This is a genomic window from Pseudomonas monteilii NBRC 103158 = DSM 14164 (assembly GCF_000730605.1).
GTDB classification, from domain to species: domain Bacteria; phylum Pseudomonadota; class Gammaproteobacteria; order Pseudomonadales; family Pseudomonadaceae; genus Aquipseudomonas; species Aquipseudomonas monteilii.
Window position 1 is genome coordinate 114,056 of sequence record NZ_BBIS01000017.1, and the last position, 55,647, is coordinate 169,702.

General features: G+C 61.7%; 52 protein-coding genes and 5 tRNA genes (2 of these 57 only partly in view). 35 read left to right on the forward strand and 22 right to left on the reverse strand.

Annotation, left to right across the window (positions count from 1 at the left end; translation table 11 throughout):
* Together PM2_RS10245 and PM2_RS10250 are read right to left on the reverse strand one after the other, a co-directional pair.
* Positions 1-264: the 5' portion of a hypothetical protein gene (locus PM2_RS10245; RefSeq protein WP_016715084.1), read on the reverse strand. 117 nt of this gene lie to the left of the window's left edge; the window shows 264 of its 381 coding nt (coding positions 1-264); the start codon lies at positions 262-264; the stop codon falls past the left edge of the window.
* 116 nt (positions 265-380) lie between these two features.
* A complete protein-coding gene (locus PM2_RS10250; protein WP_016715085.1) occupies positions 381-1,550 on the reverse strand; it encodes an MFS transporter in 1,170 nt (389 codons plus the stop codon).
* A gap of 106 nt (positions 1,551-1,656) precedes the next feature.
* Between PM2_RS10250 and PM2_RS10255 the strand changes: the two genes are divergently transcribed.
* Complete coding sequence (locus PM2_RS10255) at positions 1,657-2,538, forward strand: LysR family transcriptional regulator (RefSeq protein ID WP_016715086.1); 882 nt, start codon at positions 1,657-1,659, stop codon at positions 2,536-2,538.
* Between the two features lie 44 nt (positions 2,539-2,582).
* Here PM2_RS10255 and PM2_RS10260 read toward each other — a convergent pair whose 3' ends face one another.
* On the reverse strand, positions 2,583-3,332 hold the full coding sequence (locus PM2_RS10260; protein WP_016715087.1) for a 3-oxoacyl-ACP reductase family protein: 750 nt from the start codon (positions 3,330-3,332) through the stop codon (positions 2,583-2,585).
* 118 nt (positions 3,333-3,450) lie between these two features.
* Here PM2_RS10260 and PM2_RS10265 point away from each other — a divergent pair, with 118 nt between their 5' ends.
* Entirely contained in the window at positions 3,451-4,389 is a 939-nt protein-coding gene (locus PM2_RS10265; RefSeq protein ID WP_028698656.1) for a LysR family transcriptional regulator, read from the forward strand.
* An 8-nt stretch (positions 4,390-4,397) separates the two neighbouring features.
* On the opposite strand, the gene PM2_RS10270 is transcribed toward PM2_RS10265, so the two are convergent.
* The gene (locus tag PM2_RS10270; protein ID WP_016715089.1) at positions 4,398-4,868 is read right to left on the reverse strand and encodes a GreA/GreB family elongation factor; all 471 of its coding nucleotides are present in this window, start codon (positions 4,866-4,868) and stop codon (positions 4,398-4,400) included.
* Positions 4,869-4,870: 2 nt separating this feature from the next.
* Entirely contained in the window at positions 4,871-5,269 is a 399-nt protein-coding gene (locus PM2_RS10275) for a hypothetical protein (protein ID WP_028698655.1), read from the reverse strand.
* 130 nt (positions 5,270-5,399) lie between these two features.
* Between PM2_RS10275 and earP the strand changes: the two genes are divergently transcribed.
* Both earP and efp read left to right on the forward strand, forming a co-directional pair.
* Positions 5,400-6,527 (forward strand): elongation factor P maturation arginine rhamnosyltransferase EarP, encoded by a 1,128-nt coding sequence (earP, locus tag PM2_RS10280; RefSeq protein ID WP_028698654.1) that lies wholly within the window; start codon positions 5,400-5,402, stop codon positions 6,525-6,527.
* 48 nt (positions 6,528-6,575) lie between these two features.
* Positions 6,576-7,145, forward strand: a complete 570-nt coding sequence (gene efp / locus PM2_RS10285; protein ID WP_012271109.1) for an elongation factor P — start codon at positions 6,576-6,578, stop codon at positions 7,143-7,145.
* A gap of 57 nt (positions 7,146-7,202) precedes the next feature.
* Here the strand turns inward: efp and PM2_RS10290 are convergent, their stop codons facing one another.
* From PM2_RS10290 to PM2_RS10300, 3 genes are all read right to left on the reverse strand, one after another.
* Positions 7,203-7,631 carry an organic hydroperoxide resistance protein gene (locus PM2_RS10290; RefSeq protein ID WP_012271110.1) on the reverse strand — a complete coding sequence of 143 codons (429 nt, stop codon included), beginning with the start codon at positions 7,629-7,631 and terminating at the stop codon, positions 7,203-7,205.
* 141 nt (positions 7,632-7,772) lie between these two features.
* Positions 7,773-8,228, reverse strand: a complete 456-nt coding sequence (locus PM2_RS10295) for a MarR family winged helix-turn-helix transcriptional regulator (RefSeq protein WP_016715092.1) — start codon at positions 8,226-8,228, stop codon at positions 7,773-7,775.
* Between the two features lie 57 nt (positions 8,229-8,285).
* Positions 8,286-9,239 (reverse strand): LysR family transcriptional regulator, encoded by a 954-nt coding sequence (locus tag PM2_RS10300; RefSeq protein ID WP_028698653.1) that lies wholly within the window; start codon positions 9,237-9,239, stop codon positions 8,286-8,288.
* Between the two features lie 113 nt (positions 9,240-9,352).
* Between PM2_RS10300 and PM2_RS10305 the strand changes: the two genes are divergently transcribed.
* On the forward strand, positions 9,353-10,102 hold the full coding sequence (locus tag PM2_RS10305) for a sulfite exporter TauE/SafE family protein (RefSeq protein WP_025754763.1): 750 nt from the start codon (positions 9,353-9,355) through the stop codon (positions 10,100-10,102).
* Positions 10,103-10,130: 28 nt separating this feature from the next.
* Here PM2_RS10305 and PM2_RS10310 read toward each other — a convergent pair whose 3' ends face one another.
* A complete protein-coding gene (locus PM2_RS10310; RefSeq protein WP_025754764.1) occupies positions 10,131-10,982 on the reverse strand; it encodes a LysR substrate-binding domain-containing protein in 852 nt (283 codons plus the stop codon).
* 97 nt (positions 10,983-11,079) lie between these two features.
* Here PM2_RS10310 and PM2_RS10315 point away from each other — a divergent pair, with 97 nt between their 5' ends.
* Positions 11,080-11,298 (forward strand): DUF1127 domain-containing protein, encoded by a 219-nt coding sequence (locus PM2_RS10315; RefSeq protein WP_028698652.1) that lies wholly within the window; start codon positions 11,080-11,082, stop codon positions 11,296-11,298.
* A 111-nt stretch (positions 11,299-11,409) separates the two neighbouring features.
* Here the strand turns inward: PM2_RS10315 and PM2_RS10320 are convergent, their stop codons facing one another.
* Positions 11,410-12,756 carry a class II 3-deoxy-7-phosphoheptulonate synthase gene (locus tag PM2_RS10320; protein WP_016715096.1) on the reverse strand — a complete coding sequence of 449 codons (1,347 nt, stop codon included), beginning with the start codon at positions 12,754-12,756 and terminating at the stop codon, positions 11,410-11,412.
* Positions 12,757-12,872: 116 nt separating this feature from the next.
* On the opposite strand from PM2_RS10320, the gene PM2_RS10325 reads away from it, so the two are divergent.
* The gene (locus PM2_RS10325; protein WP_016715097.1) at positions 12,873-13,628 is read left to right on the forward strand and encodes a spermidine synthase; all 756 of its coding nucleotides are present in this window, start codon (positions 12,873-12,875) and stop codon (positions 13,626-13,628) included.
* 355 nt (positions 13,629-13,983) lie between these two features.
* Positions 13,984-15,663, forward strand: a complete 1,680-nt coding sequence (locus tag PM2_RS10330; protein ID WP_016715098.1) for a DEAD/DEAH box helicase — start codon at positions 13,984-13,986, stop codon at positions 15,661-15,663.
* Positions 15,664-15,749: 86 nt separating this feature from the next.
* Here the strand turns inward: PM2_RS10330 and PM2_RS10335 are convergent, their stop codons facing one another.
* A complete protein-coding gene (locus PM2_RS10335) occupies positions 15,750-16,517 on the reverse strand; it encodes a DODA-type extradiol aromatic ring-opening family dioxygenase (RefSeq protein ID WP_028698651.1) in 768 nt (255 codons plus the stop codon).
* Between the two features lie 110 nt (positions 16,518-16,627).
* On the opposite strand from PM2_RS10335, the gene PM2_RS10340 reads away from it, so the two are divergent.
* Positions 16,628-17,278, forward strand: coding sequence for a thiopurine S-methyltransferase (locus PM2_RS10340; RefSeq protein WP_028698650.1), 651 nt, complete (start codon positions 16,628-16,630; stop codon positions 17,276-17,278).
* Positions 17,279-17,331: 53 nt separating this feature from the next.
* Here PM2_RS10340 and htpX read toward each other — a convergent pair whose 3' ends face one another.
* Entirely contained in the window at positions 17,332-18,219 is an 888-nt protein-coding gene (htpX, locus tag PM2_RS10345; protein ID WP_016715101.1) for a protease HtpX, read from the reverse strand.
* A 290-nt stretch (positions 18,220-18,509) separates the two neighbouring features.
* A complete protein-coding gene (locus PM2_RS10350; protein ID WP_019099440.1) occupies positions 18,510-19,721 on the reverse strand; it encodes a pyridoxal phosphate-dependent aminotransferase in 1,212 nt (403 codons plus the stop codon).
* 167 nt (positions 19,722-19,888) lie between these two features.
* Between PM2_RS10350 and msrB the strand changes: the two genes are divergently transcribed.
* The gene (gene msrB, locus PM2_RS10355) at positions 19,889-20,284 is read left to right on the forward strand and encodes a peptide-methionine (R)-S-oxide reductase MsrB (protein WP_016715103.1); all 396 of its coding nucleotides are present in this window, start codon (positions 19,889-19,891) and stop codon (positions 20,282-20,284) included.
* Positions 20,285-20,297: 13 nt separating this feature from the next.
* Entirely contained in the window at positions 20,298-20,786 is a 489-nt protein-coding gene (locus PM2_RS10360) for a glutathione peroxidase (protein WP_016715104.1), read from the forward strand.
* Here PM2_RS10360 and PM2_RS10365 read toward each other — a convergent pair.
* On the reverse strand, positions 20,776-23,133 hold the full coding sequence (locus tag PM2_RS10365; protein WP_016715105.1) for a hybrid sensor histidine kinase/response regulator: 2,358 nt from the start codon (positions 23,131-23,133) through the stop codon (positions 20,776-20,778). The two genes, PM2_RS10360 and PM2_RS10365, sit on opposite strands and share 11 nt — an antisense overlap.
* A 76-nt stretch (positions 23,134-23,209) precedes the next feature.
* Here PM2_RS10365 and PM2_RS10370 point away from each other — a divergent pair, with 76 nt between their 5' ends.
* Together PM2_RS10370 and PM2_RS10375 are read left to right on the forward strand one after the other, a co-directional pair.
* A complete protein-coding gene (locus PM2_RS10370; protein WP_027615872.1) occupies positions 23,210-24,097 on the forward strand; it encodes an ATP-binding protein in 888 nt (295 codons plus the stop codon).
* Positions 24,097-24,579: a free L-methionine (R)-S-oxide reductase MsrC gene (locus PM2_RS10375; protein WP_016715107.1), complete on the forward strand. Its 483-nt coding sequence runs from the start codon at positions 24,097-24,099 to the stop codon at positions 24,577-24,579. The genes PM2_RS10370 and PM2_RS10375 overlap by 1 nt, the downstream gene beginning before the upstream one ends.
* A gap of 67 nt (positions 24,580-24,646) precedes the next feature.
* Here PM2_RS10375 and PM2_RS10380 read toward each other — a convergent pair whose 3' ends face one another.
* Positions 24,647-25,414 (reverse strand): hypothetical protein, encoded by a 768-nt coding sequence (locus tag PM2_RS10380; RefSeq protein WP_016715108.1) that lies wholly within the window; start codon positions 25,412-25,414, stop codon positions 24,647-24,649.
* A gap of 333 nt (positions 25,415-25,747) precedes the next feature.
* Between PM2_RS10380 and PM2_RS10385 the strand changes: the two genes are divergently transcribed.
* From PM2_RS10385 to PM2_RS10410, 6 genes are all read left to right on the forward strand, one after another.
* Positions 25,748-25,823: transfer RNA gene (locus PM2_RS10385), tRNA-Glu, on the forward strand.
* Positions 25,824-25,827: 4 nt separating this feature from the next.
* Positions 25,828-25,903, forward strand: a tRNA-Gly gene (locus PM2_RS10390).
* A 91-nt stretch (positions 25,904-25,994) separates the two neighbouring features.
* A tRNA-Glu gene (locus PM2_RS10395) sits at positions 25,995-26,070 on the forward strand.
* A gap of 3 nt (positions 26,071-26,073) precedes the next feature.
* Positions 26,074-26,149, forward strand: a tRNA-Gly gene (locus tag PM2_RS10400).
* Positions 26,150-26,234: 85 nt separating this feature from the next.
* Positions 26,235-26,310, forward strand: a tRNA-Gly gene (locus PM2_RS10405).
* Positions 26,311-26,536: 226 nt separating this feature from the next.
* Positions 26,537-28,480: a tyrosine-type recombinase/integrase gene (locus tag PM2_RS10410; RefSeq protein WP_023103875.1), complete on the forward strand. Its 1,944-nt coding sequence runs from the start codon at positions 26,537-26,539 to the stop codon at positions 28,478-28,480.
* A 37-nt stretch (positions 28,481-28,517) separates the two neighbouring features.
* On the opposite strand, the gene PM2_RS10415 is transcribed toward PM2_RS10410, so the two are convergent.
* Together PM2_RS10415 and PM2_RS10420 are read right to left on the reverse strand one after the other, a co-directional pair.
* Positions 28,518-29,486 (reverse strand): Dyp-type peroxidase, encoded by a 969-nt coding sequence (locus PM2_RS10415; protein ID WP_020924940.1) that lies wholly within the window; start codon positions 29,484-29,486, stop codon positions 28,518-28,520.
* 118 nt (positions 29,487-29,604) lie between these two features.
* The gene (locus PM2_RS10420; RefSeq protein WP_023106332.1) at positions 29,605-30,258 is read right to left on the reverse strand and encodes a substrate-binding domain-containing protein; all 654 of its coding nucleotides are present in this window, start codon (positions 30,256-30,258) and stop codon (positions 29,605-29,607) included.
* A 119-nt stretch (positions 30,259-30,377) separates the two neighbouring features.
* Here PM2_RS10420 and PM2_RS29930 point away from each other — a divergent pair, with 119 nt between their 5' ends.
* The gene (locus tag PM2_RS29930) at positions 30,378-30,671 is read left to right on the forward strand and encodes a helix-turn-helix domain-containing protein (protein ID WP_009459591.1); all 294 of its coding nucleotides are present in this window, start codon (positions 30,378-30,380) and stop codon (positions 30,669-30,671) included.
* 22 nt (positions 30,672-30,693) lie between these two features.
* Here the strand turns inward: PM2_RS29930 and PM2_RS10425 are convergent, their stop codons facing one another.
* From PM2_RS10425 to PM2_RS10440, 3 genes are all read right to left on the reverse strand, one after another.
* A complete protein-coding gene (locus PM2_RS10425) occupies positions 30,694-31,584 on the reverse strand; it encodes a LysR family transcriptional regulator (protein ID WP_023103878.1) in 891 nt (296 codons plus the stop codon).
* A 484-nt stretch (positions 31,585-32,068) separates the two neighbouring features.
* Complete coding sequence (locus PM2_RS10435) at positions 32,069-33,283, reverse strand: glutathione-independent formaldehyde dehydrogenase (RefSeq protein ID WP_023093406.1); 1,215 nt, start codon at positions 33,281-33,283, stop codon at positions 32,069-32,071.
* Between the two features lie 466 nt (positions 33,284-33,749).
* The gene (locus PM2_RS10440) at positions 33,750-34,691 is read right to left on the reverse strand and encodes a LysR family transcriptional regulator (RefSeq protein WP_028698648.1); all 942 of its coding nucleotides are present in this window, start codon (positions 34,689-34,691) and stop codon (positions 33,750-33,752) included.
* 448 nt (positions 34,692-35,139) lie between these two features.
* Between PM2_RS10440 and PM2_RS10445 the strand changes: the two genes are divergently transcribed.
* From PM2_RS10445 to uvrB, 3 genes are all read left to right on the forward strand, one after another.
* Entirely contained in the window at positions 35,140-36,120 is a 981-nt protein-coding gene (locus PM2_RS10445; protein WP_024086516.1) for an IS5-like element ISPa26 family transposase, read from the forward strand.
* Between the two features lie 252 nt (positions 36,121-36,372).
* Positions 36,373-36,804, forward strand: coding sequence for a DUF488 domain-containing protein (locus PM2_RS10450; RefSeq protein ID WP_023835768.1), 432 nt, complete (start codon positions 36,373-36,375; stop codon positions 36,802-36,804).
* 375 nt (positions 36,805-37,179) lie between these two features.
* Entirely contained in the window at positions 37,180-39,156 is a 1,977-nt protein-coding gene (gene uvrB / locus PM2_RS10455; protein ID WP_028690943.1) for an excinuclease ABC subunit UvrB, read from the forward strand.
* Positions 39,157-39,306: 150 nt separating this feature from the next.
* On the opposite strand, the gene PM2_RS10460 is transcribed toward uvrB, so the two are convergent.
* Complete coding sequence (locus PM2_RS10460; RefSeq protein ID WP_023103881.1) at positions 39,307-40,212, reverse strand: LysR family transcriptional regulator; 906 nt, start codon at positions 40,210-40,212, stop codon at positions 39,307-39,309.
* A 154-nt stretch (positions 40,213-40,366) separates the two neighbouring features.
* Here PM2_RS10460 and PM2_RS10465 point away from each other — a divergent pair, with 154 nt between their 5' ends.
* From PM2_RS10465 to PM2_RS10520, 12 genes are all read left to right on the forward strand, one after another.
* Positions 40,367-40,774 (forward strand): ketosteroid isomerase-related protein, encoded by a 408-nt coding sequence (locus PM2_RS10465; RefSeq protein ID WP_023103882.1) that lies wholly within the window; start codon positions 40,367-40,369, stop codon positions 40,772-40,774.
* A gap of 1 nt (position 40,775) precedes the next feature.
* A complete protein-coding gene (locus tag PM2_RS10470; protein ID WP_028690944.1) occupies positions 40,776-41,384 on the forward strand; it encodes a GNAT family N-acetyltransferase in 609 nt (202 codons plus the stop codon).
* Entirely contained in the window at positions 41,381-42,271 is an 891-nt protein-coding gene (locus PM2_RS10475; protein WP_028690945.1) for a carbon-nitrogen hydrolase family protein, read from the forward strand. Before PM2_RS10470 ends, PM2_RS10475 begins: the two co-directional genes overlap by 4 nt.
* A 282-nt stretch (positions 42,272-42,553) precedes the next feature.
* Positions 42,554-42,829, forward strand: a complete 276-nt coding sequence (frmR, locus tag PM2_RS10480) for a formaldehyde-responsive transcriptional repressor FrmR (RefSeq protein ID WP_028690946.1) — start codon at positions 42,554-42,556, stop codon at positions 42,827-42,829.
* A 59-nt stretch (positions 42,830-42,888) separates the two neighbouring features.
* Positions 42,889-43,998: an S-(hydroxymethyl)glutathione dehydrogenase/class III alcohol dehydrogenase gene (locus PM2_RS10485; RefSeq protein WP_011871467.1), complete on the forward strand. Its 1,110-nt coding sequence runs from the start codon at positions 42,889-42,891 to the stop codon at positions 43,996-43,998.
* Between the two features lie 43 nt (positions 43,999-44,041).
* Positions 44,042-44,440: a VOC family protein gene (locus PM2_RS10490; protein ID WP_023103885.1), complete on the forward strand. Its 399-nt coding sequence runs from the start codon at positions 44,042-44,044 to the stop codon at positions 44,438-44,440.
* A gap of 182 nt (positions 44,441-44,622) precedes the next feature.
* The gene (locus PM2_RS10495) at positions 44,623-45,957 is read left to right on the forward strand and encodes a DUF3422 family protein (RefSeq protein ID WP_023464791.1); all 1,335 of its coding nucleotides are present in this window, start codon (positions 44,623-44,625) and stop codon (positions 45,955-45,957) included.
* Between the two features lie 58 nt (positions 45,958-46,015).
* Complete coding sequence (fghA, locus tag PM2_RS10500) at positions 46,016-46,846, forward strand: S-formylglutathione hydrolase (RefSeq protein ID WP_023464790.1); 831 nt, start codon at positions 46,016-46,018, stop codon at positions 46,844-46,846.
* Between the two features lie 18 nt (positions 46,847-46,864).
* On the forward strand, positions 46,865-48,172 hold the full coding sequence (locus tag PM2_RS10505; protein ID WP_028690947.1) for an NAD(P)/FAD-dependent oxidoreductase: 1,308 nt from the start codon (positions 46,865-46,867) through the stop codon (positions 48,170-48,172).
* 51 nt (positions 48,173-48,223) lie between these two features.
* Positions 48,224-49,537: a replication-associated recombination protein A gene (locus PM2_RS10510; protein WP_028690948.1), complete on the forward strand. Its 1,314-nt coding sequence runs from the start codon at positions 48,224-48,226 to the stop codon at positions 49,535-49,537.
* Positions 49,538-49,597: 60 nt separating this feature from the next.
* A complete protein-coding gene (gene nhaA, locus PM2_RS10515; RefSeq protein ID WP_028690949.1) occupies positions 49,598-51,463 on the forward strand; it encodes a Na+/H+ antiporter NhaA in 1,866 nt (621 codons plus the stop codon).
* Positions 51,464-51,488: 25 nt separating this feature from the next.
* Positions 51,489-54,140 (forward strand): excinuclease ABC subunit UvrA, encoded by a 2,652-nt coding sequence (locus tag PM2_RS10520; RefSeq protein ID WP_028690950.1) that lies wholly within the window; start codon positions 51,489-51,491, stop codon positions 54,138-54,140.
* Positions 54,141-54,220: 80 nt separating this feature from the next.
* Here PM2_RS10520 and mobH read toward each other — a convergent pair whose 3' ends face one another.
* A protein-coding gene (mobH, locus tag PM2_RS10525; protein ID WP_028690951.1) for a MobH family relaxase crosses the window boundary here: on the reverse strand, positions 54,221-55,647 show its 3' portion. The gene runs 418 nt beyond the window's last position; the window shows 1,427 of its 1,845 coding nt (coding positions 419-1,845); its start codon lies off the right edge, out of view; its stop codon occupies positions 54,221-54,223.

The window sequence follows — 55,647 nt, forward strand, 5'->3', positions numbered from 1 at the left end:
GGCTTCTTCCTCCTTGCCACCTAGCCACAGCCCGGCCAGCAACCCTACCGGGCCCGCCACCAGAGCGCCGGCCACACCCCAGCCCAGGGCGCTGCTCAGGCTGCGGCTTGATTCCAGGCTGGCCAGCCTGAGGTCGCTGATGCGCGCGAGTGAAATCCGCTCGCCCGGGGAGGGGCTGCGCGGGGTCTTGAGTGTGAGCGATCCGTTGCGATACTCGCCTTCACCTTGCAAGAAATCGCCGGATTGCACCGTGAGTCTTGTCATAAAGTCGTCCTGTCAGGGAAAGGGCATTGACCAGCGCCTACTGAGCGCTGCCCGGGCAGGCAAGTCAACGGCAATACGACGGAGGGTAGTGCGGTGCGATGTCGCCCCTGTGTCAATCAAGCGGCCTTTCGATTGGCCAGCCCCCACGCCAGCAACGCCAGCCCGCCTATCACCAGGCCTGCTACCACAATGCCCATCCAGCCTTGGTGCTGGAACAACTGTGTGCCCAGCAGCGACCCCAGCGCCCCGCCAATGAAGTAGCAGGTGATGTACCCAGCATTCAGCCGTGTGCGTGCCTCGGGCCGCAGGGCAATCACTGCGTTCTGGTTGCTCACGTGCACCAGTTGCACTGCCAGGTCGAGCATCAACACACCCAGCAGCAAGGCCAGCAGCGACTGCTGGGCAAACCCCAGCGGCACCCATGACAGCAGCAATACGACCAGGCCCACAGTGGTACCCAGCGAGCCTTTGCCACGGTCTGCCAGCCGCCCGGCCCAGTTGGCCGACAGCGCACCCGCCGCACCGGCCAGACCGAACAGGCCGATCACGGCATCCGAATAGTGGTAGGGGCCTTGTGCGAGCAGAAACGCCAGCGGTGTCCAGAACAGTGCGAACAGGCTGAACGCCAGCAACCCAAGCAGCGAGCGCAGGCGCAGCACGGGCTCTTCGAAGAACAGGCGGAACACCGAAGCGATCAGCGCCGGGTACTTCAGCCCGGCATGGCTATGGTGCTGTGGCAAGCTGCGGTACAGCGCCAAGGCGGTAATCGCCATCAACACGGCGGCCAGCACATAGATGCTACGCCAGCCGCCCAGTTCGGCCATGAAGCCGGCTGCGGTGCGCGCCAGCAGGATGCCCAGCAGCAGGCCGCTCATCAGCGTGCCGACCGCACGGCCGCGCTGATGTGGCTCGCTCAGTGTCGCGGCCATTGGGACCAGGATCTGCGCCACCACCGAGAACAGCCCGGTCAGCGCCGTGCCCAGGATCAGCCAGGGCAGGCTCGGCGCACAGGCACTGATGACAAGGCCCAGCGTGGAAACAGCGGTCATTACGGTGATCAGCCGGCGCTGCTCGAACAGGTCACCCAGCGGCGCGAGCAACAACAGGCCGGCGCCATAACTGAGCTGTGCGGCAATGACGATGCTGCCAGCGCTGGCAGTGCTCAGGCCGAACTGCTCGGCGATGCTGTGCAGCAGTGGTTGGGCGTAGTAATTGCTGGCCACGGCCAGGCCGGTGGCGGTGGCCATCAGCAGGATCAGGGCGCGGCTTAGACTGGGGGCGTTCATGCGGTTCTCGTGGCGGGCAGTAGTAAGTGGGAGGATTATCAGGGAGTGTCTGGCATGACACCAATGTATAGTTTTCAACTTATCCATCTTGAAAGCAGATAGATGCATGAACCTCAAGCAGCTCGAATATGCCCTTGCCGTTGCCGACACGGGCAGCTTTACCCGCGCGGCCGAGCGCTGCCATGTGGTGCAGTCGGCGCTTAGCCATCAGGTGGCGCGGCTGGAGGCACAGTTGGGCGTCAGCCTGTTCGAGCGTAGTTCGCGACGGGTGCGCCTGACCCCTGCCGGCGAGGCTTTTGTGCTCAGCGCCCGGCCGGCGGTGGAAGCGGCCAGACGCATTGCCGATGACGTGGCGGCGGCTTGCGGGCAGGTGCGCGGGCGACTGGCGATTGGTGAAATCAGCTCGCTCACGGCGTTGGACCTGGTCGACCTGCTGGCACTGTTCCACGGTCGTTTCCCGGATGTGGATGTGCGTTGGATCACGGCCAAGAGCGAATTGCTGATCGTCGATGTGGTCGAGCGGCGCCTGGATGTGGGCTTTATTGGCCTGTGGCAGGGCGAGGTCGTGCAGGGCGTGGAGCATCGCTTGCTGGCCAGGGAGGAACTGGTGGCGTTGTTGCCGGTTGATCATCGACTTGCCGGCCGTACGCCGTTGGCGTTGGCCGACCTGGCGGACGAAGTGCTGGTGGACTTCCCCGAAGGCACCGGGGCACGGCGGCAGACGGATGAGGCGTTTCACGCCGCAGGGTTGCAGCGCCGGGTGCAGTTTGAGATCGGGCATGTGCGTCTGGTGGAAAAGTTTGTGCAGCGGGGCATGGCGGTGGGCCTTGTGCCGGAGCGGGTGGCCCAGGGTTTCGAAGGTGTGACGGTGGCGCGGTTGGTGGATGCGCCGGTGCGGCACTTGTATGCCGTGTGGTCCTCCAGCCCGACGCCCGCTGCCCGGGCTTTTCTTGAGGTGATGGAACAGCGGCTGGGGTCTGGGAGTTGATAAGCCTGTACCGGCCCTATCGCTGGCACAGGCAGCCCATCAACTCAAGCGGCAAACCCGCCATCAATCGTCAAGCTTGCTCCAGTGATGTACCCGGCTTCTGGGCCCGCGAGGTAAGCCACAAAGCTGGCAATCTCATCCGCCTCGCCATACCGCCCAATCGCCATCAGCGGGATCAGGCTCTCGGCAAACTCGCCACTGGCCGGGTTCATGTCGGTGTCCACCGGCCCTGGCTGCACGTTGTTCACGGTAATGCCTTGCGGCCCCAGGTCACGGGCCATGCCGCGGGTCAGGCCAACCAACGCCGACTTGCTCATGGCATAGGGTGCGCCACCGGCAAACGGCATGCGCTCGGCGTTGGTGCTGCCGATGTTGATGATGCGCCCGCCCTGGCCCATGTAGCGTGCGGCAGCCTGGCTGGCGACGAACACGCTGCGCACATTCACCGCCAGCATGCGGTCGAAGTCGGCCAGGTCGAATTCGGTGACCGGTGCTACTGCCAGTACGCCGGCGTTGTTGACCAGAATATCCAGCCGGCCGAAGGCCTTCACGGCGTCATCCACCGCCAGCTGCACGGCTGCTGCATCGGCACTGTCGGCCCGCAGGGCCAGGGCCTTGCCGCCGTTTTCGGTAATTTCCCGGGCCAGTGCTTCTGCCGGGCCGGCAGAGCTGACATAGGTGAAGGCTACGTGTGCGCCTTCGCGGGCCAGGCGCCGCACGATGGCCGCACCAATGCCACGGGAACCGCCCTGTACCAGGGCCACTTTGCCTTCGAGTGTAAGTTGCTTGGACATGCTGATCTCCTGCTGGAAGCCAGGCCGGAATGCCTTGGATGGGCGCAGTATCGGCGCTCGATTACCTGCTGATAAGATGGCAATCACTATCAGCAGAGTAAACCTTTGGTTGCCAATCATGGCCATGGAATCGTTCAACGCGTTGGAGTGCTTCATCCGCAGTGCCGAGGTCGGCAGCTTTGCCGAGGCTGCCAGGCGCCTGAGCATTACCCCGGCCGCTGTGGGCAAACATGTGGCTCAGCTGGAGGCGCGCCTGGGGGTGCGGTTGTTCCAGCGTAGTACCCGCAAGCTGACTTTGACCGAAGCGGGGCAGCGTTTTCTTGGTGAGGTCAGTGACAGCTTCCGCACTATCCAGTACGCCGTGGCCAACCTGGCCAGTGCCGAAGGTCAGCCGGCCGGCCTTTTGCGGGTAAGTATGGGGACGGTGTTCGGGCGCTTGTACGTGTTGCCGTTGCTGAGTGAGTTTTTGCGCCGCTACCCGGCCATTACCCCGGACTGGCATTTCGACAACCGCCAGGTCGACTTGATTGGCCAAGGGTTCGATGCAGCGATTGGCGGTGGTTTTGAACTGCCGCCGGGGGTGGTGGCGCGCAAGCTGACCCCTGCGCACCGGGTGTTGGTGGCGGCGCCGGTGTACCTTGAGCGGCATACGCCGATTGCAGACCCAGAGGTGCTGCAACGCCACGACGGCATCCTGATCCGCTCACCGCAGACCGGGCGGGTGCGTTCGTGGCCGTTGACCAGCCGCTGGCAGGTGCAACAGCCGTTGCAGCTGCGTCAGGCGATGACCATGAGCGATTCGGATGCGGCGTGCGCGGTGGCCGAGCAGGGGCTGGGGATTGCCTTGGTGAGCCTGCCGTTTGCCGTGCCCTACCTGCAGGGCGGGCGGCTGCGTCGGGTGTTGCCGGACTGGTATGTGGACGACGGGCACATCAGCCTGTATTTCGCCGAGCACAAGCTGTTGCCGGGCAAGACCCGGGCGTTTATCGATTTTGTGGTGGAGAAGTTTGCCGAGCAGGGGTTGGCGGGGCGGTTTGATGCCTTGCAGACGTTGTAAAGGCCCTTTCAGGTAATATCAATGATGAACAGAACCTGTGCCCCAAGGCACACCTCGTCATCAATCTTTTTGCCCATCAGTTGCTGCCCCAGCGGCGAACGCGGGGTAATCACTGTTACCAACTCATCTCCTTCGCCAATCTTCAGCCCCGCCGCTTCAGGCCCAAGGAACAGCTGGCGTTGGCTACCTTCCTCATCCTCCAGTTTCACCAGGTTGCTCACCTGCACCCCGCGTGCGGGGTCATAGTCGCGCAGCAGTAATTGCTGGTAGATCAGCAGCGCCTGGCGAATCTGGGCACTGCGCCGGGCCTGGCCGGTGGCCAGGTATGAGGCTTCCAGGCCCAGGGTGTCGTACTTGTTCTCGGCGATGTTCTCTTCGGCGGTGGCAGCCTCGTAGGCGGTTTGCGCCGCACGGGTCAGCACGTCCAGATCATGCGTGAGGATGGCGACGATCTGCGCCAGCAGGTGGGGCTTGTCCATGGTCAGTAACAGAACTCCAGCACATTGGCCTGGCTTTTGTCGGTAGGGGCGGTGCGGTTCTGCTGCAGCCAGAACTGGCACTTGGGGCTGTTGAGGTTGCGCGGGTTACCTTGGGCAGCTTCGGCGGCCTGTTGCTGTTCCTGCTTGTGCAGGATGTCCTTGTAGCGGTCGAACATCTCGGCCTGGGCATCCGCTGTCGGGGCTGCTGCCGGCGCCGGTGCTGGCGGGTAGACGCTAGGGAGCAGCGCCTGGGCCAACGGCTGCACTTGCTGCGGCCACACCAACAGGGCCAGCCAGGCGCTCGCCACGATGGCCACCGCGCCCAGCCAAAGGCCAAAGGCAACGCACAGGATCAACGGCAACGGCTTGAGGGTGATTTTCAGTTCACGCTGGCGGGGCATGGCAGCCTCCTGGCAAGGTCGGTCGGGGTGCATTGTGGCATGCACTTGGGCATTTTTCCGCGCAGGTGCTTTTGTCGGCGACAATTTATGCGCAGAATTCGTGGTTTTTGCACCGGTACGGGAGGGGCGCATGAAAGCCACCTGGGACATCTTCTGCAGTGTCGTCGACAACTACGGCGATATTGGCGTGACCTGGCGCCTGGCCCGGCAGCTGGTGGCTGAGCACGGCCTGGCGGTGCGCCTGTGGGTGGATGACCTGAACGCTTTCACGCCCATGTGCCCCGGCGCCGATGCCACTGCTACGCAACAGTGGCAGCAGGGTGTGGAAGTGCGCCAATGGCCGGCGGCCTGGTTGCCGGTGGAACCGGCTGATGTGGTGATCGGTGCATTCGCCTGCCAGTTGCCGTCGCCTTATGTGGAGGCCATGCGTGCCTGCGCCACGCCGCCGCTGTGGCTGAACCTGGAATACCTCAGTGCCGAGGACTGGGTGGAAGGCTGCCATGGCTTGCCGTCGCCGCAGCCTAACGGCCTGCGCAAGGTGTTTTTCTTCCCCGGCTTTACCGAGAAGACCGGTGGCCTGCTGCGCGAAGGCTCGCTGCTGGCGCGGCGTGACGTGTTCCTGCAGGGGGCAAGGCGGGCCTTCTTGCAGGGGCTTGGCGTAAACCCCAAAGCAGGGGCGTTGCTGGTTTCGCTGTTCGCCTACGAAAACCCGCAGTTGGGCAATTGGCTTGATGCCCTGGCCACAAGCGAGCAGCCTTGTCACCTGGTGGTGCCGCAGGGACGCGTTGTCGCAGGGCTCAGCCAGTGGCTTGGCGAGCCGACGTTACCCGTGGGCAGCCTGCGCAAACGAGGGGCACTGACGGTGCAGGTGCTGCCTTTCGTCAGCCAGGACGACTACGACCGGCTGCTGTGGAGCTGTGATTTCAACGCGGTGCGCGGCGAAGACTCGTTCGTGCGTGCGCAGTGGGCCGGGCAACCGATGCTGTGGCACATCTACATACAGGACGAAAACGCCCACTGGGAAAAGCTCGAAGCGTTTCTCGGGCATTATCGACGCGGCCTGTCAGAAGCAGCCGATGCCGCCCTGCTGGGCCTATGGCGTGCCTGGAACATGGATCTCGACATGGGCCAGGCCTGGCGGGCGGCCCGTCAGCATTGGCCGGAACTGCAGCAGCATGCCCGCCTTTGGGCTGGGCAACAGGCCGCTCAGCCGGACCTTGCCACAGCGCTAGTACACTTTTGCCGAAATTCGCTATGATACGCGGCCTCGATTTTTATAAATCCATCCAGATTCGGATACTTCGTAATGAAAACTGGTAAAGAACTGAAACCCGGTACCGTCCTGCGGATCGACAACGACCCGTGGCTGGTTCAAAAAGCTGAGTTCACCAAGTCGGGCCGTAACAGCGCGATCATGAAGACCAAGCTGAAGAACCTGCTGACCGGCTACAAGACCGAAACCGTATACGGTGCGGACGACAAGCTGGACGACGTGATCCTGGATCGCAAAGAAGCGACCCTGTCGTTCATCAGCGGTGACTCGTACACCTTCATGGACACCACCGACTACACCATGTACGAACTGAACGCCGAAGACATCGACGCCGTTCTGCCGTACATCGAAGAAGGCATGGAAGACATCTGCGAAGCCGTGTTCTTCGAAGGCCGCCTGGTATCGGTTGAACTGCCGACCACCATCAGCCGTCAGGTTGTCTACACCGAGAACGCTGCTCGCGGCGACACCTCGGGCAAGGTCATGAAGCCTGCCAAACTGAAGAACGGTACCGAGATCCAGGTTGCCGACTTCATCCAGATCGACGAGTGGATCGACATCGACACTCGCGACAACAGCTTCAAAGGCCGCTCCAAGAAGTAATTCTTCTTGTGAAACGCAAAAAACCCGGCCTCGGCCGGGTTTTTTTGTGCCTGTGATTTACACGGTCACGTGCAGGCGTACATCCACGTTGCCGCGGGTAGCGTTGGAGTACGGGCACACCTTGTGCGCTTTTTCCACCAGCCCTTCGGCATCGGCCTGGGCCAGGCCCGGCAGGTTGATGTGCAGGTCGATGTCCAGGCCGAAACCGCCCGGGATCTGGCCGATGCCCACCTTGGCGGTGATCGAGGCATCGGCCGGCAGGGCTTTTTTCTCTTGCCCGGCTACAAATTTGAGGGCGCCGATGAAGCAGGCCGAGTAACCGGCGGCGAACATCTGCTCTGGGTTGGTGCCGTCACCGCCGGCGCCGCCCAGTTCCTTGGGGGTGCTCAGGCTGACGACCAGCTTGCCGTCGCTGGACTTGGATTTGCCGTCGCGCCCACCGGTGGAGGTAGCTTCTGCGATGTACAGCGGAGTGACCTTTTGCATCTTGAGCCTCGCTAATGTGCTGTGCGCTTCCTGTTCGGGGGAGGGCGCGGGTTGGTGTGGGATTTAATTTAGCGCGCAATTAGTTAGCGCGCAAGATAAATCGTCACCGCTCATCCGAACGGCCATTGCACAGCATAGCTTTCAGAGGTTTTTCTGCAGGTTCTCGCGCAGGTTCAGCAGGTCGGCCTGCAGTTGTTGCAGCTGCGCCAGGCTGTACCCACTGGCCTTGAGGATGCACTGAGGCACCTCTTTGGCCTGCTGCTGCAAGGCGCGGCCCTTGTCGGTCAGTTGCACCATTACTACCCGTTCGTCTTCGCGGCTGCGGTTGCGTTGCAACAGGCCTTCGCTTTCAAGGCGCTTTAGCAGCGGGGTCAGTGAGCCCGGGTCGGTGAGCAGGTGTTGGCTGATCTCGCCCACGGTCAGGCCGTCGCGCTCCCACAGCACGAGCATGGCCAGGTACTGTGGGTAGGTCAGGCCCAAGGCCTGCAGCAGCGGTTTGTAGACCTTGGTCATCAGCAACGAGGTGGAGTGCAGGGCAAAGCAGACCTGGTTGTCCAGCAGCAGCTCGTCACAGGAGGCTTGGGTGTCGGCGTTCATGCAGGTCCTTGAAGGCAAAAATGGGGAATTCTGGCTCGCTGATCATTAGTGCGCGCATTACTCGTGCAGTTCACTGCGCAAGGCCAGGTCCCAGGGTGGAACCGGGCTGAAGCGGCTCTTGAGGAATTCGAGCAGCAAACGGCTGCGAGAGTTCGTTTTGTGTTCCAGGCGTAGCGCGTAAATACCGCTGGTTTCGGCTTCGGGCAGGCCGCCATCGCAAAACAACGGGACCAGTTCGCCGCGCAAAAGGTACTCGCTGATCAGCCAGGTGGGCAGGTGGGCAACACCCAGGCCGGCGAGGGCGCCGAACAGCAGGGTTTCGGCATTGTTGGCGGCCATGCGCATGCGCGCGGGGCGATACAGGCGGGTTTGCCCGGCTACGTTGAAGCGCCAGGCGAACGGCGGTGCCAGGCCGTCCCAGTCCAGGCCGTCGTGCCCGGGCAGTTCGCTGGGGCAGGTAGGGATGCCTCGGTTGGCCAGATAAGCCGGGCTGGCGCACGCGATGCGTACCATGTAGGCCAGCGGCGTAGCGACCAGGCGGGTGTCGGCCAGGGGGCCGGCGCGCAGTACCAGGTCGACCTCGCCCAGGTGGCTGCCATGCAGGTCGACGAAGCTGTCGATCAGGCGCAACTGCACGTCCAGGCCAGGGTAGGCCACCAGGAAGTCGGCGATGGCCGGGGCCAAGTGGCGGCGGCCGAACGCGGCGGGGGCATCGATGCGGATCAGCCCTTCTGGGGCGTTGCTCAGCGATACCGCCTCGGCCCGGGCCAGGCGCAGTTCCTCGATGATGCGCCTGGCCCGGTCGGCAAACGCATTGCCCGCAGGGGTGGCACGCACGGCGTGGGTGCTGCGGGTGAACAGGCGGCTGCCCACGGCGGTTTCCAGGTTGTCGATGCGCCGGGCCACGGCAGACGGGGTCAGCGGATGGCGGCGGGCGGCGGCTGAAAAGCTGCCGGTCTCCAGCACATCGAGGAACAGGCTCAGTTGGTCGGTGAGGGCATCGGGGCTCATGGTTGCCTTGCTTTTGCGAAATGCGCACAGCCATTGTGCGCTGCTGTGCGTTTCCCTGCCAGCCCGCAATCGTTAGCATGCTCGCAATATCTGTATAGGCGGACGAGGCCCTGATGATCGAGTGGTTGTTGTATATCGTGCTGGGCGCTGCCCTGGGCACCATGGGGGGGCTGTTCGGCATTGGTGGCGGGCTGATCGCGATTCCGGCGCTGGGCGTGCTGTTCGGCCTGGACCAGCAACTGGCGCAGGGTACGGCGCTGGTGATGGTGGTGCCGAACGTGTTGCTGGCGCTGTGGCGGTACCACCAGCGCAACCGCATCGAACTGCGCCATGCCGTGCCGCTGTCGGCGTGCAGCTTCCTGTTTGCCTGGCTGGGGTCGATCTGGGCCGTGGGGCTGGATGCGCATTCCATGCGCCTGGGTTTTGTCGGCTTTCTGGTAGCGCTGGCGGTGTGGAACGTGGCCCGGATGTTCATGAAAGTGTCACCGCCGAGTGCCGAACTGCGCTATGCCTGGCCGTGGCTGGGCGTGCTGGGCAGTTTTGCCGGCACCATGGGCGGGTTGTTCGGGGTGGGGGGGGCCGTGGTGGCTACGCCAATCCTGACCAGTGTGTTTGGCACCACCCAGGTGGTGGCGCAGGGGTTGTCGCTGGCGTTGGCGGCGCCGAGCACCTTGGTGACGTTGGTTACGTATGGCGTGCACCATAGCGTTGACTGGGGCGTGGGGCTTCCACTGGCGGTGGGCGGTTTGCTCAGCATCAGCTGGGGGGTGAAGTTGGCCCATGCGCTGCCCGAGAAGGTATTGCGGGCGATGTTCTGTGTGTTTTTGGTGGTGTGTGCGGTGATGCTCGGGTTTGAACTTTGAGATTGTGGGGCCGCAAAACGGCCCCCAATTACTTGAACCCTTCAACGATGTAGTCGGCCATGCAGTCGGTGATGGGTGACTGGGTCTGGGTGTTGCGCAACAGCATCACATTGGCCATGGGCAACTGCGGCAGCCCGTCCTGTTCGCCCAGGATGCGGATGTTTCCGCCAATCAGACTCTGTAATTGCGCCGTCACCGCCAAGCCTGCCGTGACAATGGCAAAGATCGCCGCCAGGCTGGGGCTGGTATAGGCAATGCGGTAGTCGATGCCCTGTGCTTCCAGTGCATTGCACGTCCAGGCCCGGCAGAAACAGTCGGTATTGAACAGCGCCACTGGCATCGGCCGCTGCTCTTGCGGGCAAAAGCCTTCGGCGGCGGCCCACACCAGGCGTTCCTGGCGCAACAACTGGCCAACCTCGTTGCCCGGCTCGCGCGTGACGATGGTAAGGTCCAGGTCCTGGCGCAGCATCAGCTGTTTGGACGAGTCGCAATGCACTTCTACCTGTACCAGAGGGTAGGCCTGGGCAAAGCTCGACAGAATGGTCGGCAAAAAGCGCATGGCGTAGTCGTCTGGCGTGCCGATACGCACCAGCCCGACCATGTGCGGCATGCGCAAGGTATTGAACACCTCGCCATGCAGCTTGAGGATGCGCCGGGCATAGCCCAGCAACACCTGGCCTTCAGCGGTGAGCCTGACCTGGCGGCCGTCACGCTCGAACAGCTGGCGCTGCAGAATGTCTTCTTCCAGGCGTTTCATCTGCATGCTCACCGCCGACTGGGTGCGGTTGACCACTTCGCCAGCGCGCGTGAAACCGCCTTGCTCGGCAATGGCGACGAAGGTGCGCAGCACGTCCGCATCGAGGCTCTGGTACTGGGACATTGCATCAATCTCCGAGATGCATGGCATCAGAAACATTCGTTGGATTGATCTTAAGCCCGGCGCGAGACTGAGGCCATCCAACACGGAGGGCTTCACGATGAAAGGTCATGTCAGCAGCATCCAGCAACCTGCTTTCTCCCTGAACCATCTGTGGCATGCGGCCCTGCAGCGGCCGGTGCGCTGGCTGGAGTTGTACCGCCAGCGGCGAGAACTGGCCGCCCTCAGCGATGCTACCTTGCAGGACCTGGGGCTGAGCCGGGCGGATGTCCAGCAAGAGGCCGAGCGGCCTTTCTGGGATGATCCGTTGAGAAAGTGAGTTTGGGCTGGGGGGCTTGTCTTTAGCTTTTCAGCGCCTTTGAGATCGAGCGCCGCGCGGGCGGCGCTCGATCTCACAGGCGGCACAAACCCCAAGGCATGCGCCCCAGCCTCACCGCCGTACTTGCTTCAACGTCTCGGCAATCAAAAATGCCAGCTCCAGCGACTGATCGGCATTCATCCGTGGGTCACAATGGGTGTGATAGCGGTCAGACAACGCATCTTCAGTGATCGGCCGGGCGCCGCCGATGCATTCGGTGACGTTCTGCCCGGTCATCTCGATATGGATGCCGCCAGCATGGCTGCCCTCGGCCTGGTGTACCTGGAAGAACTGCTTCACTTCATCCAGGATCTGCGCAAAGTCGCGGGTCTTGTAGCCGGTGCTGGCCTTGATGGTATTGCCGTGCATCGGGTCCGAGCTCCACAGCACCTTTCGCCCCTCGCGTTCGACGGTGCGGATCAGCCCCGGCAGGTGGTCGCCAACCTTGCTCGCCCCCATGCGCACGATCAGGTTCAGGCGCCCGGGGTCATTGGCCGGGTTGAGCGTGTCGATCAGGCGTATCAGCTCTTCAGGGTTCATGCTGGGGCCGACCTTGACCCCGATCGGGTTGTGCACCCCACGCAGGAACTCCACATGGGCACCGTCCAGTTGGCGGGTGCGGTCGCCTATCCACAGCATGTGCGCCGAGCAGTCGTAGTAGTCGCCGGTCAGGCTGTCCTGGCGCACGAAGGCTTCTTCATAGTTCAGCAGCAGTGCTTCGTGGGCAGTGAAGAAGCTGGTTTCACGCAGTTGCGGCGCGCTGTCCAGGCCACAGGCGCGCATGAACGCCAGGGTTTCGTCAATGCGGTTGGCCAGCTGGTGGTACTTGTCGGCCAGCGCCGAGTTGGCAATGAAGTCCAGGTTCCACTTGTGCACCTGGTGCAGGTCGGCAAAGCCGCCCTGGGCAAAGGCGCGCAGCAGGTTGAGGCTGGCGGTGGCCTGGTGGTAGGCCTGCAGCAGGCGATCCGGGTCGGGGATGCGGCTTTTGGCATCAAAACCGATGCCGTTGACGATGTCGCCACGGTAGGCGGGCAGGGTGATGTCGCCGATGGTTTCATCGCCCGAGGAACGTGGCTTGGCAAACTGGCCGGCCATGCGGCCTACCTTGACCACCGGGCAGCCGGCGGCAAAGGTCATCACGATTGCCATTTGCAGCAGCACCTTGAAGGTGTCGCGGATTTTCGCCGCCGAGAACTCGGCGAAGCTCTCGGCGCAGTCGCCCCCCTGCAGCAGGAAGGCGCGCCCTTCGGTCACCTCGGCAAACTGGCGGCGCAGCTCGCGTGCCTCGCCCGCGAACACCAGCGGCGGGTAGCTGGCCAGGGTTTGTTCAACCTTCAGCAAATGCGCCGCGTCGGGGTAGGTCGGTTGCTGCTGGATCGGCAGGGCGCGCCAGCTGTCAGGGCTCCACGGTTGGTTCATCTCGGGCTCGGTCTTGTCGGTTGTAGGCTATGGGCCATGGTAACAGTTGGCGCTGCGCTTGTTGCATCGAGGGTGTTGACGGACAATGCGCGTTTTTGCGCGGGCGGGTGGTAAGCATGACGGCGGAACGGGAAGAGCGGCTGCTGGCACGGGTAGAGGACGCGTTTGGCGTCATCAGCGTGTACGAAGTAGACGACTACCGCTTTCTGGAATTCGGCGATGCCATCGAGCAAAGCTGTGTGTTCACGGCCGACCCGAGTTGGCTGGAGTACGACTACACACGCGCCATGCTGGTGGGGGCGCTGTGCCACGAGCAGCCCGAGAGTGCGCTGTTTCTTGGCCTGGGGGCCGGCACGCTGACCCAGGCCTGCATGAAGTTCCTGCCGCTGGAAGACATCGAAGCCATCGAACTGCGACCGGACGTGCCACGCCTGGCCATGGAGTACCTGGGGCTGGATGACGACCCTCGGCTGTATGTGCGTATCGGCGATGCCCTGGAGTTGCTGCCCACGGCGGAGAAGGCCGACCTGCTGTTCGTCGACCTGTACACCGACCACGGGCCGGGCGTGGGGCACCTGGCGTGGAACTTCCTGGAGAACTGCCAGCAGCAGTTGAACCCGGGCGGTTGGCTGGTGATCAACCAGTGGGCCACCGATGACGGCAAGCCGCTGGGTGCGGCGTTGCTGCGTGGGTTGTACCACCGGCATTACTGGGAGCTGCCGGTGAAGGAAGGCAATGTGATCTTGCTGGTGCCGGCTGATCTGGAACAATCGCTGGACCTGGAAGGCTTGCGGGCGCGTGCCGAAGCGCTGGCACCTCGGTTGGGGTATAGCCTTGAGGGGTTGATCCGCGAGATTCGGCCGGCTACCTGAATGCCTGGCACGGTCAGTGTAGGAGCGGCCGCGTCAGCCTTGAAAGAATTATCGATTCAGCTTGATGCAATTGATGGCCCGACAATGGCCTTTCACCGCGAAAATATTCCTCACGTCCCCGCACGATTTCGGGTATAGTACGCGCCGGTCTTTTAGCGGACCTCAAAATCAGGTGGTGCAAATCCTCCGAGTCCAGCTTCGGCTGCACGTCCGCTAGGCGGACCTTCCCACGTTTTCTTTTTCAATCGTTTTCGCAAATCCCCGCCGCCAAAGCTGCCTGGGTGACCTGACGGTCTTTCAAGGCATGTGCAGCTTTGGAGCATGGGTCTTTGCGGATGCACCTAGAGGCAGACCCATGACCCAGGAAACCGGCGGCTTCGCCGCTCTCGATCTTAATCCGAATATTGTTGCTGCCGTTCTGGCGACCGGCTACGAAGAGCCGTCCGCCATTCAGCAACAATCGATCCCGATCATCCTCGCCGGTCACGACATGATCGGCCAGGCGCAGACGGGCACCGGCAAGACCGCTGCCTTCGCCCTGCCGATCCTCAACAAGATCGATGTGAGCAAGCGCGAACCGCAAGCCCTGATCCTGGCGCCAACCCGTGAGTTGGCGCTGCAAGTTGCTACCGCTTTCGAAACTTACGCCAAGCAGATGCCAGGCGTGAACGTGGTTGCCGTGTACGGTGGTGCCCCGATGGGCCCACAGCTGCGTGCAATCCGCAACGGCGCGCAAATCGTGGTGGCCACCCCGGGCCGCCTGTGCGACCACCTGCGTCGTGACGAAAAAGTCCTGTCGACCGTGCAGTACCTGGTGCTGGACGAAGCCGACGAGATGCTGAAGCTGGGCTTCATGGACGACCTCGAAGTGATCTTCGACGCAATCCCGGCTACCCGTCAGACCGTGCTGTTCTCCGCAACCCTGCCTTCGTCGATCCGTTCGATCGCCGAGCGCCACCTGCGTGAGCCCAAGCACGTCAAGATCCAGAGCAAGACCCAGACCGTTACCGCGATCGAGCAGGCTCACCTGATGGTCCACGCCGACCAGAAGATCCCGGCTGTGCTGCGTCTGCTGGAAGTGGAAGAGTTCGACGCGCTGATCGCCTTCGTGCGCACCAAGCAAGCCACCCTGGACCTGGCCGCCGCGCTGGAAGCCAAAGGCTACAAGGCTGCCGCGCTGAACGGCGACATCGCCCAGAACCAGCGTGAGCGCGTGATCGACTCGCTCAAGGATGGCCGCCTGGACATCGTCGTCGCCACCGACGTCGCCGCCCGTGGCCTGGACGTACCGCGCATCACTCACGTATTCAACGTTGACATGCCGTACGACCCGGAGTCCTACGTACACCGTATCGGCCGTACCGGCCGTGCCGGTCGCGATGGCCGTGCGCTGCTGCTGGTCACCCCGCGTGAGCGCCGCATGCTGCAGGTGATCGAGCGTGTTACCGGTCAGAAGGTAGCCGAAGCCCGCCTGCCGAATGCCCAGGCCGTGCTGGATGCCCGCATCAAGAAGCTGACTTCGAGCCTGGCGCCGCTGGTAGCCGAAGCCGAAGCCACCCACGGCGACCTGTTCGACCGCCTGACCACCGACCTGGGTTGCAGTGCCCGTGCCCTGGCTTCGGCCCTGCTGCGCAAGGCCACCAATGGCCAGGCGCTGGATCTGGCGGCGGTAGAGCGTGAGCAGCCGCTGGTGCCTAGCTTTGCCCCGCGTGGCGAGCGTACCGAGCGTGGTGAGCGTGGCGAGCGCCCAGACCGTGGCGACCGTGAGCGCCGTGCGCCAATGCCGCTGGCCGAAGGCCGTGTGCGTTGCCGTACTGCCTTGGGTGCCCGTGACGGCATCGCTGCCAAGAACCTGCTGGGTGCGATCCTCAACGAAGGTGGCCTGGCCCGTGACGCCATCGGTCGCATCCAGGTGCGCGACAGCTTCAGCCTGGTCGAGCTGCCGGAAGATGGCCTGGAGAAGCTGCTGTCCAAGCTCAAGGACACCCGCGTGGCTGGTAAGCAGCTGAAGCTGCGTCGCTACCGCGAGGATTGATCCTGGCGCAATGAAAAAATCCCCGGCCTTGGCTGGGGATTTTTTTGCCTGTGGGATTTTGGGGCGCCAAGCGCTCCTGGCTATCGTCAGTCGAACCGATAAATGTCCATCCCCAAAGCCCCTAAGGTAAACCCTTGGTGCACCACCCCAAACCTGTCCCCAGCTCCAAGGGCAAAAAACAGCGGCAGCAAATGCTCATCACTGGGATGGTTGCGCACCGCATACGGCGCTTGCTGCCGGTAATCCAGCAGCGCCGCCCGGTCATCCGCCTGCAACCGCTCCACCACCCAGTCCCTGAACGCCAGTGCCCAAGGCTCGATCACATCCGGCCCGGCGTGCCAGTCCAGCTCGCCCAGGTTATGGGTGATACTGCCCGAGCCAATCAGCAGAATACCTTCACGGCGCAGCCCCGCCAGCGCCTGGCCCACCTTCAATTGCAGCACCGGCCCCATGCGGCTGGGCAGCGATACCTGCACCACCGGAATGCTCGCATCCGGGTACATCAGCGACAGCGGCACCCAGGCGCCGTGGTCGAACGGCCGTTGCGCATCCAGCCGGGCCGGCAGGCCGGCATTCGTGAGTCGTTCGCTTACCTTGGCAGCCAGCGCAGGCTCGCCCGGCGCGGGGTACTGCACGGCGTACAACGCCGGCGGGAAGCCGTAGAAGTCATGCCAGGTTTCGGGTTGCGCGCTGCTGGTCACCAGCAGTTCAGGGCTTTCCCAGTGCGCCGACACCACCACGATGGCCTTCGGCCTTGGCAGGCTGTTGGCCAGCCCGGCCAGGGCCGGCCCGCTGGCACCCGGGTGCAGGGCGAGCATGGGGGAACCATGGGAGATGAACAGGCTGGGCAGCATGGCGAGGTCCTGAGGGTTAAGATGCACTCATCTTCGATCAGAAACTGATCGATATCCATCGCAAGTTTTACGCGTTTTCTATCGGTTTACTCGATAAACAAGGAGCAACCATGGAGCCAGCGTTCTGGCAAAAACGGTGGGCCGACAACCAGATCGGCTTCCACCAGGGGCAGGTCAATCCGTACCTGCAAGCGCACTGGCCAGCACTGGGCCTGGCGCCAGGCAGCCGCGTGCTGGTGCCGCTGTGCGGCAAAAGCCTGGACCTGGCCTGGCTGGCGGGGCAGGGGTACCACGTGTTGGGCGTGGAACTGTCGCGGCGGGCGGTGGAGGGCTTCTTCCGTGAGCATGGGCTTGAAGCCGAGGTGCGTCAGCAAGGCGCATTCGAGGTATGGCGCCAGGGTAACGTCGAACTGTGGTGTGGCGATTTCTTCGCGTTGCGCGCGCAGGACATTGGCGACTGCGTGGGGCTTTATGATCGGGCGGCGCTGATTGCGCTGCCGCTGCAGATGCGTGCGAAGTACATGGAGGCGTTGTCGGCGTTGTTGCCGGTGAGGTGTCAGGGGCTGTTGGTGACGCTGAATTATGACCAGGCGCTGCTGGATGGGCCGCCGTTTTCGGTGGGGGATGAAGAGGTGCGGCAGGGGTTGGTCGGGTGGCAGGTGGATGAGCTGGAAGTTGTAGAGCTTATTCAGGAAAGCCCGAAGTTTTCGCAGGCCGGGGCTTCCAGCCTGTTGGAGCGGGTGTATCGGGTCCGCCGGTGACGCACGCATGAAAAAGGGCGACCGAAGTCGCCCTTTTTGCATTGCCAAGTGGATCAACCGCGACGGCGCAGGGCCTCGATACGGTCTTCCAGCGGCGGGTGGCTCATCAGCAGCCCGGCCAGGCCGTGCTTCAGGCCGCCGTTGATGCCGAAGGCCTTCATGGTGTCAGGCATGTGCACCGGCAGACCTTGCTCTACGCGCAGGCGCTGCAGGGCGCCGATCATCGCTGCGGTACCGGCCAGCTGCGCACCGGCCTCGTCGGCGCGGTATTCGCGGCGGCGCGAGAACCACATCACGATCATGCTGGCCAGGATGCCCAGGATCAGCTCGGCAACGATGGTTGCCACGTAGTAGGCAATGCCTTGGCCTTCTTCGTTCTTGAAAATGACCTTGTCGACGAAGTTGCCGATGATGCGTGCGAAGAACATCACGAAGGTGTTCACCACGCCCTGCACCAGCGCCAGGGTGACCATGTCGCCGTTGGCCACGTGGCCGATTTCGTGGGCCAACACCGCACGCACTTCATCGGGCGAGAAACGCTCCAGCAGGCCCTGGGACACGGCCACCAGCGCGTCGTTGCGGTTCCAGCCGGTGGCGAAGGCGTTGGCCTCGTACGCCGGGAAAATACCCACCTCGGGCATTTTGATGCCCGCTTCACGGGACAGCTCTTCGACCGTTTGCAGCAGCCACTGCTCGTGGCGGGTGCGCGGCTGGCTGATGATCTGGGTGCCGGTGCTCATCTTCGCCATCCACTTGGAGATGAAGAGCGAGACCAGGGAGCCGGCAAAGCCGAACACGGCGCAGAACACCAGCAGGCTGCTGAGGTTCAGGTCGACCCCGTTGGCGGCCATGAACCCGTTGAAACCGAACAGGCTCAGGGTAATGCTTGCAACCAGCACCACCGCGAGGTTGGTGGCCACAAACAACAGAATGCGCATCATGGTTGTTACGTTCTCCTGACGGATGAATTGTCGCTTACTGCGGGGTATATAAGGGGCCTGCCGCGCCGATTCAATCGGGCGACTATTTCAAACTGTGTACGGCGGAGTATGGCAGAGGATGGCGCGGGGGCTGTGGGATAGAGCGTTGCAGGATGTAAGAAACATCCTGTGAGATTGCAAGGGGCTGCTGTGCAGCCCATCGCCGGCAAGCCAGCTCCCACAGGATTGGCGCAGATTTCAAACCTTGTGTGTACCTGTGGGAGCGGGCTTGCCCGCGAAGAGGCCATCACTTATTGCGAATAAGTCCGCAGGAAATTCCCGATCCGCCCAATCGCCGCTTCCAGGTCATCCACACGCGGCAAGGTCACCACGCGGAAGTGGTCCGGCCACGGCCAGTTGAACGCCGTACCCTGCACGATCAGCAGCTTTTCCGACAGCAGCAGATCAAGCGCGAACTTCTCGTCGTTGAGAATCGGGCACACTTTCGGGTCGATACGCGGGAACGCATACAGCGCACCCATCGGCTTCACGCAGCTCACGCCCGGGATGTCGTTGAGCAGTTCATAGGTGCGGTTGCGCTGCTCCAGCAAACGGCCTGGCGGCAGCACCAGGTCGTTGATGCTCTGGTAACCGCCCAGCGCGGTCTGGATGGCATGCTGGGCCGGCACGTTGGCGCACAGGCGCATGTTGGCCAGCATGTCGATGCCTTCGATGTAGCTTTGTGCGTGGTGCTTGGGCCCGGAGATGATCAGCCAGCCGGAGCGGAAGCCCGCCACCCGGTACGACTTGGACAGGCCGTTGAAGGTCAGGCACAGCAGGTCTGGGGCCAGCGAGGCGGTGCTGATGTGCACGGCTTCGTCGTACAGGATCTTGTCGTAGATCTCGTCGGAGAACACCACCAGGTTGTGCTGGCGGGCCAGCTCCAGCATGCCCTGCAGCAGCGCTTTGGAGTACACCGCGCCGGTCGGGTTGTTCGGGTTGATGATCACCAGGGCCTTGGTGTTCGGGGTGATCTTGGCCTTGATGTCTTCAAGGTCGGGGAACCAGTCGGCCTGCTCGTCGCACAGGTAGTGCACCGGCTTGCCGCCGGCCAGGCTTACGGCGGCGGTCCACAGCGGGTAGTCGGGGGCCGGGATCAGCACTTCGTCGCCGTTGTTCAGCAGCGCCTGCATCGACATGACAATCAGCTCGGACACGCCGTTACCGAGGTAGATGTCCTCGATGGTGACGCCTTCGATTTCCTTTTGCTGGCAGTACTGCATCACCGCCTTGCGCGCGCTGAACAGGCCCTTGGAGTCGCTGTAGCCTTGCGCGGTGGGTAGGTTGCGGATGACATCCTGAAGGATTTCATCGGGCGCCTCGAAGCCAAACGGCGCTGGGTTGCCGATGTTCAGCTTGAGGATGCGGTGGCCTTCCTCTTCCAGGCGTTTGGCGTGCTTGAGCACTGGGCCGCGAATGTCGTAGCAGACATTGGCGAGCTTGTTCGATTTGCTGAACTGCATGATGGGATCCCGATATGAGAAAACACGCCACCCACGCCGAAAGGTTTGAAACGGCAGGAAGCGGGTGCCAGACTGAACGCCTGGCACACGAAGCCAACTAATATACGTGCCACCCGCGCCCCGGAAAAGACGGTGCGGGGTGAAATTCAGCCTGCCGAGGTTCCTGCATGAAAAAGATCGAAAAAACCCTGGATGAATGGCGCTCGATGCTTGACCCCGAGCAGTACCAGGTATGCCGCCTCAAGGGCACCGAGCGGCCGTTCAGCGGCAAGTACAACAGCGAGCGCCGCGATGGCATCTATCATTGCATCTGCTGCGGCCTGGCGTTGTTCGATGCGCAGACCAAGTTCGATTCCGGCTGCGGTTGGCCAAGCTTTTACGCGCCGATCGAGGACAGCGCGATGATCGAGATCCGTGACACCTCCCACGGCATGATCCGCACCGAAGTTACCTGTGCCCGCTGCGACGCGCACCTGGGCCATGTGTTCCCCGACGGCCCGCCACCGACCGGCCTGCGCTACTGCATCAACTCGGTGTGCATCGACTTGCGCCCACGCGACTGACCGGAGCCCGACCATGGCTGGATCGATGCTGGACATCCCCTGCGTAACCCTGGGCGGCGAGCACAAGAAGCTTGGCGACTTCCCGGGCAAGGCGCTGCTGGTGGTCAATACCGCCAGCCAGTGCGGCTTTACCCCGCAGTACAAAGGCCTTGAGCAACTGTGGCAAGCCTACCGCGCGCGTGGCCTGGTGGTGCTGGGCTTTCCCTGCAACCAGTTCGGCAAGCAGGAACCAGGCGATGCACGGGAAATTGCGCAGTTTTGCGAGCGCAACTTCGGCGTAAGCTTTCCGCTGTTTCGCAAGATCGAGGTCAACGGCCCGGGCGCTCACGCGCTGTTCGTCGAGCTCAAACAACGCGCCCCGGGCATTCTGGGTAGCCAGAAGATCAAGTGGAATTTCACCAAGTTTCTGGTCGACCCGGCCAGCGGCCAGGTCACGCGTTACGCGCCCACCACCAAGCCGCAGGCCCTGGAAGCGGACATCGAGCGTTTGCTCAGCCGTTGAAGGGCACCCAGTGGTCGACCAGGGCCAGTAGCTCTTCGCGGCGGAACGGCTTGGCCAGGTAGTCGCTCATGCCCGCCGCCCGGCAGCGTTCGCGCTCTTCAGGCATGGCGTTGGCGGTGAGCGCAATGATAGGCAGGTGTGGCCAGCGACCGCTCTGGCGAATGCGCCGGCTGGCTTCATAGCCGTCCATGACCGGCATGTTGCAGTCCATCAGTACCAGGTCGAATTCATTCTGCTCCAGCAACTCCAGGGCCTCGGCGCCCTGGGTGGCCAGCTGCACCTGGCAGCCGAGCTTGGCCAGCATGCCTTTGGCCACGAGCTGGTTCACCGGGTTGTCTTCTACCAGCAAAATCCGCGCTCGCCCTTGCTCCAGGCTAATGGCCGGGGTGGCCAGTGGGTGCTCGGGCTCATGGCCTTGCAAGGTGCGGCGCAGCGTCTGGTACAGGGCATTACGTGCCAATGGCCGGGCCAGTTGATGCAAGGGTGCCAAGGCCAGCGACTGCTCGTTGGGCAGGAAGTTGCCGTAGGCGGTTACTAGCAGAATCGGCGTTTTCAGTGCCGGGCGCAGTTCGAACAGGTGGTCCACGTCGTCGGTGATCAGCAGGTCGATCGCTTTGGTGTCCAGCGTGGCGCTGCTGTCATGGCGCTGGTAGGCCAGGCCCCAGGCGGGCAGCAGGTTCTGCAGCAGTTCATTAAGCCCGCTACCGGCCGCGCTTAGCGCGGCCACGCGGCCATGTAGCGGTGTCGGCGGGATGGCTTCGGTGTGCACCGGCAGTGGCAGCTCGGCCGTGAAGCAGCTGCCGAAGCCCGGCTCGGAGCGAATGTGCAGGTGGCCTTGCATGGCCTTGCACAGGTTGCGTGTCAGCGCCAGGCCCAGGCCGGTGCCACCGTACTGGCGGGTGATGCCGGCACCGGCCTGGGTGAACGGCTGGAAGATCCGCGCCTGGGCTTCTTCGGGGATGCCAATGCCGGTATCACGTACCTCCAGGCGCACGCCGCCGACGATCGTCACCAGGCGTATGTCGACACGGCCGAAGCGGGTGAACTTGAGCGCGTTGGACAGCAGGTTGCTGACGATCTGCCGTACCCGCGTGGGGTCGCCAAGCACGCTGCTGGGGAAGTCGCGGGCGATCAGGCAGGTCAGCTCCACACTTTGCGCGGTGTTCTGCGACAGCAGGTTGGCGGTGTCTTCCACCATCGAGCCCATGTCGAACGCAATGCGCTCCAGTTCCAGCTGGCCGGCATCGAACTTGGACAGGTCGAGGATATCGTTCAGCAGTTCCACCAGCACCTTGCCCGAGTCGTGGGCAATCGCCAGTTGCTGGCGTTGCTCGCTGGGCAACGGGTTGTCCAGCGCCAGGGCGATCATGCCGAGCATGCCATTGAGCGGGGTGCGGATTTCGTGGCTCATGTTGGCCAGGAAGGCGGCGCGCGCCTGGGCCATGTCCAGCGCGCGGCTGCGGGCCTGTTCCAGCTCCTGGTTGGACAGGCTCAGGCTGCTGTTGCTGGCTTTCAGCTCGTTGGTGCGTGCCGAGACGATGTCTTCCAGCTCGTTCAGGTACTGGGTCAGGCGGTTTTCCGCGGTGCGCCGTTGTTCGATCTCGGTGGCCATGCTGACGAACTGCTGGTTGGCGACCTTCACCAGCACGCCGATTTCGTCGTGTTCGTGCCCGTGTGGGCATTCAAGGCGGGTTTGCCGGGGTTTGCGCGGGTCGCTGCCGCTGAGTGCGCCGATCACTGTCACCAGTGGCTTGGTCAGCATCATGTAGAACAACGCCAGCAGGATGCCGGTCAGCACCAGGCTGCGGGCAAAGCCGTTGAACAGGGTGATGCCGGCGCGGTCGAGGAAGCGGCTGCCGAAGGCGTAGGTGTCGACGTCCAGGTACAGGGTGCCGAGGTATTCGTCGGGCATGTGGGTGAGGTACAGGCGTTCCTTGAACTGGCGTTGTTCGCCGAACAGAAAGTCGCTCAGTGGCCGGTAGCGGTCCTCCAGCCTGGGCCGCTCGACGTCGGCCAGTACCGTTTCGTTGTTGTCGATCAGCCGCGCGCGGACGACGGCGGGCGACTGCAGCAGGCCACGGGTCAGCTCCAGCGCCAGTTCCGCGTCGATGTTGTAGGCGATGCGCGAGGCCGGGTTATGGCTGATTTGCAGCAACGCGCGCACTTCGCGGTTGATGGACGCGTCTTCGCTGGCATAATCGATGCCGATCTGGATGAGACTGAGCAATGTTCCCAGGATGAAGCCGACCAGGACTGTCAACCGGGCTTGCTTGTATGACAGGCGATTGGTGAACTTGATATCCATGAGTCCCGAGCCGGTTTCACGTCCCTTGCGCTGCGCAAGCATAGCCGAATAGCCCCGGCAGCTGGCGGGCCTGTCACACATTCAGCTGGAAATCTCACCTGTCTTGTTAGGAGTCGTCATGGACGCTCGCTTGATTGCTTTCCTGGACCGCGCCGAATCGGTACTGGCGCGCCTCGAACCCTTGCTGCCGGCACAACGCCCGAATATTGACTGGGGCGTCACCCTGGCCGCCCGCTGGCAGCGCGATGGCCGCAGCGGCTACCTGCTGCCGCTGGACGTCAGCCTGGACATCCGCCTGACCGACCTGATCGGTGTCGACAAACAGCGCGACCAGCTGGGCCGCAACACCCACCAGTTCATCAATGGTCTGCCGGCCAACCACGCATTGCTGTGGGGCTCGCGTGGTACCGGCAAGTCGTCGCTGGTGCGTGCCTTGCTGGCCGAACATGCCGGCGCCGGCCTGCGCCTGATCGAAATCGAACGCGACCACCTGGCCGACCTGCCACGGGTGGTCGAGCAGCTGCAGAAGCTGCCGCAACGCTTCATCCTGTTCTGCGACGACCTGTCGTTCGAAGCGGGGGAGGGCGACTACCGGGTGCTTAAAAGCGTGCTTGACGGCTCGCTGGAACAGGCCCCGGACAACGTGCTGCTGTACGCCACCTCCAACCGTCGACACCTGGTGCCGGAGAAAGAGAGCGACAACGAGAACTGGAAGCGCGTGGATGGCGAGCTGCACCCCAGCGAAGCCGTGGAAGACAAGATAGCCCTGTCTGACCGCTTTGGCCTATGGCTGTCGTTCTACCCGTTTACCCAAGACCACTTCCTGAATGTGGTCGAGCACTGGATCGGCCAGCTGGCACGCTCTGCGGGCCTGGCCTGGCAGCGTACCGAAGAACTCGACATCCTCGCCGTGCGCTGGGCCACCGGCCGCGGTAACCGTAATGGCCGATGTGCCTATCAGTTCGCCCGCTACTGGGTCGGGCTGCAATTGCTGGAGCAAAAGTAATGATCGACCTCAATGCCAGTGGCGCAGGCCTCGACGGCTACAACCTGCTGGCGGCGCAAGTGCAGGCGCTGTTTGCCGACGAGCGTGACTTCATCGCCAATGCCGCGCAGTTTTCGGCGTTTCTGTATAACCAGGTGGACGACCTGAACTGGGCGGGGTTCTACCTCAACCGCAACGAAGAGCTGGTGCTGGGCCCGTTCCAGGGCCAGGTGGCGTGCGTGCGCATTCCGTTCAGCAAGGGCGTGTGCGGGGCGGCGGCGGCCACCCGGAAAACCCAGCGCGTGGAGGATGTGCATGCGTTCCCCGGGCACATTGCCTGTGACAGCGCGTCCAACAGCGAACTGGTGATCCCGTTGGTGAAGGAAGGCAGGTTGATCGGGGTGCTGGACCTGGACAGCCCGAAGGTTGGGCGGTTCAGTGAAGCGGATCAGGCGGGGCTGGAGCGGTTGGCGGCGATCTTTCTTGAGCTGACTGACTGCTGATTGTTGCTTTGCCTGTGCCGGCCTCTTCGCGGGGTTACCTGCGAAGAGGCCGGCACAGGTTAACGCATCAGTCGTATATCACCTTCTTCTTCCAGGTCTCTTCCTCATCGGTCTTGAGCCCGTCTGTCAGTGCGTTGTGCTCATCGTCCGCCGGTGCCATGCGGTCCAGCACCTGGGCGTTGGCCCGGGCCAGCAGCTTCTCCAGGTACGTCAACTGCTCTTCATACACCTTCGGCTCCGGCTGCTTGCGCAGGTATTGCACGCCGCGCTCGAACGCCAGGCGCGCCTGGCCCGGCTGGTTCTTTTGCAGGGCCTGCTGGCCAAGGTTGTTGAAGAACTCGATATGCAACAGCACGAGGATATGGCGGATTTCCTTGACCCAGTGCTTGGCCTCGGGTGCGGGCAAGAAGCCTTCCTGGGCGGCGCGGGTTACCTGGTTGTGCATCGCCTCCAGCAAGAAGCGCACGTCCTTGGCCTTGACCTCGGTGTGGATCGGGTTGGGCGGGTTGTTCACCGGTATCTTGTCGCCCAGGGCAATCAACCCCTCCAGCTCGGCGATGCGCGCCTTCAGCTCGGGATTGTGCTTGTCCACCGCCAGCTGGCGCTGGTTGAGGTTCAGCTCCAGGCGGGTCAGCAGCAATTTGAGGGCCGGGGTCATGAACTGCCCGGGGAAGGTCTCGGTGATTTCGCCACAGCGGCGCAGGCGGTCGGCCAGCTCGATCCTGGTCCGGACGCGTTCGATCTTGCCGTTCTCGACCACATTGTTGAGGTAGCCGATCACGATCAGCAACGCGATGCCCGCCACGATGAGCAGGGTGATCAGAAGTGGTGTCACCTTTAAAGCCTCATGAATAGGTTTGCATTATTGAGTGTAGGAGCGAGCTCGCTCGCGAGAGGCCCTTACAGGAATTCTCTTTTTCTATCGGCAAACGGTGCCATGACTGGATGCTGGCACATTAATGCTGGCTTGACGCCAGAAAATCAACGGCAAACCTTGGAGCACGGCCTGAAACAGGGTCTACGTTGACCGGAAGTCATTGATTTAAATAAATTTCTACAAAGGGGTTGACGCCTCCTCGAACCATCCCTAGAATGCGCGCCACTTGCAGCGTAAAGCACACAGCGAAACGCGGCAGGGAGTGAAAGCAGGCAGTAATGCCAGCAGCGTGTCCCCTTCGTCTAGTGGCCTAGGACACCGCCCTTTCACGGCGGTAACAGGGGTTCGAGTCCCCTAGGGGACGCCAAATTGCGGGAATAGCTCAGTTGGTAGAGCACGACCTTGCCAAGGTCGGGGTCGCGAGTTCGAGTCTCGTTTCCCGCTCCAGTTTCTCCGGCAACGCTTAACAGCGGGGCAGGAAAAGAAAATCCAGGGTGAATCGTGAGGTTCAAGTCTGGTGCACTGAAAAGTGCTGTGTGTCCCCTTCGTCTAGTGGCCTAGGACACCGCCCTTTCACGGCGGTAACAGGGGTTCGAGTCCCCTAGGGGACGCCATTTGCGGGAATAGCTCAGTTGGTAGAGCACGACCTTGCCAAGGTCGGGGTCGCGAGTTCGAGTCTCGTTTCCCGCTCCAGTTTAAATGCTGTGGCGTCTATGCGGTGCAGTGGTGGTGAAGGTCTTCATGGCGCTTCACGCCGTTAGTGGTAAAGCTTCAAATTGCGGGAATAGCTCAGTTGGTAGAGCACGACCTTGCCAAGGTCGGGGTCGCGAGTTCGAGTCTCGTTTCCCGCTCCAAATTTTGATCCACAGACTTCTACTGGGGTCTGTAGGTCATTGAAAAAAGGAGCTTCGGCTCCTTTTTTCATTCCAGCGAGTGCCACGGAAATCCACCCACAGCTACCGTTTTTGAGTGACCAAATAAGGCACAAGAATACGGGTGGGTCGGCTACCGGATAGTTGCTGGGGCTGAGCGGGGACCATGACGAGCATAGGGCCTAAGTCATTACTTAGGAGTCTCGAAATGGCGCTCTCTGATCTGACCGTCCGGCAGGCGAAGACCACCGGAAAACGCTACACCCTCTCCGACAACGACTGCCTGGGCCTGATGGTCTCAGCCGCAGGCGGCAAGTCATGGCAATTCCGCTACTACTGGCTGGGCAAGCAAAAGCGCCTGTGCCTGGGCGGCTATCCTGCTCTCAGCCTGCGCGAGGCCCGGATCGAGCGAGACAAGGCCCAGGCCCTGCTCGCCAGGGGGATCGATCCTCAGGTCGAGCGCGACCAGAAACGGCACGCGGCCAAGCTGGCGGGCGAATACACCTTCAAGACCGTCTTCGATGCCTGGGTCGAGCATCGCCGCAAGGAACTCAAGGAAGGCCGTCAAAGCACGCTGTCGCAGATCCTGCGCATCTTCAACAAGGACGTGTTGCCCACCCTGGGAAGAATGTCGATCTACGACATTCGCCGCCCCCAACTCCTGGGCGTCTTGGCGGCGATCGAGAAACGCAAGGCGTTCACCACCGCCGAGAAGGTCCGCACCTGGTTCAACCAGTTGTTCCGCTATGCCCTGGTCATTGCCGAGGGGTTGGAAGTCAACCCGGCCGCCGACCTGGACGTGGTGGCAGAGCCCAAGCCCCCCGTAGCCCACAATCCCTACCTGCACCTGCCCGAGATGCCCGAGTTCCTCCAGAAGCTCCGGCTCTACAACCCCCGTGGCTGGCAGACCCAGCTTGGCGTCCGGCTGCTGTTCCTGACCGGGGTGCGCACCGGCGAACTGCGATTGGCCGAACCCGAACAGTTCGACCTCGACAGGGGCTTGTGGATCATCCCACCGCAGATCGTCAAGCAGCTCCAGGATGAAATGCGCAAGGCAGGGAAGCGGCCGCAGGATGTGCCCCCCTATATCGTGCCGCTATCCCTGCAGGCCATCGAGATCGTGCGCTATCTCCTGGGGGTGATGCGGCCGGCGCAGAAGTACTTGCTGTCACACCGCAGCGAACTCAAGAAGCGCATCAGCGAGAACACCCTCAACAAGGCCGTGCAGCTCATGGGCTATGAGGGGCGCCTGACCGGCCACGGCATCCGCGGCACTATCTCGACGGCGCTCAACGAGATTGGCTACCCGAAGATTTGGGTGGACGCGCAGCTTTCCCATTCCGACCCCAACAAGGTGAGTTCGTCCTACAACCACGCCAAGTACGTTGAGCCGCGCCGTCGGATGATGCAGGACTGGGCCGATCGGCTCGACCTGCTCGAACAGGGCGAAGTGGAAGCCGCGAGCGCGCATCTGACCATCCGTATCGACGGGGCGCCGGCGATGGCAGAAGTGGAGGAAGCGGTGGATGCGACCCTCGCGATGGCCGAGCCCACTCCTCCCGGCGTCCCGCCCGTCGTGGCCACGCCTATTGTCGTAACCCCGAGCAGCGGCGGCATCACGTTCCAGCGGCTGTCTCAGGTACCGCCGCCTCCGACGCATGCCCCAGAGCCGGAAGTGTCCGCGATCCAGCGCGAGCGCGAGGAAATGCTGACCATCTACGAGTCTCCAAGCAGCTTGCCGGTCCCGCTGTTCGGCAAGCTGGCCGGAAAGTCCAAGGACCAGATCAACCGCGAACTGAAAGCGGGCAAGTTGCTGTCCATCAGTTTGGGCAATCGGGGGCAGCGTGTTCCCGATTGGCAACTGGTGCCGCTCAAGCACAAGCTGGCCCAGGTGCTCATGAACCAGTGCCCGCACGCGGATTCGTGGGATCTGTACCGCATGCTGACCCAGCCGCACCCTGACCTGGGGGACCGCGCGGCCATTGATGCGGTCACGCCGACCAACGTACCGGCGATCATCCAGGTCATCATGGGCGACTACCAGCACTATGCGGATATGCCCGAGGCCATTGCCCCGTACCCCATCCCCGAGGATGTGCGGCAAAGCGTTCGTCGGCTGGTGGATAGCGCAGTAGTTCTAGACGGAGCATAGGGCTCTCAAACCTTGCAGGGGCCTTGCGGCCCCTGCATTACGCTTGCACCGCCTCCACGAGTTCGCTCAGCGTGCGCGGTGCGGGAGCGAAGAACACGGCGCCGGTGTGCGCCGTCGAGAAATCGAGCAGGCGGTCGTGCATGCCTGGCGGATCGCCGAGGAACATGCGCTCCAGCATCTTCTGCGTCACCCACAGATGCCTGGAGTAGCCGATGAAGTAGGTGCCATATTCGCCCTGGCCGGGGCGGCCGAAGGGCATGTTGTCGCGCAGGATGTCGTGCTCGGTGCCGTCGTCGTCCACGATCGTGGCGAGGGTCTTGTGCGATTTCTGGCCGCTCGTCGCGTCGGGCAATTCGACATTGCTGACGATCTCCCGGCCGATGATCCGCTCTTGCTCGTCCTTGGCGAGCCGAGCCCACGGCTGCATTTGGTGCAGATACTTCTGCACCACCAAGTAGCTGCCGCCGGCGAACGCCTGATCTTCACTGCCGACCAGCGTCGAGGCGCCGATGTCGTGCCCGGTCGGGTTGGCCGTGCCATCGACAAAGCCAAGCAGGTCGCGGGAGTCGAAGTAGCGAAAACCGACCACCTCGTCGGCCACCGTCACGCTGCTGCCCAGTTGGTCCAGCAGCAGGCGCTCGAATTCAAAACAGAGGTCCTCGCGTTCGGCACGGATGTGAAAGAACAGGTCGCCGGGCGTGGCAGGCGCGGTGTGCTTGGCACCCTCGATGGGCACGAAGGGCCGTAGTTCCTTCGGGCGCTTCCCGGTCTGGAAACGGTCCCATAGCGCCGATCCCAGTGCAGTGATGCACGACAGCCGGCCGTTGAGATCGCGGAAGCCCACCGTTTTGATCAGGTCGTCCAGCCCGTCCAAGACGCCGGCGACCGCCTGAAGGGCCTCGTGGCCCTCGGCGACCGTCAACGTGAGAAACACCGCCGCGCGCGACAGCGGCGCATCGATGCTTTGCGAGTCAATTGGTACTCGATCCCAACCACTTCCAACCATTCGTGCCTCCAAAGACCATGTTAATTCATCATATTGCCAGAGATGGAAGCGCTATCACTGGCGCGCTAACAGGCGCGTGCCGCTGCAATTACCCGCACGCAGCCTCGGCGAGAGCGGGCTATGGGGTATTCGAGCAAGCCGCCCTGTCCCTGGCAACCAGCATTGCCCTGTGCTCGAACCGCTCAGAAACAACATTGGCTCGTCCGTGGGGTCGCTGCAGGTATGTCACGATCTCGTAGGGGCCGTCTGAAAGCGGTCGCATAGTGATCCCCCACGCATGGGCACGCTCAATGCGCGATTGCGCGGAGAGCCCCACTCCGTAGCCAGCGGTCACCCAAAGCGCCATCATCTCGAACGAAGTCACGTGCTGAATGCTCTGCTGGCTCAACGGAAGAAAGGACAGTCGCTGATCCAGCAGTAGGCAAGCCTCCGCCGGCCAGCGAAACACCGGATAGTCCAGAAGCTCGGCAAGCGTGATCTTCGCCTGGGCAACTAAGGGGGACCCCAGCGGCACTGCAACAGCCACGTTCTCCACCCAGAGCGGTTGGCTTTTCACAGCCGGAGCACCAGCGTTCCGAAGCGTCATTCCAGCGTCGTAGCGGCCTTCCTCAAGGCCCGTCAACAGATCATCGGCTGAGGTCTCAAAGAACGTGATGGTGACTTCTGGTTCCTCCGCGCGCTGTAGGGCAAGAAGCGTTGTGAGGCAAGAGGATGGCACTCCGGGCGCGATAGCAAGCCTGAAATGGGAAAACTGGCTGGTGGCGTCATGCATGAGGGCCCCCAATAAGCGATCTGTCCAGAAAGGCAAACCAGCGTTTCAGGAAAGAGTGAAGTTTAACGTCGTTATCTTTAACGTGGTTAATTGTGGCAGATTGTTTGACGCTTCTGCTAATGCAGAAATCAACAATTCAGCCAGGCCGTCCTTCTGGCACATCGACGTATGAATCCGAGTCGGCGTTAGCCTTCGGACAGGCCGTGCGCGCTGCGCGCGTCGCTCAAGGAGTCGCGCAAGACGAGTTCGCATCTCGGGCAAGCATTTCGCGTTCTCACATGGGTAAGATCGAGCGTGGTGAGCACGTGCCCACGCTTCCGCTCATACTGAAAATTTCTACGGCACTTGGAATAAGCGCGGCTGACCTGATGACGGCGACCGAACGCAATCTGCGTGCCGACACTGATCCCTGAGTGTCTAGCCTGCCAGGCTCCGTCAACCGTCCGAAGAGTCGCGAAGGCGAACGATAAATCGCTCCACCGAAGCCGATAAATTGCCGCCGTCCGGCCGAAGCAGGTAGGTGGTGATCACGGCAGAATCCATCGCCAAGGGGCGGATCACCACATCCGGCCGTTGGGAGATGGGAATCTTGGTCGCCGTCATGAAGCCGATGCCGTAGCCGGCGCCGACCAACGTGAGCATCATGTCCAGCGAGGACACTTCCTCGACAACATTCAGCTTGTGCTCCAACGTGTTGAGCAGCCGCTTGAGTTCGCGGCAATAGCCCTCGCATACCTGCGGGTCGCACAGGACAAGTGGATGGCCTTGAAGTTCTTGAAGTGGCACCTCCTTGTAGGTGAGCAATGAGTGACGAGCTGGCACCGCAATCACCAGCGGGTCGTGCCAGATTGGTTCGGCAGCGATACCGTCGCCGACATCGCCCGTGTGCGCGAACCCGATCATGAAGTCGCCCGAACGCAAGCCACGCACTTGCTCTGCCAGAGGCACTTCTGACAAGCGTATTTCGATCTCCGGCTCCTCGGCGCGGCAACGAGCCAGAAATGCCGACAGCCGTGGATCGATAGCCCCATCTGATACAGCGATGCGCAGGCTACCGCGCAAGCCCGATGCCACAGCCTTGGCATTTTCACGAGCCTGTTCCAGCACTGTGAATAGACGGCGAACATCTTGCAAGAAGACCGCGCCCGCCGCCGTTAGAACTGTTCCTCGTCGGTTTCGGTCGAAGAGCACTACGCCCAACTCGTCCTCAAGTTCCTTGATGGCTCGTGATAGCGGTGGTTGTTCGATATGCAGGCGCTCAGCCGCCCGCGTGAAATGTAGCTCCTCAGCAAGAACTACGAAGCAGCGAAGATGGCGCAGCTCCATAGGCCACCCTCCCGTTCCGACTTATCCAACACTGTGCTATCTCCCTATAGAAGTGACTGCCATTCTGGCGGCGGCGAGTTCGGCCACATCATTGGAAACTTCTGGCTGAATGAGCCAGGGCTGGGTTGACCGTGCGATGGCCCGAGGCAGGCACAACACTAGGCGAGCCTGATCAAGTCCGTGGGGTGATAAGGATCAGACGAAGGCTATCTCCAGCCACGCACGTCAATGGATGCCGTGCATCGTCCCCGTCTGACCCTTGGCCGATTGCGAACCAAGCGCTTGAACACGCTTGCGGTTGATCATCACCTGCGGATTGCTGAGGCTCTGCTCCTGGTCCGAGCCAAGGCAAGTACCCTGGGGCAGACGGCAAATGCCGGCGAAAATATTCGCCGGCTCCAGTTGCTGCCCGGAGACTGGCGGGACCAGAATGCCTCTCACCAGAAAGTGTGAGACATCCTGATGCTTAGCCCGCGCCGGATGCTTAATGCCGCACTGAACCATGCGGGTCGATGACGTACTTGTATGCAGAACCCGCGTCGAACTCTTTGTACGCGGCGGGCGCGTCTTCGAGCTTGATGAACTTAGTGTTCATCATCGGCGAAAGGTAAGGCATGCGATCGTTCAGTATCGCCCGCATTAACGCGTGGTTGTAGTTGGCCGTCGGAGATTGACCAGCCGACATTCGCGGCGACTTGATCCAGGCGTTGGACCATTCCAGATCCATATGGCCTTTCTTGGCTTTCGGGTCTTTCGAGATCGGGTTTGCGCAGTACACACCGACCGTACTGGTCATTCCGCCGAAGCGGACATATTTGAGCATTGCGTTGGTAACAGCGCTCTCCACGATCTTGTCAGCCTCCGCGCCAAACCCGCGGCAGTCCACACCAACATAGTCGATGACGCGATCCACCTCCCTGTGCCCGGTAATGCGTTCGAGATGCTCCTCGATCGGCACGCCGTCGGAAAGGTTGATGGTTTCCACGCCGTGTGGCTTGAGAAGGTCCAGCCGCTCTTGAATGTAATCGGCAACGATGATGGCGCCTGCACCCAGAAGTCTGGCGCAGGCGGCACCCGCTCTGCCGACCGGCCCGGCACCGAAGATCAGGATGTTTTCGCCGACGACGTAGGCCGGCGCGGCTGGCCAGTCTGGGCCAGCGAACCCATGGAAAGCTGTGGGTAATACGTCAGAGAGAAGGGTCAGGTCGCGGATTTTTTCCATGGCGGCATCCTTGTCAGGGAAGCGAAGGAGATTGAAATCCGCATACGGTACGAAGAGATAATCACCTTGCCCCCCCGTCCAGCCACCGAGGTTGAACCCGTAGGCTCCGCAGTCGATTTCGGGGTTGGTGTTCTCGCATACATCGGAGCGCATATGCTTGCAGTTGTAGCAACGCCCACACCCCACATTGAAGGGAACGGAAACGATGTCGCCCTTCTTCACGACTTCGACGTCTGATCCCACTTCGATCACTTCGCCGGTCATTTCATGGCCCATGGTCATTCCCTTGGGAACAGCAAACGAACCGCGATAAATGTGAAGGTCGCTGCCACAGATATTTGTGGTAACTATTTTGAGGATAGCGCCATGGGGTGCGCTTTTCCCTTGAGGGGTTATCAGCTCTGGAAATTTGAAGGTGTTGACCTTCATTTCCAAGGGCTTCTCGAAAGTCACGATTCGGTTACCGGTCGGAGTCATTTCGTCACCTCTGTGCGTTAATGTTTCCATCTTCTAAATCGAAGTGGGAAACGAAATTTACCGCTGTCAAGAAGAACGATCGTGGTACTGCCTAGCCGTTGGCCGCGTCTCCTTCTGCGGTCTTGACAGCATCGGATCAAGCTCAGAAGTGGTCAAACTGGAATAATCTATGTACAGATAGGCACGATCTATCTACGCGGGATCGTCGAGCCGTGCTCGTCTCCTAGCCGGGAGAGGGCAACGATCATCGCTACATCGCGCCTCCTAGCTTGATCTAGGAACAGTCAGCTCGACCCAGCGAGACATGAGGAGGCCGCATGCAGCAGGTACTCCTGTCCCCCGAGTTGCCCCTGGACCTAGTGGCCTTCGATGGGTTGCTCAGCACGTGGCGCCTGTTAGCGGCGCACACGGCATGCCTGCAATCTTCGCCTGGTTGAAGCAATACAGAGTTGCTCTTCAAGACTCGCTATTTCAGGGGGCTTTGAGATGAGTCTGCTTTGGGCTGGAACCGACGATGGATCGATATAACGGATTGAAGAGTGGCGGCGAGTTCGGGGGTGTGCACCATTTCGAGCAATGCACGCGATGACGGTGCCTCGAACGCATTTTTCCCAGCAACGAATCCGACATTTGAGTGCGACATTGGTCCATTGATTGCGATTGCGTGGAGATTTGGAATGTGCGCGAGTTGGCCGGCGAGAGATTGCGGAAGAACTGCCGAATATTTTCCTGTCGCCACGTGTGCCGATAGCACGTCAATTGAATCAGTGCGAATAGTCTGCGCGGTACATTGCATCAGCCTATCTTGAATGGGTTCAGGTACTGCCGAGTTCAGCACGCAGAGTTGTCTATTGAGAACATGGTCCCACGTTGTGCTTCGGGGTTGCTGTGTTCTCGCGGCGTGAAAAAGGAAAATGCGTTCACGGTACAGAAGGTGAGTATCGAAGTCTTCCCCTGGGATATCCTCCAAATGCATGAGTGCGATATCCAAATTGTTTTCTCGAATCGCCTGTAGCAGGGAAGAAGCGCCGGAAACCAGAACTGATTGTTGAAGTAAGGGTGTTTTTTCAGCAAGGGCGATGCTTAATGTGGGCGCTACACCGGCAGTTCCTGGGAGTATCCCTAGCCGGAATTGCCCCTCTATACCTCGCCGTAGTGCGGAGAGTTCTCGCTCCAGCCCTTTGCAGTCGTCATACATCTGCTGAGCCCAAGACAGTACGCGCATCCCTTCAGAAGTGAGGCCGTCATAGCGTCGGCCATGACGCACGATCTCGACACCCATGTCTTCCTCCAATTGCTTAATGCCCGCGGAGAGTGTCGGCTGAGAAACATTGCAGCTTTTGGCCGCGTTGCCAAAATGGCCTTCACGGTGCAAAGCAAGCAAGTATTCAAAGTTTCTTACGATCATATATTTTCTTCTGATAAAGTTGATTAGATTTTATACTTTCACGAAAAACCCTGCGCACGCTTCGATCCGCGTCCAACCTTGGGCACGTAGCTGGCACGCATGAAAGGCTGCCGCGCGCAGTGCCCATACAGTAGGTTCGACTCGTCATCGACGGTCAGCACCACAACGCACGGGACAGCCAATAGCGCGAACACAGGTGCTTTGCGCTGTGGGCGAGTCGTCCTCATGTAGCTTAGCAGTTGGCGCGTTCTGGAAGGGAGTAAGCGTGAGTGGTGAGGCACGCAACCGCAAAAGGCGGTGCTAAGCTCTTGAGCTGTTCGGGTCGTGGCCGTTGAAGCGGGGAGAGAATGGAGCCTGCCATGGCCGTTGTGGCGCAGCTGGGGAAATCCTGAAAAAGACTTCCTGATTTGGCAAAATCCCCGGACACCAATCGCCGAGCTTTTCGATGATGAAACAAATGACCTTCGCCGATGCCGAGTACGCCGGTAAGCGCAAGCAGACCCGCAAGGAGCTGTTCCTGATAGAGATGGATCGGGTCGTACCCTGGGAGGGTTTGATTGCTCTGATCAAACCTCATTACCCAAAGGGCGAAGGGGGCCGTCCAGCCTATCCGCTGATGGCGATGCTGCGGATTCATCTAATGCAGAACTGGTTCGGTTACAGCGATCCGGCGATGGAAGAGGCGCTGTACGAGACGACGATCCTGCGCCAGTTTTCCGGTCTGAGCCTGGAGCGAATCCCGGATGAAACCACCATCCTCAACTTCCGTCGCCTGCTGGAAAAGCATGAGTTGGCCACCGGTATTCTCGGCGTGATCAATGGCTATTTGGGCGACCGTGGCTTGTCACTGCGACAAGGCACCATCGTCGATGCCACTCTGATTCATGCGCCCAGTTCGACCAAGAACAAGGACGGCAAACGCGACCCGGAAATGCATCAGACCAAGAAGGGCAACCAGTATTACTTCGGTGCCAAAGCTCACATTGGTGTCGACGATGAGTCCGGGCTTGTGCACAGCGTGGTGGTCACTGCGGCCAACGTCGCGGACGTAACCCAAGTCGACAAACTGCTGCACGGTGGTGAGAACGTGGTCTGCGCTGATGCGGGCTATACCGGTGTAGAGAAGCGTGAAGAGCATGAGGGGCGCCAAGTCATCTGGCAGATTGCAGCCCGGCGCAGCACTTACAAAAAGCACGGTAACCGCAGCGCGTTATACAAAGCGATACGTAAGATCGAAAGAGCCAAGGCCCAGGTTCGCTCCAAGGTTGAGCATCCATTTCGGGTGATCAAGCGCCAGTTTGGTTATACGAAAGTGCGCTTCCGAGGCTTGGTGAAAAACACTGCTCAGATGGTGACGCTGTTCGCCCTGTCGAACATTTGGATGGCGCGTCGACATTTGCTCTCCAATGCAGGAGAGGTGCGTCCGTGAAGAGTGAAGTGACTGCTGCGAGGTGCTTGCAGCGGCAAAAAAGGCTGAAATAGACGGCAGGTTTGACCGGGATTTGAGCGGCTACCGTTTTTTGAAAGTGTCGATGGCGAAGTAGCCGGAAAACAGGGGCTACTTCAGACCATCCCTAGTACACCATGCCCCCAGCGTTTCCTTAGCTGCGATTGACGGGCATGCCTGGCGGTAGCTCAATAACAGCCATTTATGGATGAAGGAACGAGGGGAATAAGGCAGATGAAGATATTCACGATTGGATTCACTAAGACCTCCGCGCGGTCCTTCTTCACCAAGTTAAGTGCTTCTGGTGCCAAGCGCCTTGTCGATGTTCGCCTGAATAATGTTTCGCAATTGGCCGGGTTCGCTAAACGCGAGGATCTTCGATATTTTTCCGAGGCGTTGTGTGGGATGGAATATGAACATCTACCAGCACTTGCTCCAACCAAAGACATGTTCGAGGAATATAAAATAAAAGGGGGAGATTGGGATATCTACGCCAGTAAATTTCTGGATTTAATGTCGTCCCGAAAGATTGAGTCAATCGATAAAGAAAAGATTGATAACAGTTGCCTGCTTTGCAGCGAAGACAAGCCCCATCACTGCCATCGGAGGCTAGTGGCCGAGTACCTTGCAGGCAAATGGCCGAATGTTGAGATCGTGCATCTTTAGAGGGGCGACGTAGCTCCACGTTTCCAACGCCTCGTCTGGAGGGCTGAGAGAGACAAAGGCGCGTATCGGCGGGAGCCGGCGCCACACATTGGGCGTACAGAGCAACCTCGCCCGCCACGGCTCGATGTCAGCGCTCAACGAGGCGAGTGGCTCCAGGTGCATTGGCAGACGGGCCGCTGGCTGACGTCGTGGCGATCGGCGGATATGCACTGGGAAGCCCGCCCATGTGTTGGGCTATCATGTTGGCGACGCCTACGCCCAGGTGGGGCGCGGCAGGATCGCCGTCATTTACACCCCAGTTTGGTACTGCTATAGGTCTTCTGGAATAGCCGATACATCAGGACAAATTGAAGTAGCTCAATTAGGAGATATCTAATGTCAACCGGTATGTTTATTCTGCACTCCAACTATACGCCGGCGGGGGACCAGCCAGAGGCGATCGCGCGGCTGCTGTCGGACATAGAAGAAGGTGCGACGCACCAGACGCTGAAAGGTATCACCGGCTCAGGTAAGACCTTCACCATGGCCAATGTGATTCATCGTCTGAAGCGGCCCACGTTGATCTTGGCTCCCAACAAGACGTTGACCGCGCAGCTCTATAGTGAAATGAAGCACTTCTTTCCTGAGAATGCGGTCGAGTACTTCGTTTCGTATTACGACTATTTTCAGCCCGAGATCTATATGCCGGGCACCGATCGTTTCATACCGAAGGACTCGGCCATCAATGACCACCTTGAGCGCCTGCGCCTGTCCACGACCAAATCCTTGATTGAGCGTCGTGACGTGATCGTCGTCGCTTCGGTGTCTTCAATCTACGGCCTGGGTGATCCAGATGCATATCGAGCGCTACAGATCGCTCTGTCCCCTGGGGTCAAACTAAACCAGAGAGAGCTAATTCGTCGCTTGGCTTTGCTGCAATATGATCGCACGGAGCGTACGCTCAAGCGTGCAACGTTCCGCGTCCAAGGTGATGTGATTGACATTTTCCCCGCTGATTCCGAGTACAGGGCGGTTCGGGTGGAACTGTTGGATGACACTGTTGCGTCTGTCCAATGGATGGACCCTGTTACTGGCAAGACGTTGGGAGAGATAGACCATTATTTGGTTTCGCCAAAAACGCTTTTCGCACCGCCCACGAACAAAATAGATTCTGCATCCAAAAAGATACTCGCTGATATGGAAGAGCGGGTTGCCGAGCTGAACAGGAATAATCGCTTGGTCGAGGCAAACAGACTGTACGAGCGGATCACGCATGACGTGGAAATGATGCGCGAGGTCGGCTATTGCTCGGGGATGGAGAATTATTCCTGCTACTTCAGCGACCGAGACGCAGCTTCTCCTCCGATCACGTTGCTGGATTATTTGCCGAAAGACGGGCTGCTGTTCGTCGATGAATCTCATGTCATGGTGCCACAGATATCCGCAATGTACCGGGGGGATCAGGCGCGCAAGGACACGCTGATCGATTACGGGTTCCGTTTGCCTTCATCGAAGAACAACCGGCCATTGAACTTTGACGAGTTCGAGAAGGTCAAGCCTCAGACCATCTTTGTTTCCGCTACTCCGGGCGACTACGAGCTGAGGGTGTCGAAAGGCAGGGTTGTCGAACAGGTTATCAGGCCAACGGGACTGCTTGACCCCAAGGTTGAAGTGCGGAAAGCGGATGGATACATAGATGACCTGCTTGCCGAAATATCGAAGTGCGTGAAGAGAAAGAATCGAGTGCTTGTGACTACGCTGACGAAGGTCAGTGCAGAAGAGCTAACGGATTTCTTGACGGACAACGGGATTCGAGCGCGCTACATGCATTCGGACATAAAAGCGGAGGATCGTGTTGAGATCATCAATGGCCTGCGCGCAGGAGAGTTCGATGTTTTGATTGGGATTAGTCTTTTGCGCGAAGGGCTGGATATTCCAGAGGCATCATTGGTTGCCATTCTCGATGCAGACCGTGCAGGGTTCTTGCGTTCGGCCCATGCGCTCATTCAGATGATCGGTCGAGTCGCTCGGAATGAAAACGGCAAGGCGATCTTGTACGCCGACGCGGTGACGCCGGCGATGAAGCAGGCGATCGATGAGACCAATAGGCGCAGGCAGCTTCAAATTGCCTTTAACGAGGAAAATGGGATTTCTCCAGCCTCGTCTGTGCGAAAACTAGCAGGGGAAGAGACGAATACGGAGGAGCCCACCGTTCATTCCGAGGCTTTCTGCGAGAACTTGTCCGACCTTTGCGATCAGATCACTGCCAAGGAACAGCAGCTACTCGAATTTACCGATACCGGTGACGAGCAGCGCGTCGAAGACATTCGTCATCAGTTGGATGGGTTGTACCGGCAATTCATTTACATCTAATCGTTCGCCGGCATTGAGTTGCATGGCCGACCGATCTGCACCTGGGGCAAGCGGGCAGACGGTCGGCTCATCATTCAACCGGAGGGGTGAGCCGCCGAGGCTCAGTGCCCCGCTTTCCAAGGTGTGTGCCCTACAGCGTCTTGCGACGTGTCAGCGCAAAGCTGGCAACGATCCAACGGCGACCAGCATTTCATCAAATACCGCTCGAACCCTTCCCGGAATGGGGCCACGCTGAGGCCGATAGACGTACAACCCCCATGCCGGAGGTTCTTCGTTCTCCAGCACTCGCACGAGCTTCCCGCTGGCAATGTAGGGGGCGGCCATGTAGTCCGCCAGTTGCGCGAACGCGATCCCGGCCAGCGCCGCTCCCATTTCCATGTCGGCATTGTCTGCGACGAGAGTGGGTGCGGTAGGTGTCCACTGGCGTCCCGCCTTGAAGTGCCAAGGCCAGGGACGGCCGGTATTGATATCCAAGGCCACGGTAACTGGCAGGCTGCTTAGCGCATCGATGTTTGCAGGTACGCCCACTTTCTTGATCAGGCGCGGAGCGGCAACGATGGGGAGTCTCATGTCGGCGGCCTTGCGTGCGACGAAGCGGCTATCGCGCATGAATCCGACCCTGATCCCGACGTCAATCCCTTCGTCAACCGTATTGCTGATGCGATCGGACAGGCGCACATCCAGCGTGATGCCGGGATGGCGCGCGGCCACGCGCTCCAGTGCCGGTAGCACCGCTCTGGTGCCCAAGCTGTGCGGTGCGGTGATGCGAACCGTACCGGACAGAGAGGCCTGCTGGTCGGAGCCAGGCGTTCGCCACAGATCCTCGAACCGCTCCAATGCGGGGCGCACTTGGTCTAGCAGCCCTTCGCCGAAGGCGGTGATGCGCACCTGGCGCGTGCTTCGATGAAACAACACCTCGCCGTAGTGTTGCTCCAGTTGCTGGATGGCACGGGTTACACCTTGCGGAGAAGTCCCCAGCCGGACGGCCGCATCGCGAAAACTGCTGCTTTCGGCCGCCACCCGAAAGATGCGCAGTAGTTCCATTTCCTTGTTCATGACGCACGCCTTATGGCCGATTTCGCTGCTCGTTGATTGTTCCAGATTGTGGAATTATAAAATCGCAACAATTCCATATACAAGGGAGGCGCGGTTGCCCAGACTGACAACACCCCGGAATGCTCCGCTCCGAACAACCCAATAAGGAACGCGAATGAACGCTGCGACTCTCATCACTGCCTACTACGACGCCTTCAACCGCGGTGACCGCGAGGCCATGCTGTCAATGTTGACCGATGACGTCGCGCACGACTTGAACCAGGGCGCTCGTGAGGTCGGTCGCGAAGCCTTCCGCGCCTTCCTGCAGCGCATGGACCGCTGCTATGGCGAGCAACTGCGCGGGATCGTGGTGATGGTCAGCGCCGACGGCCTGTGTGCAGGCGCGGAGTACGTGGTGCATGGCGAATACAAGGTCACGGACGACGGGCTGCCGGAAGCCCAGGGCCAGCGCTACGTGCTGCCGGGCGGCGCGTTCTTCGAGATCCGCGATGGCAAGATCGCTCGTGTCACCAACTACTACAACCTCGGCGACTGGATCGCACAGGTTGGAGGGGACGCCTGAAATGACCAGCGACGTGCAGGTGCTGGTTCATCGTGGTCCGGACATTGCCGAATGGTTCGATGCCGTGGCAGGCCTGCGGGCGAGCGTCTTCCGCAGCTTTCCTTACCTGTACGAGGGCGACACCGAATACGAGAAGCACTACCTCGCTATGTACGCCCGTTCGGCAGACAGCCTGCTGGTACTCGCGCTCGCTGATGACGTGGTCGTGGGTGCGTCCACGGGATTGCCGCTCGGCGATGCGGAGCCGGCCTTCCAGGTGCCGTTCGCCGATCGAGGAATCCCGATGGAGGCAGTGTTTTACTGCGGCGAATCAGTCCTGCTCCCGGCCTTCCGGGGCCTTGGCCTGGGCCATCGCTTCTTTGACGAACGCGAAGCGCATGCCCGTTCGTTGGGCGGCATGCAGTGGACATCGTTCGCGTCGGTGGATCGAGCAGACGACGATCCCCGGCGTCCTTCCAACTACCGCAGTAATGATCCCTTCTGGATCCGTCGTGGCTACGTGCGGCAGTCGGACATGAAGGTTACGCTGCCCTGGAAACAGGTGGGTGAGCCGAGCGAAACCGAGCAGACGCTCACGATGTGGCTGCGCTCCCTGGAGAACGCGAAATGAAAGTAGCAGTTGCGAAATACGCAGTGGGTCAGCCCACGGGCTTCGAGGCATTCGCAGCGCGGCAGCGGCGGGTTCTGGAGGAGGCGAGCCGTGCCGGAGCGGAACTGGCCGTGTTGCCAGAATATCTGTCCCTCGAACTGGCTGCGATGTTCGAGCCTGGCATCCGCCAGGATTTCAACGCCTCGCTGGCCGCGCTGCAGGCCTTGCAGCCTGCGTGGCTGGCCCTGTACACCGACCTGGCGCGCGAGCTGCGCATGACCATTCAGGCCGGTACGTTCTTGACCCGGGTTGGACCGGATCGCTATCGCAACCGGGCGTGGTGGTTTGCGCCGGACGGCACGCGTGACTACCAGGACAAATTGCAGTTGACGGGGTTCGAGAAAGACACTGGCGTCATCGAGGGGGGCGACGAACTCAAAGTGTTCGACCTGAATGGCGTGCGTGCCGGCATCGCTGTCTGCTACGACAGTGAGTTTCCATTGCCCGTGCGAGCCCAGCGAGAGGCGGGTGCACGCCTGCTGTTGGTCCCGAGCTGTACGGACACGAGGGCAGGTGCAACCCGGGTTCGTGTGGGCTGCATGGCGCGGGCACTGGAGAACCGGATGTTCGTCGCACAGGCCGTGACGACCGGAGCTGCTGACTGGAGTCCGGCGCTGGACACGAACACTGGCGAGGCCACGATCTATGCACCCATGGATCGTGGATTCCCCGAGGATGGCATTCTCGCGACTACTTGCGGCACGCAGACATGGGCGATCGGTGATCTTGACGTTGAAGCACTCGAACGAAACCAAGAACAGGCCCAGGTTGCGGTCGATCGTGACTGGGACGGACAGATGTTGCCTGCACTGCGGAAAGCTCGACACTCGGGTCATCAGGTCGCCTAGCCGGTCTCATCTTGATAGCTTCAACTCGATGAGTCGGCTTAGATAGGTCATATCTATCTGCGCATAGATTTTTCCAGTTTGACCAGTTTTGAACTTGCCCCGATGCTGTCGATACATGCAAGAAATATTCATTGATTTGAATGTTTTGCGCTTCTTGGGAACAAACCTGTACTAGCCTGTAAGAGTGCTCGAAGAGCACAGAATTTGTGGCAAAGTTCGGCCGCATATACTATGGGGGAGTATTGTATAATGCGGCGGTGTACCCAAGTAGAGAGGTGTTCGATGCCACACAGTCCGGAAGAAAAGAAGCAAGCACTGACGCGCATCCGGCGCATCAAAGGTCAGGTAGCGACTCTTGAGCAAACGCTTGATGCAGGTGCGGAATGCCCTGCAATTCTTCAGCAGCTTGCGGCCGTTCGTGGGGCAGTCAACGGATTGATGGCAACCGTTCTGGAGAGCTATCTGCGGGAAGAATTTCCCAGTAGCGAAATCAGGAGCGATTCGCAGAACAAGTCCATTGACGAGACCATCTCTATCGTCCGCTCCTATCTGCGATAGAGGCACCAGGGTGCCCTCGGTGAGGGCAAATTTAGTTAGCTAGTAAAGGAAGCGACATCATGAAATCACGTGCAGCAGTTGCCTTCGGGCCAGGAAAGCCGCTGGAAATCGTCGAGATCGACGTCGAGCCGCCGCGCAAGGGCGAGGTGCTCATCAAGATCACGAATACCGGCGTTTGCCATACCGACGCCTTCACCCTGTCGGGCGACGACCCCGAAGGTCTCTTCCCGGTCGTGCTGGGTCATGAAGGTGCGGGTATCGTCGTGGAGGTGGGTGAAGGTGTGACCAGCGTGAAGCCTGGCGATCACGTCATTCCGCTCTACACCGCCGAATGCGGCGAGTGCCTGTTCTGCAAGTCCGGCAAGACCAACCTGTGTGTCGCGGTTCGCGCAACCCAGGGCAAGGGGCTGATGCCCGATGGTACGACTCGCTTCTCGTACAACGGTCAGCCGCTTTACCACTACATGGGCTGCTCGACCTTCAGCGAATACACGGTCGTCGCCGAAGTCTCGCTGGCCAAGATCAACCCGGACGCCAACCCCGAGCACGTCTGCCTGCTGGGCTGCGGCGTGACCACCGGCATCGGCGCCGTGCACAACACGGCCAAGGTACAGCCCGGCGACTCGGTGGCCATCTTCGGCCTCGGCGGCATCGGTCTCGCTGCGATTCAAGGTGCACGCCAGGCCAAAGCGGGCCGCATCATCGCCATCGATACCAATCCGGCGAAGTTCGAACTGGCTCGTACCTTCGGCGCGACCGAATGTCTCAACCCGAAGGACTTCGACAAGCCGATTCACGAGGTTCTGATCGAGATGACTGGCTGGGGTGTCGATCACACCTTCGAGTGCATCGGCAACGTCAACGTGATGCGTTCGGCTCTGGAAGCTGCCCACCGCGGCTGGGGCCAGTCGATCGTCATCGGCGTCGCCGGGGCCGGCAAGGAAATCTCGACCCGTCCGTTCCAGTTGGTCACCGGCCGGACCTGGAAGGGGTCGGCTTTCGGCGGGGTCAAGGGGCGCACCCAACTCCCGGGCATGGTGGAAGACGCAATGAAAGGCGAGATCGATCTCGCCCCGTTCGTCACTCACACCATGGGTCTCGACGAGATCAACCACGCCTTCGACCTGATGCATGAAGGCAAGTCGATTCGCACGGTGATCCACTACTGATCACTCACTATCCATTCAACACCAACCACCAAGGAAATTAACCATGTCCAATCCTGTCATTTCCGGCGACGGCATCTTCTCGCACGTCTTCATCGGCGCCGCCGACGTCCAGAAGTCGGCCGCGTTCTATGACGCCGCTCTGGGTGCTCTCGGCATCAAGAACCTCGGTCCTTTCGGCAACGGATGGGTGCTTTTCGGTCGCGAAAAGCCGGCTTTCATCATCGCCCGTCCGGGCAATGGTGAAGCGCCTTCCAGCAACGGCGTGACGGTCGGCTTTGCGGCCGCCACTCCCGCCGAAGTGGATGCCTTCCACGCCGCCGGCCTTGCCGCAGGCGGCACCGACGAGGGCCAGCCTGGCCCGCGTGGCCACCTGCCGGGTGCCTATGCGGCCTACCTGCGTGATCCGGCGGGCAACAAGGTTTGCTCGTACACCTTCGTCTGAAAGCTAGGAAGCTGAGGGCGTTCTGAAAGGGCCAGCACAAGCCTCTACACGGCGAGCCTATTAGACGGACCGTGTAGAGCGGTGCCCGCTCATGAAGATCGGCCCGCAGCCATGTGCGAAACGCATGGCTGCGGGCATTTGCTTTGAAGCGTGTTTTTCAACCAAGAAGAAATGAGGTCGTTATGAAAGAGCCGGCCAACATCAATACGACGACCGTACAACCCACCCCGACCGCCACCGTGTACGGCATGCCGGCCTATACCGATCGTGCTGCCGCCGTGGGTGAAGTGCACGCGCGCCCGCATCTCTTGATTCAGGCCCCCCGCGGCATATTGCAGCTCGCTTTCATGACCGAAGGCGACCAGGCCAGGGATCAGATGGCGATGAGCGAGTTGTCTCATCGCTTCGGCGTTGCCGAACCCGACCATACTACGCCGCTCCACGGCGTGACATGGGATGAAGGAGACCTGCACTGCGAAAAGCACACCGAGTTCTCGACGTATCTCTGGTGCGCTTCGCTGGATTCCGAGACGGGAGAGCCGTGCGGCGAAAATCCGTTCAAGCATGGATTTGTTCCTCCCGGCCCGGTCGTATCCGGCATCCGTTTGAGACTTCTTCCGTGGACGCCGGAAACGGAGAAGGAGGTCGATCGCTTCGATCCTGCCAGCCTGTGCTACTCGCTGGTGGAGAACGGCTCTGCCGCCATCCTGACCGACTTTCGACAGGATGAGGATGGCCTGACGCAGATCCTCGTCCTGGCCCGCGATTTGACCCCGGCGCGGGCGGGTGCGCTGGCTCAACGTCTGCTGGAGATCGAGACTTACCGCACCTTGGCGTTGCTGTCCCTGCCGTTGACACGATCGATGACGTCGGAACTGCGACGCATGGAGTCGCGCCTTGCGGCGATCACCGACGAGATGTGTACGAGCTTGGTGGAACGGCGCGACAGCGACGTGCTGCTGTCCGAATTGACCGGCCTGGCTGCCGAGCTGGAAGCTGGCGTTGCGGCGAATCTCTATCGCTTCGGCGCCAGCCGTGCCTACTACGAGATCGTCGAGGAAAGGCTGGCAGCGCTTTCGGAAGAGGCCGTATCCGGGTACTGCACCTGGGCGGATTTCCTGCAGCGTCGCATCGCTCCCGCCATGCGGACATGCCAATCCGTAAAGGAGCGCCAGACCAAGCTCTCCGACAAGCTGACCCGGGCCATCGCGTTGCTGCGTTCCTGGATCGACGTCGAGCTTGAACGCCAGAACCGCGATCTGCTTGCGTCGATGAACAACCGGGCCAAGATGCAATTGCGCCTTCAGCAAACCGTCGAAGGCCTGTCGGTCGCGGCAATTTCTTATTACGTCGTGAGTCTTCTCGGCTATTTGCTCAAGGGCATTCCGATGGTTCACGACAGCGTGGCGCCGGTGATGGCGGTTCTGGTGCCTGCGGTGATGCTGACGATCTGGTGGATCGTGCGCAGGATCAGACACGCCCACGGCGACACGGCAGCGGAAGAGAAATCTTCCTGACGAGCTGCCGTCCTGGCGCGCGAGAGCTGCGCCGTTCCTTTGAACATAGGAGAACACCATGGAACGCATCGAACATCACGCCAGCTTTGATGGTTGGCAGGACGTTTATCAGCATGAATCCACGACGCTCGGTTGCACGATGAAAGTCGGCGTCTATCTGCCTCCGCAGGCACAGCACGGCAAGGTGCCGGTGCTGTACTGGCTTTCAGGCCTCACCTGCACCGAGCAGAACTTCATCACCAAGTCCGCCGTCCAGCGCTACGCAGCCGAACATGGCATTGCCGTCGTCGCGCCCGATAGCAGCGCTCGCGGCGAAGGCGTTGCCGACGATCCCGCCTATGACCTCGGACAGGGGGCAGGTTTCTACGTCAACGCCACGCAGGAACCCTGGGCTGCGAATCATCGGATGTATGACTACGTGGTGCAGGAACTACCGGCGCTGATCGAGGCCCACTTTCCCGTGACAGCGGAGCGGAGCATCAGCGGCCATTCCATGGGGGGACACGGTGCTCTGGTCATCGCCCTGCGCAACCCGGGCCGTTATCGAAGCGTCTCGGCCTTCTCGCCCATCGTCGCGCCCACCCAGGTTCCCTGGGGACACAAGGCCTTCGAGGCGTACCTGGGCAGCGACCGGGAGGCGTGGAAGCAGTACGACACCGTGGAGCTGATTCGCACCGTGCAGGAGCGTCTGCCGCTGCTGGTGGATCAGGGTTTGGGCGACGAGTTCCTGGAGAGTCAGCTTCAGCCCGATCTGCTGCGCAAGGCCTGCGACGAGACGGGGCACCCGCTCACGTTGAATCTGCGCCCAGGCTACGACCACAGCTACTACTTCATTGCCAGTTTCATTGGCGAGCATATGGCACACCACGCATCGGCGCTGAAACGCTGAGAGAGAGGAGATCAGGTCATGACAAAGACCTCCAAAAACCGACATCACGTCGTCATTATCGGAGCGGGCTTCGGCGGGATCGAGGTTGCCAACCAGCTTGCTGGTGCCGAGGTCGATGTGACGATCATCGACCGGCGCAATCATCACCTGTTCCAGCCGCTGCTTTACCAGGTCGCAGGGGCATCTCTCTCGACATCCGAGATCGCCTGGCCTATTCGCTATCTATTCCGAAATCGCCCGGAAGTGAACACCTTGATGGCGGAAGTGGAAGGTATCGACCAGGACGCGCGTCAGGTCATTCTCAACAATGGCTCGCGCCAAACCTACGACACGCTCGTACTCGCGACAGGTGCTACCCATGCCTATTTCGGACACGACGAATGGGGGGCTTTCGCGCCGGGGTTGAAGACGCTGGAAGATGCCACGACCATTCGAGGCCGAATCCTCGCGGCTTTCGAGGAGGCCGAGCGCACGAGCGATCCTCAGCAGCGTGCCGCGCTGCAGACGTTCGTCATCATCGGTGGTGGTCCCACCGGGGTTGAATTGGCCGGGACCATCGCCGAGCTTGCACGAGACACGCTGGCGCGTGACTTCCGCTCGATCGACCCGAGCACGTCCCGGGTTGTACTGATCGAGGCGGGCCCGCGTCTGTTGTCCGTCTTTCCAGAGGATCTTTCGGCCTATACGCGCCAGGCACTCGAAAAGCTCGGGGTCGAGGTCGTGCTGGGTACGCCGGTCACCGAATGCTCGGCCGACGGCGTGGTGTATGGCGGCAAGCCTCTTTCGGCCAAGACCATCGTTTGGGCCGCCGGCGTCCAGGCGTCTCCCGCGGCTCGCTGGTTGGGTGCTGCGTCTGATCGTGCGGGTCGAGTGGTCGTTGGTCCCGACCTGACGGTGGCCGGTCGCCCGGAGGTCTTCGCCATCGGCGATACCGCCTCGTGCACCATGGCTGATGGGAAGCCCGTACCGGGCATCGCCCCCGCCGCCAAACAGCAAGGCAAGTACGTCGCCAACCTCATTGGACGGCGTTTGAAAGGCAAGCCCGCTGACGGGCCTTTCAAATACCGGCATCAGGGGAACCTGGCCACCATCGGCCGCAGCCTGGCCGTAATTGACATGGGGCGGGTTAAGCTGCGTGGAGCCTTTGCGTGGTGGATCTGGAAGCTCGCGCATATCTACTTTCTGATCGGTACGCGAAATCGTCTCAGCGTCGCGTTGAGCTGGGTATGGAACCATAGCATCGGCTACCGCGGCTCTCGCATCATCATGCATGCGATTAGCGACAAAGAGCCCACGGCGTTGGATAAATCCGGCTCTCTGGATTGAGGTGCACACCTTATCGGAACGTCAACTATCAGAAATACCAGGGAGAGGAACTTGACCGATCTATTCACGACAAAGCCCAAGCCTCCCTTGGCCGAACTCCTGCGGCCCAAGACGCTGGATGAATTCGTCGGGCAACGGCACTTGCTCGGCCCCGGCAAGCCGCTTCGTCTCGCGTTCGAGGCGGGCAAGTTGCACTCGTTCATCCTCTGGGGGCCGCCAGGCGTGGGCAAGACCACCCTGGGGCGCCTGGCCGCCAGTGCGACCGACAGCCGATTCATCGCCATCTCGGCCGTGCTTGCCGGGGTGAAGGACATCCGGCAAGCCATCGACGAGGCCCAGGCAGAACTGGGCAACCATGGTCGATCGACGGTGCTTTTCGTCGATGAGATCCATCGCTTCAACAAGGCGCAGCAGGATGCCCTACTGCCCCATGTCGAGTCGGGGCTCCTGACCCTGGTGGGGGGAACGACCGAGCATCCGGGGCTGGCGGTCAATTCCGCTCTGCTCTCACGCGCGCAGGTCTATACCCTCGAACCGCTGTCCGGCGACGAACTGAACCAGCTCTACGAACGCGCACTGCCGCATCTCCAGGGCGTCACGTTGGACGCGGACGCGCTGGATCTGCTCAAGGGCTTTGCCGATGGCGATGGCAGGCGCTTCCTCAATCTGCTTGAGCAGGTGACGAATGCTGCGTCGGGCGCGGGCAAGGCCGTGGTCGATGGCGAGTTTGCCAAACTGTCCACCAGCCCATCACTGCGCAGGTTCGACAAGGGCGGCGACGAGTTCTACTGGCAGCTCTCCGCCTTCCACAAGTCGCTGCGGGGCTCCGACCCCGACGCGGCCCTGTACTGGCTGGCCCGCATCCTCGACGGCAGCGGCGACGTCAGCCAGGTGACGCGCCGCATGATCGTGGTGGCCAGCGAAGACATCGGCAATGCCGACCCGCAGGCGCTGCAACTGGCGCTCAATGCCGCGCTGGCTTATGAGAGGCTGGGTTCCCCCGAAGGCGAAATACCGATTGCCCACGCGGCGACCTACCTTGCTGCCGCCCCCAAGTCGAACGCTGCCTATGCCGCCTGGAACAAGGCGAAGGCCTTCGTCAAGAACAGCGGCTCCCTGCCTGTGCCTCTCCATCTTCGCAATGCGCCGACGAAGCTGATGCAGCAGATGGGGTATCACGAAGGCTACCGCTATGCCCATGACGAGCCCAACGGCTATGCCGCTGGGCAAAGCTACTTTCCCGAGGGCGTGGCGCGGCCGGGCTGGTATCAGCCAACGGACAGAGGTGTTGAGCGCAGGCTGGGAGAAAGGCTTACTTGGCTGCGCTCGCTGGATGATGGGACGCTGCCAGAGGCGGACGCCTGACCGGTCGCCTCCGAAACCGGCTCATCGCGACTTCACGAACTACAGGAACAGGATAAGAACATGTCAGCCACTTCTTTCGGTGCATCCTCGGCGAATATCAGCCGGGGACGCGTTGCCCGCTATCTGCGCACGGAGTCTGGTGCTGCGGTGCTGCTGGTGATCGTCACGGTCGTGGCGCTGGCGTGGGCGAACTCGCCGCTATCCGATGCCTATTTCGCGTTGTGGCACCTGGACGTCGGGTTTGACTTCGGGCCGCTGGGCATGCACATGGATCTGCATCACTGGGTCAACGACGGCCTGATGGTGGTCTTCTTCTTCCTGATCGGCCTGGAGGTGCGTCAGGAGTTCGCCCACGGATCGCTCAGGGACCGCAGCCGTGCCCGTCTCGCTCTGATCGCGGGTGTCGCAGGTGTCGTGCTTCCCGCGCTGGTGTATGTCCTGATCGTGGGGCTGGCCGGAAGTGAAGGCCTGCACGGGTGGGGGGCGGTGGTCGGCACCGATACGGCATTCATGCTGGGCACCCTGGCGATCGTCGGCCCGCGGCTATCCGGTCAGTTGCGCGTGTTCCTGCTCACCCTGACCGTGGTCGATGACTTCCTCGCCGTGTCCATCATCGGCATCGTCTATAGCGAGGAGATTCGGATCGTCCCGTTGTTGATCGCCCTCGCCAGTCTCGTTGCGTTGTGGTGGCTAGGGCGCACCCGCCAGTGGCGGGCAATGCCGTATGTGCTGATCGTGATCGTGCTGTGGCTCGCAACCGTGTACTCCGGCATCCATGCCTCTCTCGCCGGGATGGCCGCGGGGCTGCTGATCCCCGCCTACGCGACGCAACGTCACAAGGTCGTCGCGGCAAAACAACTGTTCCGCGACTTCTGGCAGTCTCCGAGTGCCGCATCGGCCCGCGCGGTGGACTGCGGGCTGTCCCGGGGTATCTCGGTGAACGAGCGATTGCACGAGTTCCTGCGGCTGCCGACGGCGCTGCTGATCGTGCCGGTGTTCGCCTTGGCGAACGCCGGAGTGGACGTGCGTGGCGGGCTGCTCGCCGAGGCCTTCGGCTCGCCAGTCACGTGGGGCGTCATCGCAGGGCTCGTGCTCGGCAAGCTCGTGGGCATCGGGCTCATCACGCTCGTCGCCGTCCGTCTCGGCCTGGGCCGGCTGCCCGAGGGCGTCGGGGTGGGGAGCGTGTTCGGTGGTGCGGCACTGTCCGGGATCGGCTTCACCGTGTCGCTGCTGATCATCGGGCTCGCGTTCGGCACGACCTCCGACCTGGGCCGCCAGGCGACGGTCGGCGTGCTCGTGTCGATGGTGTTCGCCACGTTGCTCGGGTGGCTGATCTTCAAGGTCGCCGCCAAGCGGTGGGGTGAGAAGACCGCTGACCTGCCGATGGTGCTTGAGCCACCGGTCGATCCGGAGATCGATCACATCCGCGGGCCGGAGGACGCCCAGCTCACACTCGTCGAGTACGTGGACTTCGAGTGCGCGTACTGTGCGCACGCGACCGGTTCTTGGGACGATCTGCGTGCCCACTTCGGGGACGACCTGCGGTATGTGGTGCGCCATCTGCCGCACCACCCGCACGGGCCGATCGCCGCGCGGGCGTCCGAGGCAGCGGCGAACCAGGGGATGTTCTGGCCGTGGCTGGACTTCGTGTTCACCCGTCAGCATGCGCTGGAGCGCGAGCATCTGATCGGCTACGCCGCCGAGCTTGGGCTCGACGTCGAACGGTTCATCGCGGATCTCGACAGCACCGCGGTGATCGAGCGTGTCGAGCGCGACCTCGCCAGTGCGGTCGCCAGCGGTGCGCACGCCACGCCGACGTTCTTCGTCGAGGGTCGTCGTCTGCGCGGCAGCTACGACGCCCGCACTGTCACCGCGGCGCTCGAAGCCAGTCGCCGCGGCCCACGAACTCAGGAAGTCCCGTCCTGAGCGGGACGAACTACAGGATAAGAACATGCCAAACAATTCTTTCGGTGAATCCTCTTGTACCGCTGCGGCCAGCGGCCTCGTGCAGGTGCGCGGGGCGCGCGAGAACAACCTCAAAGAGGTGGACGTTTCCATCCCGCGTAACGCGCTCGTGGTGTTCTCGGGAGTCTCCGGCTCCGGGAAGTCCTCGCTGGCCTTCGGCACCATCTATGCCGAGGCTCAGCGACGTTACTTCGAGTCGGTGGCCCCCTATGCGCGGCGATTGATCGACCAGGCCGGCGTGCCCGACGTCGATGCGATCGACGGCCTCCCGCCGGCGGTGGCGCTGCAGCAGCAGCGTGGCTCCAGCAACGCGCGTTCCTCCGTGGGCAGTGTGACCACCCTGTCCAGCCTGGTGCGGATGATGTATTCGCGCGCCGGCGCCTACCCAGCCAACCAGCCGATGCTGTACGCCGAGGATTTTTCGCCCAACACGCCGCAGGGAGCGTGCCCGACCTGCCACGGCCTGGGCCATGTGTACGAGGTGACCGAGGCCATCATGGTGCCCGATCCCTCCCTGAGCATCCGCGAGCGGGCGATCGCCTCCTGGCCCCCCGCCTGGCAAGGCCAGAACCTGCGCGACATCCTGGTCAGCATGGGCTACGACGTTGACCGACCGTGGAAGGACCTGCCGAAGAAGGATCGCGACTGGATTCTGTTCACCGAGGAAACACCGACGGTGCCGGTGTACGCCGGCTTCACGCCCGCCGAGACCCGCGCCGCGCTCAAGCGCAAGATGGAGCCGAGCTACATGGGCACCTTCACCGGTGCTCGCCGGTATGTGCTGCACACCTTTGCCAACACCCAGAGCGCGCTGATGAGAAAGCGCGTGTCCCGGTTCATGGAGGGCAAGCCGTGCCCCACCTGCCACGGCAAGCGGCTCAAGCCCGAGGCGTTGTCGGTCACCTTCGCCGGCGTGGACATCGGCGCGTTCATGCAGATGCCGCTGGACCAGTTGGCGGCCTTGCTCGAACCCATTGCCCAGGGTGATTTCCGCGCCCATGCAGCGGGGGCGGCTACGGACAAGGAAGCGACCCGGCGCGACCGTGCCCAACGCGCGGCCTCCGGTCGTGCCGTACACGCGGTATCGCCCGACGTGCGCCGCACCTCCGCGCTGTCGGAAGAAAAGCGCCTCGCCGCGCAGCGCCTGGCCGGTGGCGTGATGGCACGCCTGCGCCAACTGCGCGGGCTGGGCTTGGGCTACCTGACGCTGGACCGGGCCACGCCGACGCTTTCGGCTGGCGAGTTGCAACGCCTGCGGCTGGCTACGCAATTGAGTTCCCTGCTGTTCGGCGTCGTGTACGTGCTCGACGAGCCCTCGGCGGGGCTGCACCCCTCCGACAGCCAGGCCCTGTACGACGCACTCGATCGGCTGCGCGACGCAGGCAACTCGGTGTTCGTGGTGGAGCACGACCTGGAACTGATGCGCCGCGCGCAATGGCTAGTGGATGTCGGGCCGGATGCCGGGGAGCGTGGCGGCCGCGTGCTCTACAGTGGCGAGCCGGATGGCCTGCGCAAGATTGCCGAATCGCGCACCGCCCGTTACCTGTTCGACGAGATCCCCGCGCCGGGGAGCCGGGCACGCGAAGCGATCGGCTGGCTGGAGCTGCAGGGCGTCCACCGCCACAACCTGCATGGCGTGGACGCACGCATTCCGCTGGGCGTGCTGACGGCCGTCACCGGCATCTCCGGCTCGGGCAAGTCCAGCCTCGTCGCGCAGGCCCTGCCGGAGCTGGTGCTGCTGCACCTGGGCCACGAGCCGGAAGACGATGTAGCCGAAAGCGCCACCAGCGAAGGGCCGGCAGTGATCGAAGCGACCGGCGGCCATCTGGCGGGCGACGTGGACGCCGTACAGCGTCTGGTGCAGGTGGACCAGAAACCGATCGGGCGCACGCCGCGGTCGAACCTAGCCACCTACACGGGCCTGTTCGACCATGTGCGCAAGCTGTTCGCTGCCACGCCCGATGCGCGACGCCGCCGCTACGATGCCGGACGGTTCTCGTTCAACGTCGCCAAGGGGCGCTGCGAGACCTGCGAGGGCGAGGGCTTCGTCAGCGTGGAACTGCTGTTCATGCCCAGCGTGTACGCGCCGTGCCCGACGTGCCATGGCGCACGCTACAACGAGGCCACGCTGAAGGTGCAATGGAACGGGCGCAACATCGCCGAGGTGCTGCAGATGACCGTGGACGAAGCCAGCGAATTCTTCGCGGGTGAAGACGCTGTGGCAAGGCCACTGCAACTGCTGCGCGATATCGGACTGGGCTACCTGCGCCTGGGGCAACCGGCCACCGAGCTTTCCGGTGGCGAGGCGCAGCGTATCAAGCTGGCGACCGAGCTTCAGCGCAGCCAGCGCGGCCGAAGCCTGTACGTGCTCGACGAGCCGACTACCGGGCTGCATGCGTCGGACGCCGACCGGCTGCTGGTGCAGTTGCAGCGCCTGGTCGATGCCGGCAATACCGTAGTGATGATCGAACACGATATGCGCGCGGTGGCCCAGGCCGATTGGGTGATCGACGTGGGGCCTGGTGCAGGCGCTGCCGGCGGCAGCATCGTGGTGGCGGGCTCCCCTCAGCAGGTGGCCCGAACGTCTGGCAGCAGAACCGCTCCGTTCCTTGCACAGGAGTTGGCGCGGGCCGAGTAGCTCAGTTCGCCAAATGTTGCCAGTTTTCGCGGGGCATTGATCGTCGCCACACGACGGTGGCGATCAATGCCCGAATCGCGTCATCCTTCCTGAGTCAGAGCAAGATAGGGATTGTTGGGCGGTATTTCGGCGAGTGCCAAGGACCCATCTTCGAGGAGGTAGCCATGCAGTCGGCGGGACTTCCTCGGGCCCGTGACTTCACAGGTCCAAATGTTCAGGCCATTGGGCTGCTTTCGATGTAGCTGCAGCTTCTCGAAGCGCTTCTGCACCCACTGCCAATCCTGTTGACTCTCCTGCTTGGCGAGTGCGGCCACTTCGGGATGCTCCTGCGCATAGCGTTGGAACACACCCGGGCTGACCAGGTAGGCCGTGTCATTCACCGTATGCACGAGTGCCTTCGCGTCGTTGATGATGAGCCGTCGTGAGGCGATTCCCTGCTTCAGCCAAACCATGAACTGTTCCCCGGATGGCTTCGTTGCCGATGACCCAGGCGTAGGCGCGGGTGCAGGTGCAGGCGATGGAATGGACGTCGCGGCTGTTGCTGGCGCGGGGGTGTGGAGGAACTCCTCGGCATCCTGGCCAACGCCGGCCGACTCACCCAAGCCCACCATCGCGAGCAAATCCTCCATGACGTCGGGCACGGGCTGGGCTGCGGGCGGTGAAACGATGGTGGTGCTGTCGCCCTCCCAAATCGGAGGCTCTTGACCTCCCTGCGCTGGGTTCACCGAGACGGTAGGCGCGGGAGCCGACATGCTGGCGTCGTTTTCCGCGGGCGTCGCGTCGATCTCTACCGTGCCCGCGAAAGGTGCTGGTCGCTCGCCAGACTCCCAGATCAGCGCGGGAGCGAGACGCAACAGGGTGAACGAATGGGACCAGCCGGTCGTGCTGGTCACGGTCGCGCGCCAGACCGCCTTGCCGTCCGGTGTGGGCTGCAGCATGCCGTGGTCCTGCAGCACATTGAACACGGCGGTGTTGTTCGCAGGAATGCCATCGATCCCCTGAGACAGGAGGTGTGCGCGCAGTTTGTCCGAAACCGTCTTGCTCACCAGCCACAAACCATCCTCGGTGAGCCAGCCATCGGAGGCTTCCGGCTGGTTCAGCTTCAACTGTTCCTTGAGCAGGTAGCGCAACCCGTCCAGCAGCTTGCGTTGCAGTGCGTGCTTGGGCGCGGCCATGGCGCGCGCCGGATCGCCGCCCAGCTCCTGGGCCACCGACGCCCGGTCTGCTTGCACGACGAGTTCCCCCAGTACACCGGCATGTTCGTACTGACCGGCCAGCACATAGAGCAGCGGTGCCCAGAGAGCCGGATAGTCGCTGAGCCAGTCCAGGACGTGGCGGTCGAGCAGTTGGCGATAGAGCAAGCCTGTTGCGGCGCTGTGCAGGCGGTATTCGCGGTCGTCACGGTAGCGAAATCGGTACGCCTGGTGCAGCGGGCCATGCCACGGATGCCAAGTACTGCCGTCGGCCAGTTCGACGTGTAGATCGACGGCGATCTTGCCAATATCGT

Excerpts from the sequence above, each read along its gene's own strand:
- PM2_RS10250 (WP_016715085.1), bottom strand. The coding sequence starts at position 1,550 with ATGAACGCCCCCAGTCTAAGCCGCGCCCTGATCCTGCTGATGGCCACC.
- PM2_RS10255 (WP_016715086.1), top strand. The coding sequence starts at position 1,657 with ATGAACCTCAAGCAGCTCGAATATGCCCTTGCCGTTGCCGACACGGGC.
- PM2_RS10260 (WP_016715087.1), bottom strand. The coding sequence starts at position 3,332 with ATGTCCAAGCAACTTACACTCGAAGGCAAAGTGGCCCTGGTACAGGGC.
- PM2_RS10265 (WP_028698656.1), top strand. The coding sequence starts at position 3,451 with ATGGCCATGGAATCGTTCAACGCGTTGGAGTGCTTCATCCGCAGTGCC.
- PM2_RS10270 (WP_016715089.1), bottom strand. The coding sequence starts at position 4,868 with ATGGACAAGCCCCACCTGCTGGCGCAGATCGTCGCCATCCTCACGCAT.
- PM2_RS10275 (WP_028698655.1), bottom strand. The coding sequence starts at position 5,269 with ATGCCCCGCCAGCGTGAACTGAAAATCACCCTCAAGCCGTTGCCGTTG.
- earP (WP_028698654.1), top strand. The coding sequence starts at position 5,400 with ATGAAAGCCACCTGGGACATCTTCTGCAGTGTCGTCGACAACTACGGC.
- efp (WP_012271109.1), top strand. The coding sequence starts at position 6,576 with ATGAAAACTGGTAAAGAACTGAAACCCGGTACCGTCCTGCGGATCGAC.
- PM2_RS10290 (WP_012271110.1), bottom strand. The coding sequence starts at position 7,631 with ATGCAAAAGGTCACTCCGCTGTACATCGCAGAAGCTACCTCCACCGGT.
- PM2_RS10295 (WP_016715092.1), bottom strand. The coding sequence starts at position 8,228 with ATGAACGCCGACACCCAAGCCTCCTGTGACGAGCTGCTGCTGGACAAC.
- PM2_RS10300 (WP_028698653.1), bottom strand. The coding sequence starts at position 9,239 with ATGAGCCCCGATGCCCTCACCGACCAACTGAGCCTGTTCCTCGATGTG.
- PM2_RS10305 (WP_025754763.1), top strand. The coding sequence starts at position 9,353 with ATGATCGAGTGGTTGTTGTATATCGTGCTGGGCGCTGCCCTGGGCACC.
- PM2_RS10310 (WP_025754764.1), bottom strand. The coding sequence starts at position 10,982 with ATGTCCCAGTACCAGAGCCTCGATGCGGACGTGCTGCGCACCTTCGTC.
- PM2_RS10315 (WP_028698652.1), top strand. The coding sequence starts at position 11,080 with ATGAAAGGTCATGTCAGCAGCATCCAGCAACCTGCTTTCTCCCTGAAC.
- PM2_RS10320 (WP_016715096.1), bottom strand. The coding sequence starts at position 12,756 with ATGAACCAACCGTGGAGCCCTGACAGCTGGCGCGCCCTGCCGATCCAG.
- PM2_RS10325 (WP_016715097.1), top strand. The coding sequence starts at position 12,873 with ATGACGGCGGAACGGGAAGAGCGGCTGCTGGCACGGGTAGAGGACGCG.
- PM2_RS10330 (WP_016715098.1), top strand. The coding sequence starts at position 13,984 with ATGACCCAGGAAACCGGCGGCTTCGCCGCTCTCGATCTTAATCCGAAT.
- PM2_RS10335 (WP_028698651.1), bottom strand. The coding sequence starts at position 16,517 with ATGCTGCCCAGCCTGTTCATCTCCCATGGTTCCCCCATGCTCGCCCTG.
- PM2_RS10340 (WP_028698650.1), top strand. The coding sequence starts at position 16,628 with ATGGAGCCAGCGTTCTGGCAAAAACGGTGGGCCGACAACCAGATCGGC.
- htpX (WP_016715101.1), bottom strand. The coding sequence starts at position 18,219 with ATGATGCGCATTCTGTTGTTTGTGGCCACCAACCTCGCGGTGGTGCTG.
- PM2_RS10350 (WP_019099440.1), bottom strand. The coding sequence starts at position 19,721 with ATGCAGTTCAGCAAATCGAACAAGCTCGCCAATGTCTGCTACGACATT.
- msrB (WP_016715103.1), top strand. The coding sequence starts at position 19,889 with ATGAAAAAGATCGAAAAAACCCTGGATGAATGGCGCTCGATGCTTGAC.
- PM2_RS10360 (WP_016715104.1), top strand. The coding sequence starts at position 20,298 with ATGGCTGGATCGATGCTGGACATCCCCTGCGTAACCCTGGGCGGCGAG.
- PM2_RS10365 (WP_016715105.1), bottom strand. The coding sequence starts at position 23,133 with ATGCTTGCGCAGCGCAAGGGACGTGAAACCGGCTCGGGACTCATGGAT.
- PM2_RS10370 (WP_027615872.1), top strand. The coding sequence starts at position 23,210 with ATGGACGCTCGCTTGATTGCTTTCCTGGACCGCGCCGAATCGGTACTG.
- PM2_RS10375 (WP_016715107.1), top strand. The coding sequence starts at position 24,097 with ATGATCGACCTCAATGCCAGTGGCGCAGGCCTCGACGGCTACAACCTG.
- PM2_RS10410 (WP_023103875.1), top strand. The coding sequence starts at position 26,537 with ATGGCGCTCTCTGATCTGACCGTCCGGCAGGCGAAGACCACCGGAAAA.
- PM2_RS10415 (WP_020924940.1), bottom strand. The coding sequence starts at position 29,486 with ATGGTTGGAAGTGGTTGGGATCGAGTACCAATTGACTCGCAAAGCATC.
- PM2_RS10420 (WP_023106332.1), bottom strand. The coding sequence starts at position 30,258 with ATGCATGACGCCACCAGCCAGTTTTCCCATTTCAGGCTTGCTATCGCG.
- PM2_RS29930 (WP_009459591.1), top strand. The coding sequence starts at position 30,378 with ATGCAGAAATCAACAATTCAGCCAGGCCGTCCTTCTGGCACATCGACG.
- PM2_RS10425 (WP_023103878.1), bottom strand. The coding sequence starts at position 31,584 with ATGGAGCTGCGCCATCTTCGCTGCTTCGTAGTTCTTGCTGAGGAGCTA.
- PM2_RS10435 (WP_023093406.1), bottom strand. The coding sequence starts at position 33,283 with ATGACTCCGACCGGTAACCGAATCGTGACTTTCGAGAAGCCCTTGGAA.
- PM2_RS10440 (WP_028698648.1), bottom strand. The coding sequence starts at position 34,691 with ATGATCGTAAGAAACTTTGAATACTTGCTTGCTTTGCACCGTGAAGGC.
- PM2_RS10445 (WP_024086516.1), top strand. The coding sequence starts at position 35,140 with ATGAAACAAATGACCTTCGCCGATGCCGAGTACGCCGGTAAGCGCAAG.
- PM2_RS10450 (WP_023835768.1), top strand. The coding sequence starts at position 36,373 with ATGAAGATATTCACGATTGGATTCACTAAGACCTCCGCGCGGTCCTTC.
- uvrB (WP_028690943.1), top strand. The coding sequence starts at position 37,180 with ATGTCAACCGGTATGTTTATTCTGCACTCCAACTATACGCCGGCGGGG.
- PM2_RS10460 (WP_023103881.1), bottom strand. The coding sequence starts at position 40,212 with ATGAACAAGGAAATGGAACTACTGCGCATCTTTCGGGTGGCGGCCGAA.
- PM2_RS10465 (WP_023103882.1), top strand. The coding sequence starts at position 40,367 with ATGAACGCTGCGACTCTCATCACTGCCTACTACGACGCCTTCAACCGC.
- PM2_RS10470 (WP_028690944.1), top strand. The coding sequence starts at position 40,776 with ATGACCAGCGACGTGCAGGTGCTGGTTCATCGTGGTCCGGACATTGCC.
- PM2_RS10475 (WP_028690945.1), top strand. The coding sequence starts at position 41,381 with ATGAAAGTAGCAGTTGCGAAATACGCAGTGGGTCAGCCCACGGGCTTC.
- frmR (WP_028690946.1), top strand. The coding sequence starts at position 42,554 with ATGCCACACAGTCCGGAAGAAAAGAAGCAAGCACTGACGCGCATCCGG.
- PM2_RS10485 (WP_011871467.1), top strand. The coding sequence starts at position 42,889 with ATGAAATCACGTGCAGCAGTTGCCTTCGGGCCAGGAAAGCCGCTGGAA.
- PM2_RS10490 (WP_023103885.1), top strand. The coding sequence starts at position 44,042 with ATGTCCAATCCTGTCATTTCCGGCGACGGCATCTTCTCGCACGTCTTC.
- PM2_RS10495 (WP_023464791.1), top strand. The coding sequence starts at position 44,623 with ATGAAAGAGCCGGCCAACATCAATACGACGACCGTACAACCCACCCCG.
- fghA (WP_023464790.1), top strand. The coding sequence starts at position 46,016 with ATGGAACGCATCGAACATCACGCCAGCTTTGATGGTTGGCAGGACGTT.
- PM2_RS10505 (WP_028690947.1), top strand. The coding sequence starts at position 46,865 with ATGACAAAGACCTCCAAAAACCGACATCACGTCGTCATTATCGGAGCG.
- nhaA (WP_028690949.1), top strand. The coding sequence starts at position 49,598 with ATGTCAGCCACTTCTTTCGGTGCATCCTCGGCGAATATCAGCCGGGGA.
- PM2_RS10520 (WP_028690950.1), top strand. The coding sequence starts at position 51,489 with ATGCCAAACAATTCTTTCGGTGAATCCTCTTGTACCGCTGCGGCCAGC.